The organism is Methanococcoides alaskense, assembly GCF_027594145.1.
GTDB classification, from domain to species: Archaea; Halobacteriota; Methanosarcinia; order Methanosarcinales; family Methanosarcinaceae; genus Methanococcoides; species Methanococcoides alaskense.
The window spans coordinates 346029-403699 of sequence record NZ_JAQFFK010000001.1 but is presented as its reverse complement, the minus strand read 5'-3'; the positions used below and the strand labels follow the sequence as shown (position 1 = coordinate 403699).

The 57671-nt window shown below is 40.4% G+C and carries 52 protein-coding genes and 2 pseudogenes (1 of these 54 only partly in view); 14 read left to right on the top strand and 40 right to left on the bottom strand.

The window, feature by feature from the left end:
- The 3 genes from PBV53_RS01975 to PBV53_RS01965 form a co-directional block, all read right to left on the bottom strand.
- Window positions 1-329 carry the 5' portion of a hypothetical protein gene (locus tag PBV53_RS01975; protein WP_270095503.1) on the bottom strand. Its footprint begins 286 nt before the window's first position, so the window shows 329 of its 615 coding nt (coding positions 1-329); its start codon is at window positions 327-329; its stop codon lies off the left edge, out of view.
- A 339-nt stretch (window positions 330-668) separates the two neighbouring features.
- Window positions 669-959 (bottom strand): hypothetical protein, encoded by a 291-nt coding sequence (locus PBV53_RS01970; RefSeq protein WP_270095502.1) that lies wholly within the window; start codon window positions 957-959, stop codon window positions 669-671.
- 477 nt (window positions 960-1436) lie between these two features.
- Window positions 1437-1838 (bottom strand): DUF3795 domain-containing protein, encoded by a 402-nt coding sequence (locus tag PBV53_RS01965; protein ID WP_270095501.1) that lies wholly within the window; start codon window positions 1836-1838, stop codon window positions 1437-1439.
- 203 nt (window positions 1839-2041) lie between these two features.
- Here PBV53_RS01965 and PBV53_RS01960 point away from each other — a divergent pair, with 203 nt between their 5' ends.
- Complete coding sequence (locus PBV53_RS01960) at window positions 2042-2728, top strand: peroxiredoxin (protein ID WP_270095500.1); 687 nt, start codon at window positions 2042-2044, stop codon at window positions 2726-2728.
- A 345-nt stretch (window positions 2729-3073) separates the two neighbouring features.
- Here the strand turns inward: PBV53_RS01960 and PBV53_RS09690 are convergent, their stop codons facing one another.
- Together PBV53_RS09690 and PBV53_RS09685 are read right to left on the bottom strand one after the other, a co-directional pair.
- Window positions 3074-3844 carry a group II intron maturase-specific domain-containing protein gene (locus PBV53_RS09690; RefSeq protein WP_270095499.1) on the bottom strand — a complete coding sequence of 257 codons (771 nt, stop codon included), beginning with the start codon at window positions 3842-3844 and terminating at the stop codon, window positions 3074-3076.
- Window positions 3822-4796 carry a reverse transcriptase N-terminal domain-containing protein gene (locus PBV53_RS09685; protein ID WP_270095498.1) on the bottom strand — a complete coding sequence of 325 codons (975 nt, stop codon included), beginning with the start codon at window positions 4794-4796 and terminating at the stop codon, window positions 3822-3824. Before PBV53_RS09685 ends, PBV53_RS09690 begins: the two co-directional genes overlap by 23 nt.
- Before the next feature lie 732 nt (window positions 4797-5528).
- On the opposite strand from PBV53_RS09685, the gene PBV53_RS01945 reads away from it, so the two are divergent.
- From PBV53_RS01945 to PBV53_RS01935, 3 genes are all read left to right on the top strand, one after another.
- Window positions 5529-6227: a DUF4386 domain-containing protein gene (locus tag PBV53_RS01945; RefSeq protein WP_270095497.1), complete on the top strand. Its 699-nt coding sequence runs from the start codon at window positions 5529-5531 to the stop codon at window positions 6225-6227.
- Window positions 6228-6306: 79 nt separating this feature from the next.
- Window positions 6307-6969 carry a DUF4386 domain-containing protein gene (locus PBV53_RS01940; RefSeq protein WP_270095496.1) on the top strand — a complete coding sequence of 221 codons (663 nt, stop codon included), beginning with the start codon at window positions 6307-6309 and terminating at the stop codon, window positions 6967-6969.
- Between the two features lie 105 nt (window positions 6970-7074).
- Entirely contained in the window at window positions 7075-7482 is a 408-nt protein-coding gene (locus PBV53_RS01935) for a VOC family protein (RefSeq protein WP_270095495.1), read from the top strand.
- Window positions 7483-7714: 232 nt separating this feature from the next.
- Here the strand turns inward: PBV53_RS01935 and PBV53_RS01930 are convergent, their stop codons facing one another.
- Window positions 7715-7906 (bottom strand): TRAM domain-containing RNA chaperone, encoded by a 192-nt coding sequence (locus PBV53_RS01930; protein ID WP_250868622.1) that lies wholly within the window; start codon window positions 7904-7906, stop codon window positions 7715-7717.
- Between the two features lie 504 nt (window positions 7907-8410).
- Here PBV53_RS01930 and PBV53_RS01925 point away from each other — a divergent pair.
- On the top strand, window positions 8411-8695 hold the full coding sequence (locus PBV53_RS01925; RefSeq protein WP_270095494.1) for an NIPSNAP family protein: 285 nt from the start codon (window positions 8411-8413) through the stop codon (window positions 8693-8695).
- 616 nt (window positions 8696-9311) lie between these two features.
- The gene (locus PBV53_RS01920) at window positions 9312-9599 is read left to right on the top strand and encodes a putative quinol monooxygenase (RefSeq protein WP_270095493.1); all 288 of its coding nucleotides are present in this window, start codon (window positions 9312-9314) and stop codon (window positions 9597-9599) included.
- 180 nt (window positions 9600-9779) lie between these two features.
- Here the strand turns inward: PBV53_RS01920 and PBV53_RS01915 are convergent, their stop codons facing one another.
- The 7 genes from PBV53_RS01915 to PBV53_RS01885 form a co-directional block, all read right to left on the bottom strand.
- Window positions 9780-10397, bottom strand: coding sequence for a DUF8147 domain-containing protein (locus tag PBV53_RS01915; RefSeq protein WP_270095492.1), 618 nt, complete (start codon window positions 10395-10397; stop codon window positions 9780-9782).
- Window positions 10398-10484: 87 nt separating this feature from the next.
- Entirely contained in the window at window positions 10485-11912 is a 1428-nt protein-coding gene (locus PBV53_RS01910; protein WP_270095491.1) for a 2-oxoacid:acceptor oxidoreductase family protein, read from the bottom strand.
- Between the two features lie 2 nt (window positions 11913-11914).
- Window positions 11915-12976 (bottom strand): 3-methyl-2-oxobutanoate dehydrogenase subunit VorB, encoded by a 1062-nt coding sequence (locus PBV53_RS01905; RefSeq protein ID WP_270095490.1) that lies wholly within the window; start codon window positions 12974-12976, stop codon window positions 11915-11917.
- A 22-nt stretch (window positions 12977-12998) separates the two neighbouring features.
- Window positions 12999-13220 carry a 4Fe-4S dicluster domain-containing protein gene (locus PBV53_RS01900; RefSeq protein WP_374708550.1) on the bottom strand — a complete coding sequence of 74 codons (222 nt, stop codon included), beginning with the start codon at window positions 13218-13220 and terminating at the stop codon, window positions 12999-13001.
- A gap of 139 nt (window positions 13221-13359) precedes the next feature.
- On the bottom strand, window positions 13360-15033 hold the full coding sequence (locus PBV53_RS01895; protein WP_270095488.1) for an AMP-binding protein: 1674 nt from the start codon (window positions 15031-15033) through the stop codon (window positions 13360-13362).
- Between the two features lie 52 nt (window positions 15034-15085).
- The gene (locus PBV53_RS01890) at window positions 15086-15640 is read right to left on the bottom strand and encodes a helix-turn-helix domain-containing protein (protein WP_270095487.1); all 555 of its coding nucleotides are present in this window, start codon (window positions 15638-15640) and stop codon (window positions 15086-15088) included.
- Between the two features lie 174 nt (window positions 15641-15814).
- A complete protein-coding gene (locus PBV53_RS01885) occupies window positions 15815-17206 on the bottom strand; it encodes a COG1470 family protein (protein WP_270095486.1) in 1392 nt (463 codons plus the stop codon).
- A 366-nt stretch (window positions 17207-17572) separates the two neighbouring features.
- Here PBV53_RS01885 and PBV53_RS01880 point away from each other — a divergent pair, with 366 nt between their 5' ends.
- Entirely contained in the window at window positions 17573-18055 is a 483-nt protein-coding gene (locus PBV53_RS01880) for an S-layer protein domain-containing protein (RefSeq protein WP_270095485.1), read from the top strand.
- 101 nt (window positions 18056-18156) lie between these two features.
- On the opposite strand, the gene PBV53_RS01875 is transcribed toward PBV53_RS01880, so the two are convergent.
- Both PBV53_RS01875 and PBV53_RS01870 read right to left on the bottom strand, forming a co-directional pair.
- Window positions 18157-20985 (bottom strand): heavy metal translocating P-type ATPase, encoded by a 2829-nt coding sequence (locus PBV53_RS01875; protein WP_270095484.1) that lies wholly within the window; start codon window positions 20983-20985, stop codon window positions 18157-18159.
- Between the two features lie 84 nt (window positions 20986-21069).
- The gene (locus tag PBV53_RS01870) at window positions 21070-21273 is read right to left on the bottom strand and encodes a heavy-metal-associated domain-containing protein (protein WP_270095483.1); all 204 of its coding nucleotides are present in this window, start codon (window positions 21271-21273) and stop codon (window positions 21070-21072) included.
- A 234-nt stretch (window positions 21274-21507) separates the two neighbouring features.
- Here PBV53_RS01870 and nadA point away from each other — a divergent pair, with 234 nt between their 5' ends.
- Window positions 21508-22428, top strand: coding sequence for a quinolinate synthase NadA (nadA, locus tag PBV53_RS01865; protein WP_270095482.1), 921 nt, complete (start codon window positions 21508-21510; stop codon window positions 22426-22428).
- A 37-nt stretch (window positions 22429-22465) separates the two neighbouring features.
- Here the strand turns inward: nadA and PBV53_RS01860 are convergent, their stop codons facing one another.
- The 7 genes from PBV53_RS01860 to PBV53_RS01830 form a co-directional block, all read right to left on the bottom strand.
- Window positions 22466-23338, bottom strand: a complete 873-nt coding sequence (locus PBV53_RS01860) for a 4Fe-4S binding protein (protein ID WP_270095481.1) — start codon at window positions 23336-23338, stop codon at window positions 22466-22468.
- Window positions 23339-23373: 35 nt separating this feature from the next.
- A complete protein-coding gene (locus PBV53_RS01855) occupies window positions 23374-23706 on the bottom strand; it encodes a CGGC domain-containing protein (RefSeq protein WP_270095480.1) in 333 nt (110 codons plus the stop codon).
- A gap of 18 nt (window positions 23707-23724) precedes the next feature.
- Window positions 23725-24579: an ATP-binding protein gene (locus PBV53_RS01850; protein ID WP_270095479.1), complete on the bottom strand. Its 855-nt coding sequence runs from the start codon at window positions 24577-24579 to the stop codon at window positions 23725-23727.
- A 28-nt stretch (window positions 24580-24607) separates the two neighbouring features.
- Complete coding sequence (locus PBV53_RS01845) at window positions 24608-25843, bottom strand: cation diffusion facilitator family transporter (protein WP_270095478.1); 1236 nt, start codon at window positions 25841-25843, stop codon at window positions 24608-24610.
- A gap of 66 nt (window positions 25844-25909) precedes the next feature.
- Complete coding sequence (locus PBV53_RS01840; RefSeq protein ID WP_270095477.1) at window positions 25910-27829, bottom strand: Coenzyme F420 hydrogenase/dehydrogenase, beta subunit C-terminal domain; 1920 nt, start codon at window positions 27827-27829, stop codon at window positions 25910-25912.
- 35 nt (window positions 27830-27864) lie between these two features.
- The gene (locus PBV53_RS01835) at window positions 27865-28236 is read right to left on the bottom strand and encodes a NifB/NifX family molybdenum-iron cluster-binding protein (protein WP_270095476.1); all 372 of its coding nucleotides are present in this window, start codon (window positions 28234-28236) and stop codon (window positions 27865-27867) included.
- 23 nt (window positions 28237-28259) lie between these two features.
- A complete protein-coding gene (locus tag PBV53_RS01830; RefSeq protein WP_270095475.1) occupies window positions 28260-28721 on the bottom strand; it encodes a NifB/NifX family molybdenum-iron cluster-binding protein in 462 nt (153 codons plus the stop codon).
- A 118-nt stretch (window positions 28722-28839) separates the two neighbouring features.
- Here PBV53_RS01830 and PBV53_RS01825 point away from each other — a divergent pair, with 118 nt between their 5' ends.
- A complete protein-coding gene (locus PBV53_RS01825) occupies window positions 28840-29601 on the top strand; it encodes a DUF169 domain-containing protein (protein ID WP_270095474.1) in 762 nt (253 codons plus the stop codon).
- A gap of 152 nt (window positions 29602-29753) precedes the next feature.
- Here the strand turns inward: PBV53_RS01825 and PBV53_RS01820 are convergent, their stop codons facing one another.
- Window positions 29754-30992: a tetratricopeptide repeat protein gene (locus PBV53_RS01820; RefSeq protein WP_270095473.1), complete on the bottom strand. Its 1239-nt coding sequence runs from the start codon at window positions 30990-30992 to the stop codon at window positions 29754-29756.
- A complete protein-coding gene (locus PBV53_RS01815; protein ID WP_270095472.1) occupies window positions 30985-32238 on the bottom strand; it encodes a P-loop NTPase fold protein in 1254 nt (417 codons plus the stop codon). The genes PBV53_RS01820 and PBV53_RS01815 overlap by 8 nt, the downstream gene beginning before the upstream one ends.
- A gap of 563 nt (window positions 32239-32801) precedes the next feature.
- Between PBV53_RS01815 and PBV53_RS01810 the strand changes: the two genes are divergently transcribed.
- Entirely contained in the window at window positions 32802-33482 is a 681-nt protein-coding gene (locus tag PBV53_RS01810; protein ID WP_270095471.1) for a DUF169 domain-containing protein, read from the top strand.
- Window positions 33483-33786: 304 nt separating this feature from the next.
- On the opposite strand, the gene PBV53_RS01805 is transcribed toward PBV53_RS01810, so the two are convergent.
- From PBV53_RS01805 to PBV53_RS01730, 16 genes and pseudogenes are all read right to left on the bottom strand, one after another.
- A complete protein-coding gene (locus tag PBV53_RS01805; RefSeq protein WP_270095470.1) occupies window positions 33787-34437 on the bottom strand; it encodes a hypothetical protein in 651 nt (216 codons plus the stop codon).
- Between the two features lie 690 nt (window positions 34438-35127).
- The gene (locus PBV53_RS01800; RefSeq protein WP_270095469.1) at window positions 35128-37953 is read right to left on the bottom strand and encodes a DEAD/DEAH box helicase; all 2826 of its coding nucleotides are present in this window, start codon (window positions 37951-37953) and stop codon (window positions 35128-35130) included.
- 578 nt (window positions 37954-38531) lie between these two features.
- A pseudogene (gene tnpB / locus PBV53_RS01795) lies at window positions 38532-39642 on the bottom strand (IS200/IS605 family element RNA-guided endonuclease TnpB).
- 209 nt (window positions 39643-39851) lie between these two features.
- Window positions 39852-41333 carry a hypothetical protein gene (locus PBV53_RS01790; protein ID WP_270095468.1) on the bottom strand — a complete coding sequence of 494 codons (1482 nt, stop codon included), beginning with the start codon at window positions 41331-41333 and terminating at the stop codon, window positions 39852-39854.
- Window positions 41334-41615: 282 nt separating this feature from the next.
- Window positions 41616-42227: an ABC transporter permease gene (locus PBV53_RS01785; RefSeq protein ID WP_270095467.1), complete on the bottom strand. Its 612-nt coding sequence runs from the start codon at window positions 42225-42227 to the stop codon at window positions 41616-41618.
- Window positions 42221-42889 carry an ABC transporter permease gene (locus PBV53_RS01780; protein ID WP_270095466.1) on the bottom strand — a complete coding sequence of 223 codons (669 nt, stop codon included), beginning with the start codon at window positions 42887-42889 and terminating at the stop codon, window positions 42221-42223. Before PBV53_RS01780 ends, PBV53_RS01785 begins: the two co-directional genes overlap by 7 nt.
- Window positions 42882-44012 (bottom strand): ABC transporter ATP-binding protein, encoded by a 1131-nt coding sequence (locus PBV53_RS01775; RefSeq protein ID WP_270095465.1) that lies wholly within the window; start codon window positions 44010-44012, stop codon window positions 42882-42884. The genes PBV53_RS01780 and PBV53_RS01775 overlap by 8 nt, the downstream gene beginning before the upstream one ends.
- 77 nt (window positions 44013-44089) lie before the next feature.
- Window positions 44090-45001, bottom strand: a complete 912-nt coding sequence (locus PBV53_RS01770; protein ID WP_270095464.1) for a glycine betaine ABC transporter substrate-binding protein — start codon at window positions 44999-45001, stop codon at window positions 44090-44092.
- A 212-nt stretch (window positions 45002-45213) separates the two neighbouring features.
- Window positions 45214-46437 carry a SufB/SufD family protein gene (locus tag PBV53_RS01765; protein WP_270095463.1) on the bottom strand — a complete coding sequence of 408 codons (1224 nt, stop codon included), beginning with the start codon at window positions 46435-46437 and terminating at the stop codon, window positions 45214-45216.
- Window positions 46416-47165 carry an ABC transporter ATP-binding protein gene (locus tag PBV53_RS01760; RefSeq protein ID WP_270095462.1) on the bottom strand — a complete coding sequence of 250 codons (750 nt, stop codon included), beginning with the start codon at window positions 47163-47165 and terminating at the stop codon, window positions 46416-46418. Before PBV53_RS01760 ends, PBV53_RS01765 begins: the two co-directional genes overlap by 22 nt.
- Window positions 47166-47965: 800 nt before the next feature.
- Window positions 47966-48418, bottom strand: a complete 453-nt coding sequence (locus tag PBV53_RS01755; protein WP_270095461.1) for a hypothetical protein — start codon at window positions 48416-48418, stop codon at window positions 47966-47968.
- 282 nt (window positions 48419-48700) lie between these two features.
- Window positions 48701-49072 carry a class II SORL domain-containing protein gene (locus PBV53_RS01750; RefSeq protein WP_270095460.1) on the bottom strand — a complete coding sequence of 124 codons (372 nt, stop codon included), beginning with the start codon at window positions 49070-49072 and terminating at the stop codon, window positions 48701-48703.
- 132 nt (window positions 49073-49204) lie between these two features.
- Entirely contained in the window at window positions 49205-49540 is a 336-nt protein-coding gene (locus PBV53_RS01745) for a DUF1622 domain-containing protein (protein WP_270095459.1), read from the bottom strand.
- A 96-nt stretch (window positions 49541-49636) separates the two neighbouring features.
- Window positions 49637-49807, bottom strand: a pseudogene (locus PBV53_RS01740) (zinc ribbon domain-containing protein); the annotation flags it as partial.
- Between the two features lie 60 nt (window positions 49808-49867).
- Window positions 49868-50752 (bottom strand): RNA-guided endonuclease InsQ/TnpB family protein, encoded by an 885-nt coding sequence (locus PBV53_RS01735; RefSeq protein ID WP_270095458.1) that lies wholly within the window; start codon window positions 50750-50752, stop codon window positions 49868-49870.
- 303 nt (window positions 50753-51055) lie between these two features.
- Window positions 51056-51439, bottom strand: a complete 384-nt coding sequence (locus tag PBV53_RS01730; protein ID WP_270095457.1) for a DUF5830 family protein — start codon at window positions 51437-51439, stop codon at window positions 51056-51058.
- A gap of 655 nt (window positions 51440-52094) precedes the next feature.
- On the opposite strand from PBV53_RS01730, the gene PBV53_RS01725 reads away from it, so the two are divergent.
- The 4 genes from PBV53_RS01725 (at window position 52095) to PBV53_RS01710 (ending at window position 57558) form a co-directional block, all read left to right on the top strand.
- On the top strand, window positions 52095-53264 hold the full coding sequence (locus PBV53_RS01725) for a quaternary amine ABC transporter ATP-binding protein (RefSeq protein ID WP_270095760.1): 1170 nt from the start codon (window positions 52095-52097) through the stop codon (window positions 53262-53264).
- Between the two features lie 3 nt (window positions 53265-53267).
- Window positions 53268-54098: an ABC transporter permease gene (locus tag PBV53_RS01720; protein WP_270095456.1), complete on the top strand. Its 831-nt coding sequence runs from the start codon at window positions 53268-53270 to the stop codon at window positions 54096-54098.
- A 78-nt stretch (window positions 54099-54176) separates the two neighbouring features.
- A complete protein-coding gene (locus PBV53_RS01715) occupies window positions 54177-55046 on the top strand; it encodes a glycine betaine ABC transporter substrate-binding protein (RefSeq protein ID WP_270095455.1) in 870 nt (289 codons plus the stop codon).
- 367 nt (window positions 55047-55413) lie between these two features.
- Window positions 55414-57558, top strand: coding sequence for a PAS domain S-box protein (locus tag PBV53_RS01710; RefSeq protein ID WP_270095454.1), 2145 nt, complete (start codon window positions 55414-55416; stop codon window positions 57556-57558).
- Window positions 57559-57671: the final 113 nt, after the last annotated feature.

Sequence of the window (57671 nt, the reverse complement as noted above, 5' to 3'; positions counted from 1 at the left end):
ATCTTTAATATCTCGCTTAGCGGTCCCAAATAGTCAACTCCTAGATTCAGCTTCATGTGCATGACGATCGCATAAACTCCAATTATGCCAGAACAGATCATCAAAGGCAGACCAGCAACATTCCTACCCTTAAATACCTTAAGCACGATCACAAACATTGGAAGCAGATAGATAACACCTACGATTAGGTGATAAATATCTAAAATGGAATCAGGCAAGTACATGTTGGCTAAAGTCATCCCTATTATTGAAAATCCTAGCCAAAACCACCCAATGAAGAAAAGAGATACCTCCAAGGGTTCCTCCCAGAATCTGTTTATTATATTCATCCATTCTTTCTCCCAATCTGACCATACATATTGAATATACTAATTATGTGGAGAACAGATATAAAAAATGTAGTGATGTGTGAAATTAAACAAAAGATAATTAGTAAAGTATTAGATATTTGTAGAAAACTTTGCTTTCAACTTTGCTTTTTATAACTCAAAGTGATAGCCTGCTTCATACCACAACTCCATAGTAGGCACTCATCAGATTTCCAAGAATTTCAGGAGGAAACTCAGGATTTTGTTGCATAAAGGGAGTTACGTTGAATTGATCGTACCTGTTTTCCTTTATTATGGAAAATAGGATAAGCTTTTTTAATATATGTTAGGTTTATAACCTCATTTAGATGATTTCAACTCTGGAGATTTTAGAGAAACTCGAAAATCCCAATTTAATTTATTTTTATTTACAGGTGAGAAATCACATCTGACCATCCCTTCTTTAAACTGCTTATTTGTGATGAAGAAACCATCTGGTGTTTGTTCAAAAAGAAGTTTAAGCGCATAACTGGTGTAATTTTTATTTGATATTTTTTGTGGGAGTATATTTAACGTTATCCAATTATCCAAGGCGTTTTTTTGAATATCGGGTAATTCGTATTCACTCGTATCTTTCTTTCTTTTTGTCATATTGATACTGAATGATCTGGAAATATTTAATTCATATCCTCTTTAGCAAAGAACACTTCCTCTATTATGGGACTTTGGAATCTTTGAAGTAATAACCCAAGTTTGACAGTTCTATTTTTTAACCTTTTAGAATTTGACAGTTGTTACTAAATTAAAGATTTATGTTAACTAATGTTATGTAAAAACTATAATTTGTGATATGTTCTTATTTTAGTTGCAGATTGGGCAAATATTGATGGAAAATAAGCAAAAAACCACCAAAATTAGCATTAATTTTTATAAACTGTCAAATTAGGGTAATAAATAATAAATAATCTAAGTGCTTTTTGATAGCGTACACTTTTTATACGTCGTATATATCCCCGCACAATACTTCGGGATATAGTTAAGTCTAAAAAACCGAACTTCTCTGATTAGATTACGAAGTTCTTTAGCTTATAATATATCTGGTATTAAAAAAAGAATTATTCATAGATTTTACTCTTTCTTCTTACCACAACTATGGCAATATCCTTTGTGCACACAAATAGTGCCCCCACATTCAGGACATTTCCATCGTATCTTTTCATTTGCAACAAATTCATTTAAACCAAATTTTTTGATATTTTCGAGATTTTCGATCATACTCATATTGTATTTGGTTTGATACCTTTCATCTAATTTTTTCAATCTGCTGCAGGGAAATGTTTCACACTCAAAACAAAATTGTGCCCTACCATTTTCAAAAGTAGGACAGTGCTTGATCTGTTTACATTTGGAGTGAGTAACATCTAATCCCCTACAACCAGGGCATTTATTTATGTATCTCAGGTAAGCTATACAAATTCCGCAGTTCATCCCACAAGGAGCAATAAGTGAAAGATTATCCAAAGTTTTCATAGCATGAAATTTCATATTTCTTATTATTTAAAACAATTCTTTTTCGTTTATTCATCCCTAAAAGTAATGGGTTGGGAATTTTTTACAGATATTGAATGAAATTAGTGCGAGTGTTAACATTGTTAATTATGTCAGGAAGTTATTTATAGTAATATATGAACTTTTTACATATTCCTTACAGATCTATACTGGAGTAATTAACGATGAGTGAAACTGAAAATACAGAACGAGTTACCATGCCATTAATAGGCGATGTTGCACCGAATTTCAAAGTAGATACCACTATGGGAGAGATTAGTTTTCCAGAAGACTATAAAGGAAAGTGGGTAATATTATTCAGTCATCCTGCAGACTTTACTCCCGTATGCACTACAGAATTCATGACATTTGCAAGTATGCAAGAAGAATTCCGTGAACTTAATACTGAACTGATAGGTTTATCCATTGATAGTAAATATGCACATATTGCATGGCTAAGGACAATAAAAGAGAAGATTGAGTACAAGGGTATGAAGAATGTTGAAGTTTTATTCCCTGTAATTGCAGATATCAAAATGGAAGTTGCTAAAATGTTTGGAATGGTTCAACCAAACGCTTCTGATGATCAGGCAGTAAGAGCTGTATTCATAATGGATCCTGAAGCAAAAGTAAGAGCAATTCTTTATTATCCATTGTCTAACGGAAGGAACATGGATGAAATTAAAAGAATGGTCATTGCAATGCAAAAATCAGATAAAGAAAATATTGCCACTCCTGCAAATTGGAATCCGGGCGATGACGTTATAATCCCACCACCTGGATCATGTGGAGCTGCAAAAGAAAGAGTTGAATCAGAAGAAGAAGGTAAATATTGTCTGGACTGGTTTATGTGTCTCAAAAAAGACTCCTGAATTGAACTAAGTATAGATCCACGTAGCCATTATTTATTGATGGCTTCAATTCTTTTTTCATTTGAAAATAAAATTACACGGATATCTCTAAGAAGAGAGAAATGTTAAAAGATACTATTTTTGACACTCACAAAATAATTTATGCTCATTCTTGTTTCAACTTCTCCAACCTCTCTCTAAAATGAGCATTGAGAGTAAATGGCTCATCAGCTCTAGCGTTCTGCTTCATGTAATGAAGTGTACCCTTAAAGAATCCCATCTGTCGGCTAAGTCAGAAGGATTACTCCCTCTTTCTCGCCTAAGAACTGTACATGAGACTTTCACCTCATACAGCTCAAGCATCTCTTAACCTTTACAGGCAACAGTTATTGTTTTTGGATTAGTAGCATGATGTTGTCTATGACAGTGAACATGCACGTAAGCTAAGTTTGACACAATGTAATCTTTATGATTTCCATTCTTGTGATGTAGAGGTCTTTCTTCTGCATCAGCACTAATGTCAATTGGTAGATTACAAATGTGGCATTTGCCTTTTTGATTAATCCAAACTTTCTTAAACATTCCAGATAATTTACTAGCACCTTGATTGAACTTGCGTTCAACAAAGTATTCTTTGTCAGTATAAGGGTTTTTATCCAGAGATAATTTTGTATGTCTAACTATCCTTTTGTCTGATAATAATTTAAGTTGGTTTCTTGTTGTTGAAAATACCCATTTCCTCGTTCCTTTGGTATGCCAATATTTGTCAACGATCCAAGTTCTTGATTTCATGGGGTGTCTTCTCTTAGCCCATTTCCAAAGTATGTTCCATAATTTGTAATCTATTAAGTGGAATGTTTCTTTGGAAACCACTCCTTGATGGTAATTTGACCATCCAGTAATGATTGGGTTAAGGGTGTCTATTAAAACTTCTTGTGTCCAAGATTTTCCATCTTTGATAGTATTACTGATTTTCTCAGTTACTTTCTGAATGTTTTTCTTAGACGGTTTTATAAGAAGTTTCCCTTTGTATTTTCTAAAATTCCAGCCTAAAAAGTCAAAACCATTATCAATATGAGTAATTAAAGTCTTTTCATCAGACAGTTCCAGACCTTTATTTGTTAGGAAATTTTTCAATCAATCCTTTAACTTCTTCTGCTATTTCCTTTGTATTTGCAGTAACAATGAAATCATCCGCATATCTCACAAAATTTACTTTGTGTTTATTGCTTTGATGTGCTGTCATTCTTCCACTTTTACCTCGATGGTATTTATCAACCAATAAACTTTCAATTCCATCTAAGGTCATGTTAGCCAATATTGGTGATATAATACCTCCTTGTGGTGTTCCTGCTTTTGTTGGAAATAGAGAATTTTTATAAATGAATCCTGCTTTAAGGAATTGTTTAAGAATTGATTTATCCATTAGGATGTTGTCAAGTAACCATTGATGACTAATGTTGTCAAAACAACCTTTAATGTCTCCTTCCAGTATCCATTGAGCAGAATTATTTCGACATGTGCATCCGAAGATTTGTCCACATGCATCATGAGTACTTCTGGATTTTCTAAATCCAAAAGAACGTATGTCTGCTGTTTCTTCTGCAATTGGGTTTAATGCCAAGGCATAAAGTGACTGCATAGCTCTGTCATGCATGGTTGGAATTCCTAAAGGTCGTTTCTTATCTTTCCCATATTTCTCAATAAATACTCTTTTTAATGGTTTTGCCTTGTATTTCTTATCAGTTAATCCAAGTACAGCTTTCATCTTAGAGACAGGTGTATTCCACAATTCTCCATCGATTCCTGCTGTTCTTTTACCCTTATTCTGAATTACCTTTCTGACAGCTAACAGTTTAGCGTAGTGAGAATGGGTTAGCAAATAACTTAGTCTTTTAACTAAATTCCAATTTCCTTTAATAACCGCTTTCGTAATCCTGACTTGTATTCTATTAACATGTGATTCAACAGTATTCCAATCAATGTTGTTCCAGTTGGACATGTCTGTAAGGTTCTCATCATTTAATTCGGCATAACCACTAAGGGCTGCTGCTTCATTATTTGGTGTATTTGAATGACTTACATTCATAGTTATACCTTCATTCTTACGTTTCGATACCATAGAGTAAGTCTGCATCCTTTCGAATCAGGGCAAATTCTGAACCCCTATACATACCATTACAGTCTGTCATTCGCTTTCTACTCCTTTCCTTTACTCTCTATGTCATTGTCCTTCCTTACGGAATTCCTACCCCGAAGGGAACATATAGGGCTTACCAAGTTCTATAACATGAATAATTGTGAATACCTTAGAAGCCATCTATAAACCGAGAACCATTCGTCCATTTCCCATTATGTGGAAAAAGCCATAATGGTCTGATTCTATACCTTTTGGTTCAAGCGTGTCAATCTATTTTTTCGCTTGTTACTGATTACGGTTCTTACAATGGTTCAACTTTCGTTTCTTCATAGTATTCTTATCCTAACAGATTGTTTAAGTTAGATTCCCAAACTTCTCCATATTGTCCTATGAGCTTCACACCCTGACGTTACCATCAACGCATGTCATAGTAGGATTATCCCAAATGGAAGGGACAGCGTTTCCGCAATTCATGGTATAACTTTCTTGTCGCACTCTTCCATTCAGCATAAGACGTGTCAATGATCATCTTTCTCAGAAAATCGGTATCATCTCTTTTTTCTACATAAACAGGCTTACTAAATTCAATCTTTTTTCTCCCTAGATTTCTGCAAAGCTGGACACATCCAAAAATGTTAAATAGTTATATATCCCCATTTTATAATGGGGAGAAGGTATTCGATGGAAGAAAAGGATGAACAAATAAATTCAGATAAATTAACTCCAAGACTTTTAGGTGCAACTTTTTTTATTGTAGCAATTGCAAGCGCACTCAGTGGATTTCTGTTATTATCATTAATTGAACCTGATAATATATCCGCAACCATAATCAACATTTCAGAAGACCCAATTAAGATGCAGATGAGCATCGTAGGTGAGTTCATTACATCCATTGGAATTGTACTCTTAGCGGTATTACTTTATACCACCCTGAAAGGACAAAATCAAATTATTGCTCGTTGGGCATTTGGCTTATGGATAATAGAAGCAGCAACTCTTGCTGTCAGTAGAATAAGTGCTTTTTCTCTCTTAAATTTAAGTCAAGAATTTATAAAAGCTGGGTCACCGGATCCTTCCTATTTCCAAACTCTTGGCAGTTTATTTTACGAATCAGCGCAATTTGGTTATGATTTACATGGACTATTTTGGGCTTTAGGAGGCTTACTATTTTACTACTTATTCCTTAGATCCAGGTATATTCCAATAGCATTCCCCCTTTTTGGAATTATTCTAACCTCTGTGGCATTTATTGGAACCTTGCTTGAGTTCTTTGATTTTGCTGTTCCAATGTATGTATTCCTTCCAAGTTTGCCGTATGAAATGGCTATCGGAATATGGTTGATGTTCAAAGGCATAAGGGATGGTTCAGAAACAAAGTAAATTTGGCATCAGAAAGATCAAAGCGTGAAACGATCATTCAGGCGAACAAAATGAATTCAAACAAAAAAACGCAAGAATTGTGGGAGTATTATTTCTACTTTCGACAGTTGCGGGAGTTCTAAGTGTTGCTTTTTTAGAACCTATGCTAAATGCTCCAGATTATCTTACTAATTTTTCTGCAAATGAAAACCAGGTGATAATAGGGGCGCTCCTTGAGTTGATTTGTGCCGGTGCATTTCTTGGTATTGCAGTTATGATCTTTCCAATCTTGAAAAAACATAATGAACGTATAGCTCTTGGGTATGTTGTAGCCAGGATCTGTGAGGCTGTGCCGTTTGTTGTTGGTGTGATCAGCCTCCTATCCCTATTGACATTAAGTCAGGAATTTGTAAAGGTAGGAGCTCCATATGATCCCTATTTTCTACCTTTAGGAACTTTATTACTAGCAGTACATGATTGGACCAATTTGATTGGATCAATGATTGTTTTTAGCCTGACTGCTTTGATCTTGAATTATTCATTATATCGATCAAAACTCTTTCCACAATCTATATCAGTCTGGGGTCTTATTGGAGTCCCATTGATGTTAGCAGCAGGCGTGTTAGATATGTTCGGCCTTGATCCATTCTCAACGATCGGGATATTTTTAGCTTTTCCATTAGCCTTGAATGAAATGGTTCTAGCGATATGGCTTATTGTTAAAGGCTTCAATTCATCTGCACTAGCCGAAATTATATCCTGAAATTGATTCATTACAGCTCATCGCATGAACATTGAGAGGAAACAGCTTGTCACCTATATATCGGATTTAGAAGAATTTATAATAAGTTAAAGCTATCTTACTATTATGACTACTCAAATGTTTGTGAACTTACCTGTGAAAGACCTGAATCGATCAATTGAATTCTTTACTAAGCTTGATTTCGAATTTGATCCACAGTTATCTGACGAGAAAGGCACCTGTATGATCGTGAACAAAGAGAGTTTTGTAATGTTATTAACTGAAAGTTTTTTCAAAATTTTTACTACAAAACAGATATGTGATGCTAAGAAAAGCACCGAGATGGCGGTATCCCTATCTGCTGAAAGCAGGGAAAGAGTAGATGAACTGGTAAACAAAGCCAAAAAAGCAGGTGGTTTAGAAGAAGGAGAGCCACAGGATTATGGGTGGATGTACGGACGCAGCTTTGAAGATCCTGATGGACATATTTGGGCAATATTTCACATGGATGAAAGCGCTACTAGCAAAGATTGATCGGAACTCAGATCGAGTTCATTTAATTTCTCATCTCTTCACAGAAATTTCATCATTTCAATTATCTAAACTCTCCATCACATAGCATTGAATGTAGATGGATTATAATTCTTGACATTATGGTTCAAGATAAAAAACAATATCTGATATAAAATTATGAAAAAAATAAGAAAATAAGAATGGAAAATCAAAACATTGATCTTCCAATAAAGTGTTTAATTAATTATAATAATTAAACTAATTCGCCAAATGCGAATTTGCTCATGACTTTGGTAACTTTGATTGTTACTTCGTCACCGACTGATGCGTTAGGTACAAAGACTACAAAACCGCTTACTCTTGCGATGCCGTCTCCTTCCCTTGCGATGTCTTCAATTGTTACGTCGTATGTCTCGCCAGCTTCTACTGGTGCAGTTGATTCCATGTTGTTGAACAAATATTTCACTTCCTTTAAAGTGCTTGAAAAGATTATAACCAACTCGTAAACATACGTAAGAATAGTAAATACAGTTAAGGAAATACCATCTAGACCTATAATTTATTAAAGTAGTTTTTGCCTTTAAAAGCAATCTTAATAATGAAGGTATCCTATATAAATCTGTTTGTCCATCAATTCCTATAGTTCATACTAAAACTTAATGATCTCAATATTTTCATGGCAATTAACATTTGAAACGATAATTGGATACGAATAATTTTCCACTTAGTGTTCCATCCACATCTACATTCGAAGCAAATAACTTTCGAATCTAACTTTCTGCTTCATTTAATGCAATGTACCTTTGAAGACTTCTAAAGAGCACTATTTTCTAAAAAAAAGTATTTAAAATTAGTTAGCAATAAAATAAAATATTTTGAACATTATAAATTTGGTCTAATTAAAAAATAATAAATACAGGTAAGCCAGATTGATAAGGGGGTATAATTAATGGCATATTTACTTGTAAAACATACAGTAGAAGATTTTTCTAAATGGAAGGTAGGATTTGACGACCACGAAGCCACACGAAAGGAGCATGGTTCCAAAGGGGGAATGCTTTTCCGCACTTCAGAAAACCCTAATAGCCTCGTGATCCTTCTCGAGTGGGATAATATTGAGAACGCACGCAAGTTCACCGAATCTGATGAACTGAAAAAGAAAATGGAAGAATTAGGTGTTATCACCAAACCGGATATATTCTACTTGGACAAGATCGAAGACGTATCATTCTGACCAGAAATAAATAATATCTGATCGGGATTAACTCTCGTTTTCCTTTTTTGCACTTTTTACAGCTCAAGCATCCATTAACCTTTTCAGATGACAGTTATTATTCTTTTAGATTTAGGATAATTAGCATGATATTGCTTATGACAGTGTACATGCGCATAGACTAAATTTGAGATTTTGTTATCTTTATGATCTCCATTTATGTGATGGAGATGTCTTTCTTCTGCATCAGCACTAATGTCCATCGGTTGATCACAAAACGGACATTTACCTTTTTGGTTCTCCCATATTTTCTTAAACTTTTCTGATGGCATTTTAGCACCTTGATCGAATTTACGTGCAACTGAGTATTTTTTGTTAGTATAAGGGTTTTTTTGTTGCTGAAAATACCTATTTTCTTGTTCCTTTGGTATGCCAGCATTTATTGATAATCCAATGTTTAGATCTGGAAGGTGTTTCTCTTAGCCCATTTCTAAAGTATGCCCCATATTCAGTTATCCAAAATATTAAATATTTCTTTGGATAATTATGCTCAAAATGTTCCACATACTACATCATACAACATTAAATACTTCAAACTGCAATGTTATAATGAACAAATGATCAGGAGGAAGAGACAATGATCACGATAGTAGCGAAAACCAAGGTAAGAGAAAATAAAAAACAAGAATTTTTAAAAATTACCGAAGAACTCATACAGAAAAGCCAAAATGAAGAAGGTTGCATTTCTTATGATCTGTATGAGGATATAGCTGATCCGTACACTCTGACGTTTATTGAATCCTGGGAAGATATGGAGGCGATCGACCTTCATAATAAAGCGGAACACTTTATGAAGATCGTTCCTAAATTAGCAGATCTAACCGAAGGGGAAATAGAAGTGAGATCATATAGACCGGCGAAGTAATTTAATGTATTTAAAAATACTTTCGGCAGGTACACATTTATTTTGTATGAAAATAGAAAGAACCGAACTTCTCGAATAATTTGATTATTTTGCGAGAAAAGGTGAAATAATGGGACTTATCTCAAATCATCAAAACTCATTTTGTATAAGTTAAGGCGTTTTTGGGATAGCCTCGATCAATTAATATGATCTCTTTTTTACATCTAAAACAATTATTTCATAATCATTTGCATTAATTGCATGTTGTCCTTTCAATTCATCTTTAATTTGCATTCGTAAAATTTCAGTATCATTATTTGTTTCATTCACAACCAAACCTATCAACTTATTACAATATGGTGCATAGTTTGAGATCTGATTATATAATTCTTTATTGACCCGATTTCCACCTCGGTGGACTTTCATTTCAATTCCTATATTTCCATTAATTATAAAATCAACCCTATGTTTACCTTTTACAGATTCGTACTTAATGTCATATCCATATCTTTCAGTCAGAACTGATAATTTACCTTCCAGATCTTGTTGATAATCTTTTTCTATCTTGTTTTTACCAAAGCGGAGTGAAACTTCATTTTGAAGAAAATCAACTATGTTATCAAAAGCAGTATCTATTTTTGACACTACAGCCCTGCTCTTCCATTTAAGGTACAAAAAGGTCATAAGTCCTGCAAATATGCCTACCTGGAGACCAACAAAGACTGAGAAGAAAATCCTGTCCTGAAGGATAGCTGTAACAGCGATTCCCACTATTGCAAACACTATAAAAGAAACAAATAGTTTTTTTATTGTTTTCATGAAAATAAAAAATTAGGTAGTATCCGGCAAAATGCGGGACACATGGTTTTTTTCTATATTTAGAACTTATCAGGTTCTATTTTGATATTACTTTATATTCTCTCTTGCCCATTTTGCAGCGGCTTCAAGGATCGTCAGGTTCATCGGGATAAGCTTTGGTTTGCTTGCAAAAGTATCCTCAATAGCTTCCCTGAATACCTTTTCAGGAAGACCCGTATCTCCCAGTTCCATCATCACACCAAGCATAACGGTGTTTGCAGCTTTAACAGAACCTGCATCCTTTGCGATCTGCATGGCAGGAACTGAAATGGACCTTACATTTTCAGGAACTTCGACACCACTGATAGTTGCATCATAGAGAATAACACCGCCCTTTTTCACATCGCCTGCGAACTTCTCAAGTGATGGCTGATTAAGAGCTATGAGCACATCTGATTCATATACAACAGGTGAGCCGATGGATTCTCCTGAAATGACAACGGAACAATTGGAAGTTCCACCACGCTGTTCAGGACCGTATGACGGATACCAGGAAGTATAGCGCTGATCACGGCAACCTGCACGTGCAAGGGTAAGTCCCATGCTCAGAACACCCTGACCACCGAATCCAGCTATCTTAACTAAAGCGATCTTGAAATCCTTGTCCGGTACTGCCTCGGGTGAAGCATTATCCTCAAGGCTATAAAGCTTATCAATGGCAGCCTTGGAGAAATCGCTTTCATCCCTCCACAATGGCTCGACCTCATCGAACCTGTCCCTGAAGTTCTGGAGTGGGAATTCCTTCTCCATCATGTTATTCACGAAATCGGTGCTCTGCTGTGCATTCTGCTTGAGGTTTGTAGGACATGTGGAAAGCACTTCAACAAATGCATATCCTTTTCCGTCCCTCTGCACCTCAAGAGCTCTTCTAATAGCCTTTCTTGCCTTCCTGATATGTGATATATCGGAAATAGATACACGCTCGATGAACACAGGTGCTTTCAGATTCTCAAGGATCTCGCACATGTGAAGCGGATATCCGGCAAACCTTGGGTCCCTTCCATCCGGACACGTGACGGTCTTCTCACCGATAAGTGTGGTTGGCGCCATCTGACCGCCGGTCATTCCGTAAACAGTATTGTTCACGAAGAATACTGCCATCTTCTCACCACGGTTCGCAGCCTGCATAGTCTCATTAAGACCAATTGAAGCAAGATCGCCATCGCCCTGATATGAGATGACCACCGCGTTGTCCTGTGCCCTTGACATACCTGTACCCACAGCAGGTGCACGTCCATGTGCTACCTGAAGGTTTCCGCAATCAAAGTAATAATAAGCAAATACCGCACAACCAACAGGGCTTATCATCACAGACCTATCCTGAATTCCAAGGTCGTCCATAGCCTCACCGATGAGCTTGTGGATGATACCATGCCCACATCCCGGGCAATAGTGGGTTGCAGTTGGCGCAGCTCCTCCCTTTCTTGAGAACTCTTCATAGATCGCTGCCGGTCTTCCAATGATCTTCTCTGCCATTTTTATGCCTCCCTTGAAGCAACTTCTCTGATCTTTTCCATGACCTGATCCAGTGTTATTAAATTTCCACCCAAGCGATTGACCAGTTCAACAGGTCTGCTACACTCGATAGCAAGTTTTACATCTTCCATCATCTGACCGTTGCTCATTTCAACTGCGATAAAAGTACAGTCATACGAATCAGCAATGCCTTTAAGCTCCTTTTCAGGGAATGGGAACAATGTAATAGGACGGAACAATCCTACCTTGAAACCTTCCCGTCTTGCAACCTCTACAGCTGAATGACATATTCTGCTGCTGATACCATACGCAACAAGAACAATAGAAGCATCCTCTGTCATGTATTCTTCATGGACGGTCTCGTTCTCCTTGATCGTCTCATACTTCTCCTGAAGTTGATAGTTGAAATCCTCAAGTTTGTCGAAATCCAGGAATATAGACGTGACAAGGTTCTCCTTTGTCTCCTTCGTACCACATACAGCCCAGGACTCATCTATGACAGGTGTTATAGCCTCGTCAGGGAAATGAAGGGGCTCTATCATCTGTCCGAGCACACCATCAGCAAGAACTACAACAGGGTTGCGATATTTGCTTGCCAGCTCGAAGGCCTTTATTGTATGATCGCACATTTCCTGAACTGAATTAGGTGCAAGTACGATAGTGCGATAGTTTCCATGTCCTCCGCCTTTTACTACCTGAGCATAATCGGCCTGTTCCGGACCGATATTGCCAAGACCCGGACCTGCTCTCATAATGTCAACGATGACACTGGGCAGTTCAGCTCCTGCAAGATATGAGATACCTTCCTGTTTCAAGCTCATACCAGGACCTGATGATGCAGTCATCACCCTATGACCTGCAGATGCCGCTCCATAGACCATATTAATAGCGGCTTCCTCTGATTCCGCCTGTACGAATTTCCTTCCAAGCTTCGGGAATGTCTGGGAAGCTTCATGAAGGATCTCACTTGCCGGAGTTATCGGATAACCGAAATAACAGTCGCATCCGGCATATAAAGCGCCAATAATGACAGCTGAGTTACCTTTGATCAATTGTGTAGCCATAATTTTACCTCACTTTCCGGGCTTATTCTTCCTTAATAGGGATATGCACTTCAATAGCCAGCGTTTCAGGACAGGTGTAGTAGCAATTTCCACATCCTATACAGCCTTCTCCCTTGTATTCAACATAACGATAACCGCGTTCATTGATCTGTTCACTCATGAACAGAACACTTTTTGGACATGCGGGAATGCATCTTTCACAGCCTTTACATTCAAGATTGTTAAGTTGTGGATAAGGTTTCATATTTTCACTATTTTCAGACATGATATCAACCTCTGGGTAAATAGATAAACTGTAAATAAAAGATTTATCCATTGGATCATTCGAGTATTTAAATATGTTTCAGGAACTATTATAGTCCTGAAACGTTCTATGCTCTTAATCAGTTCTTTCCTTCATCATGATCGCGTATCTCAACACGCCTGATCTTGCCGCTGATGGTCTTGGGAAGCTCATCAACGAAGTCCACAGCACGTGGATACTTGTAAGGTGCAGTAGCCTTCTTGACGTGGTCCTGAAGTTCTTTCTTCAATACCTCGCTTGCTTCATAGCCTTTTGTAAGAACTATTGTAGCTTTGACGATCTGCCCTCTTGTGTCATCAGGTACACCTGTTATGGCACATTCAAGTACAGCTGGATGTTCTATCAAAGCGCTCTCGACCTCGAAAGGTCCGATCTTGTAACCGGAGCTCTTTATAATATCATCGGACCTGCCAACGAACCAGAAATAACCATCCTCGTCCTTCCAGGCCATATCTCCGGTATGGTAATAACCATCATGCCAGACCTCGTTAGTCTTCTTTTCATCAGAACGATATCCAGCAAACAAACCTACTGGCTTTCCTTTTGAGGTATTGATAACGATCTCGCCCTCTTCTCCGAAATCACATACCTCACCATCAAAGTTCAAAAGCTCGATATCGTATTCAGGAGAAGGCTTGCCCATTGAACCGGGTTTAGGTTCCATCCACGGATAAGTAGCAATGCTTACAATGCTCTCGGTCTGACCGAAGCCTTCCATAAGCTTAAGTCCGGTGAACTCCAGGAACCTCTCATAAACTTCAGGATTAAGAGGCTCGCCTGCCACAACACAATATTCGAGACTGCTGAAATCATATTGTGAAAGGTCTTCCTTGATCAGGAAACGATAGATCGTCGGAGGTGCACAGAAGGTCGTTACTCCATACTTGCTTGCAAAGTTAAGCATGTTCTTAGCATCAAAGCGCTCATAATCATATACAAAGACCGCAGTTCCGCTTAACCACTGCCCGTAGAGCTTACCCCATACACACTTTGCCCAGCCGGAATCAGCAACGGTAAGGTGCAGACCATCATCTTGGACGTTCTGCCAGTACTTCGCAGTGATGATATGTCCGAGAGGATATGCAAAATCGTGCTGCACCATTTTTGGCAATCCTGTGGTACCTGAGGAGAAATAAAGCAATGCAATATCCTCGTTCTTTGTAGCAGCATCTCCTTCCGGACGTGTAAACTCATCAGAAGCTTCCTCAAGTTCCTTTGTGAAATCCAGCCAGCCTTCACGTCCTCCGCTCAGAGATGCCTTGTGGAGCAGGATGTCCTCATAGCCTTTGTGACCTTCATCGATATATCCCATCAACCCTTCATCATCTGCACTGACTACCATCTTTATATTGGAAATTTCGATACGGTATGTGACATCTTTGGTGGTCAGCATATGCGTTGCAGGAAGGGTGATCGCACCGATCTTATGCAGAGCGAGGATACATATCCAGAACTCATATCGGCCTTTAAGGGTCAGCATAACAACATCACCTTTTTCGATGCCGTATTTTTTGAACAGATTGGCAGCTTTGTCACTATAGTGTTTCAGGTCCTTGAAGGTATAGACCAGTTCATTGCCGTTATCATCACACCAGACAAGTGCTCTTTTATCAGGCTGTTCCATTGCATATCTGTCGACGACATCGTATGCGAAATTGAAATTTTCAGGAATGTTGATCTTGAAATTTTCTTTAAAATCCTCATACGATCCGAAATCTGTACGTGAGACATATTCTTCCAATAAAGATGACATATTTACACCCGTTTTCTATATAAAAATAAATAAGGTTCAGATAGCAAAACTATCAGAGAACCATTGCAAGGAACTTTGCTGGTTCATCTCCAACCGCTTCCATTGCATGAACGAAGCTGGAATCGAAATAAATTGAATCGCCTTCCTCAAGGAGGATCTCATTGTCATGTATCCAGACCTTGAGCTTGCCGCTTATCACATAATCAAATTCCTGTCCAGGATGAGAGTTCATGGAAGGAGTATTAGCATCTGAACGCGGATCTACACTGACAATGAAAGGTTCTGCCTTTTTATGAACAAAGTTCGAGGCAAGGTTCTGGTAATTGTAATCCGCCCTTCTTTCCACTTCAGTACCTTTGCCTTTTCGGTTGACCGCAAAGATATGCATGCGCGGTTCCTCTCCCGTAAGAAGAAGTCCCAGATCCACATTGAGTATCTGTGAAATCTCAAACAGCATGCTTGCAGGAATATCAGATTCCCCGGAATCATAGTGTTTGTAAGTATCCACAGAGATATCGAGCTTCTCAGCCATGGCCTCAAAACCTATGTCGGATAATTCGCGCAATTCGGATAGACGTGATGCGATTTCGATTATTTTTTCCTGCATGTTATCAACTTATTAGAGCCGTTACAAAAAATGCTTGCAAGACGACAATTCTTTTAATATAGGCACTGAACTTTCAGCATTGATATATTATATCATTATCTGCTGTGATGTTAAAAGAAGAAGTAAAAAAAGGTATTGAGTGCCATGTTAGCACATGACACAATGAAAATATATTCAATCAACAGGACCGATGTTGACAGAATATTCAAAATTCTCGGTGTTGTGAGGCATTATCTCAAGTGTCCATTCTCCAACAGCACCATCAGCAAGATAGACTTCTGTATATGTTGTTGATCCCTGCTGATAAACATTGAATTGCTCATCATCCTGATCATCGCTTGAAACAGGCATCTCGCTCATAGCTCTATCCCTTGCCTCATCCATTGCAATTCCATAATAGATAGGAGATTGCTGTGAAAGACTGACAGTGCTACTGTGGCCTGTACTGATAAGGACCGACTTTACCTGACCATCAGCGTTCTTCAACACGACATCGAAAGAAGGTGCTGTAGAAGATGTACTGCTGCCACCATAATTATAATCCCTTGAGATTATCTTGAGGGTCACCGGATCATCTGTCCTTGCAACAAAGCTTGTTGTGAACGGGTCTTCTGGCTGTTGCCAGACATCGAGGTTGATGCTAACCTTCTGGCTCCATTCATTCATTGTCCTGTCATCGATGTTCAGGTTGATCCTGCCATTGAGATTTCCTTCCGCATCAGCTGGAACTCTGACCTTTACTGTCACAGTGGTCTTTTCTCCTGCCTTGATAACAGAGGGTGCTGTGATGGTCACGTCCTTCTCATCAAGAGAGACCTGTGCATTGTATCCATACCAATCATCCTCACTTACCTCGAATTCAGGGTTGATGGAAATTGCCTTTTCAGCAACGTTCTTGAGTTTGATCACATATTCATACTCAGAACCTGCTTCCACACGGTCATTGATGTATGAATTGAATATCTGTACATTTGGTGGCAACCAGACGTTCACTGAAAGCTCAAGTGCACCATTATAACCAGGATACAAAGCTGCAACATCCCCTTCGAGATCGCTGAAGAAAACGTTTGCATCATAATTGTCAAGTGCAGCATCCTCAGGAACTGAGACCTTGATAGTGAACTCCTGCTTTTCCCCGCTCTTCAGTTCAGCCTTTGCAGGTGAGATAGTAACCCAGTCCTCATCAAGCATGTTGTCACTGAATACCTTTGGTGCAATATAAGGCTCAAGTGTTAGTGGCTCTTTACCATGATTGAAAAGCACGACAGTCATTTCATCTGACTCTCCTGGCTTTATTCTAAGATAGGAATATCCAGGGTCAACAAGTAGAGGAACTATCTCTTTTTCAATTTCAGGATATAACATGTCCTGATAATATCCATCTGCAGCGATCTTTTCAGCTATCAGTGTAGGTTCGGATATTAGCACGGGTTCAGCTATTAACATGGGTTCGGCAAACAATTCCGGTTCTGCTGCTGTAGTTTCAGGGGCAGCAATGGCAACTGTTATTGCTGTCAAACTGAGCAACAATAGGCCAATTGACATAAATGCAAAATATTTTTTCATATCGATTCTCCTTTATGATTTGATGATGGTGAGCGTCTTTCGACATGTTCCAATAGGAGCTACACTTATTAAAGAATTGTCTAAACTTCGAATCAATCCGTAGTTATCAGAATATTTGAAGTACCTGATCAAAATTGAAAAAAAAGGGCATTAGCCAGTTTAACTGGTACTTGGAAGTAACTTTTAGACGGTTACCAGACCTTAGTAAAACGACCAGAGGAGTTTTATGATCACTGCTACCGACATTACTCATAATCTAAATTTAGCATCAAAATACACATTTTAATTCCAAAATATTTTTATACTACAGCATATGTTTTTTTAAAGTACCTTATAGGTATATTTTATGGGGGTTCAATTGCAATCATGGACAAAACTTCAAAAAAAATGGGCAATATACTTATTCTAACATCTATTCTCATCGTTATATTCATTTCATCACTGATACTTTCAGCAAACTTTATCCCGTCAAAATATTTGAAGGATTTTTCGGAACAGCATGTGGAAGAGACCTTCCCACATGAGGTATTTGGGGAGCAGACATTCTCCTTCTCCGATAGATACGTTCTAAGTACTGGTGAGACATTCAAACTGCCGGATAATTATAATCTCATTCCAAGGCAGATCGATGTTGAGGGCAAAAAGGTGTGGCTGGAGGTTTCCAGGAACGGTGATTTTGTAGACGATCAGGTCTTGTCTATCTCAGATGACTTGGGATCAGGCTGGGATGTGTATTCAGAAGATGGGAATGAGTTGATGTTAAGGATATATCTATACGATGTATCTCAAAACAAGATCGACAGTGTCTCAACGGAAAGTGTATGCGTGGTATATATAGAAATTATGTGAAACCGATACATCCCGGAAAGACCAAACATTAAATAATGGCATGAAGAGGCATTTCTACAACAACAAAAATATTGCTGCGAATGCCTCTTCTTAAAAGGAAATTATTTTATTCTGCTTCTCTTCATCAGCAGGGAGTTCGTCACAACCGAGACAGAGCTCATAGCCATGAACGCTGCTGCCATTGCCGGAGTGACAAGTACCTGATGGAACACAGGATATAGAATTCCTGCAGCTATTGGAATACCAAGACTATTGTATCCGAAAGCCCAGAACAGGTTCTGCTTGATCTTCCTCATGGTAAGCCGGCTTAACTTCAGTGAGGCCACAACATCAAGGAGATCGTTCCTGATAAGCACTATCTGTGCGGATTCCATGGCCACATCTGTTCCGGCACCCATGGCAATACCAACGTCTGCCTGCGTGAGTGCAGGAGCATCGTTGATGCCGTCACCGACCATTGCAACGATCTTGTTCTCTTTCTGAAGCTTCTTCACCTCAGCCGCTTTGTCTTCAGGCAACACTTCGGAAAGAACACGGTCGATACCAGCTTCCGAAGCTATGGCAGATGCTGTCCTGCTGTTATCACCGGTCATCATCACGACCTCAATTCCCATATCCCTGAGTTTGGAAACAGCTTGAACTGAGTTCTCTTTCAGGGTATCGGCAACTGCAACGATACCAATAGCATCACCATCGGCTGAGACCAGCATGGCGGTCTTGCCCTGATGTTCAAGCTCTTCAAGATCGTCACTCATGCCGGATACATTGACATTGTTATCGGCCATGAGCTTGCGGGTGCCAAGAAGTACTTTCCGTCCATCGATGGTAGCAGTGACTCCGTGACCCGGAATTGAATCGAATTCGGTGGTATCCAGTATATCAACATTCCCATCCACAGCCCCATTTACGATAGCCTCACCAAGTGGATGTTCCGAACCCTTCTCAGCCGTTGCTGCAAGAGAGAGGACATCATCTCTTGAGTGATCACCAAATGTCATCACGTCTGTGAGCACCGGCTTTCCTTCGGTGAGGGTGCCGGTCTTATCGAACACTATGGTGCCTATCTTCCGGGTTACCTCAAGCGCTTCGCCGCCTTTGATGAGAATACCGTTCTCAGCGCCTTTACCGGTACCTACCATGATAGCCACAGGTGTCGCAAGCCCTACAGCACAGGGACAGGATATCACAAGAACTGTTATACCGATAAGAAGTGAGAACAGGAACGGACTGGATATCACTGAATACTGGCCAACATCATATAGACCGTACCCGATAAAGAACCAGAACAGGAATGAGAGGACAGCGATCGTAATTACGGCAACGATGAACCTTCCAGCCACAAAGTCCGCTACTCTCTGAATGGGTGCTTTTGATGTCTGGGCATCTTCCACAAGCTTGATTATCTGTGCAAGTGCTGTATCAGCGCCCACCTTGGTAGCCTTGAACTTAAAGGAACCCGTGGCATTGACCGTTGCACCTATTACAGTATCTCCGGCATTCTTCTCCACAGGGATGCTTTCACCGGTTATCATGGATTCATCTATTGAAGATGTTCCTTCCACAACGACACCATCTACTGGAAGTTTTTCACCAGGCCTGACAACTACGATGTCACCTGCAACAACATCCTCCACAGCCACTTCGATCTCTTCATCGTTCCTTATCACACGTGCAGTCCTTGCCTGCAACCCTATGAGCTTCCTGATAGCTTCGGATGTCCTGCCCCTTGCCTTTGCTTCAAGGTAGCGGCCGAACGTTATGAAAGTGATCAGCATGGCAGCCGTCTCAAAGAAAGTGTGCTGGTATCCTGGTCCAAGATCAATGAAGCTGGTAACCACGCTGATAGTATATGCAGCACCGGTACCGGTGGCTATCAGCAGGTTCATATCAGCAGAACCATGTCTCAGACCCTTATAGGCACCAACGAAGTACTGGCGTCCAGGGAAGGCCATTACGATGGTCGTAAGGATGAAAAGTACCATCCTGTCGGCAAATATGGGTGGGACAAAATAGAGATATTGTGGAAATCCTGCACTCATTCCTCCAAGGGCGATCGGGATGGTAAGCAGAACGGCAATGATCAGATTGCTCCTCTGATGTGTCATCTTCGTGTCCCTTGCAGCTCTTTCGCGATCAAGAGGACTTCCTTCCGTTTTCACAGATGCGGTATAACCTATTTCTTCAATGGCTTTGAGCATATCTGCTGCTGAAACCTTGTCGGGATCATATTTGGCACGTGCAGTGGACATGGGGAAGTTCACACTTGCATCGCTTACGCCATCAAGCTTCTTGAGGGCACGTTCAATATTTGTGGCACAGGCAGCACATGTCATACCCCCAACATCAAAGGCCATCTCATCTTTAAGTATCCCATACCCGGTATCTTCAACTGTTTTTTCCAGCTTGTCCGTTGTGAATAGCTGTGGATCATAAGTGACAGAAGCTTTCTCAAGAGGAAGGTTGACCGTTGCAGATAGCACACCGGGTTGTTTCTTCAGGGCATCTTCTATGCGAATAGCACAGGCAGCACAGGTCATGCCTGTAACTTTCAACGTAGTTTCCACAGGCTTCTTAGCTGCTGCCTCAGTTGCTTTCTCATCATTCTTCTTAAGAAGCTCAACGGGTGCTGAATGTACCGTGCTTTTACCCTCTGCATCGACCGTGTCCCCCATTTCGCTCTTTTCTGTGTCCTCTGCCAGATCATCCGGGATTCCAGAATTATCATTCTTCCCTACCTCATAACCTAAACCGAGAATTGCCTGTTTGATCTCTTCAAGGCTGACCTTTTCAGGATCGAAAATGACGGTCGCATTGTTCTCTTCAAGACTTACATCGACACTTTCCACGCCTTCAAGCGAGGAGATGGCTTTTGTAACCCTCTCATGACAATGCATACATGTCATTCCAAGAACATCTATCTTAGCTTCCATGTTGTTGCACCATTGTTAATAGGATATTTCTGTCTGAAATACTGCTTATCGTGCAGCATAAAAAAATAATAAAAAGATAAGGCCTTAAGCCTTGTATCCGGAATCGTTCACAGCTTTTTTAATAGCATCGATGTCCGTTGCATTTTCATCATAGGAGACTTTAGCTTCACCTTTGTCGAGATCGACATCTACGGATGAAACTCCTGCAACCCCAGATATTGCTTCTGTAACATGCATCTTGCAATGTCCACATGACATGCCTTCAACTTTTATTTTGGTCTCTACCATTTATTTCACTCCCAAAATTAAGAGGGTTTTACAATAATTTATACTTATGCAATATTTTATGCTGCCGTTAATTACTTAAAGTAACAAATATCTACAATCGTCTGTTAACAGTGTTAACATAACGTATTATCGCTTATTTGATCTAAATAGACTACGACGATAAAATTAAATAAATTATATAAAATTTAGGTAAGATTGATATAGCTCAATATGCGATATTTACATGGTGAGAATATGCAGGACATGAAAGAGATCATTGAAAGGATCAATAAATTAAAAACAGAACTTAATGCAGTTATTCTTGCTCATAACTATCAACGTCCCGAAGTGCAGGACATTGCAGATTTTACAGGCGATTCCCTGGGATTGAGCCAGCAGGTGGTCAATTCGGATGCAGATGTGATCGTATTCTGTGGTGTTGATTTCATGGGGGAGAGTGCGGCCATCCTCAGTCCGGAAAAGACAGTGCTCCTTCCTGAAAAGGAAGCAGGGTGCCCCATGGCTGAGATGGTCGATGTCATATCCCTTGATGATGAAAAGAAGAAACACCCTGATGCTGCTGTTGTGTGCTATGTGAACTCATCTGCACTGATAAAAGCACAGAGTGATATTTGCTGCACCTCAGCCAATGCCATCGATGTGGTGAACTCTCTTGAGGAAGATGAGGTGATCTTTGTCCCGGACAAGAACCTCGGAAACTATGTTGCAGGTTTCACGGACAAGAAGATCTACGCATGGGATGGGTTCTGTCCCACACATCACCAGATGCGTGCCCATGACGTAATTAAAGCAAAAGAGGGACATCCTGATGCACTGTTCCTGGCACACCCCGAATGTCGCACAGAAGTTCTGGACCTTGCTGATGAGGTGTTGAGCACAACCGGTATGTTGAACTATGCAAAGAAGTCCGATGCAAAGGAATTCATCATAGGTACGGAGAACGGACTCCTTCACAGGCTGAGTAAAGAGAATCCGGAAAAGAAGTTCTATTATGTCTCCGAGTTCACCATCTGTACGAACATGAAGATAACAACTCTTGAATCCGTCCTCGATGCTCTTGAGAACATGCAGTATGTTATCACTGTACCTGAAGATACAAGGCTTAAAGCAAAGAAAGCGCTTGACAGGATGCTTGCAGTCAAACGCACTATGTGAAATTATATGAAAGCATGGCCTGAAGCATGGAAATGTTTCAGTTCAGGCTTTTCATAACGCTTTCCCAAATATCATTTAGTTTTTCTGAAAACTCGCCTGACAATTCATTACCTGAATATTCCATCACCGTTTTTTCCTGGATCATTGCCTCGGTCGGAATTCGGCTAAAAGGAATTTTTCCTACAACATCGATCCCGTTATCCCTGCAATAATCTTCAATGAAGCGAGTGTTCTCTTCATTTATATCGTACCTGTTTATGCAGACCACAGCCGGAATATTAAAGTGGCCGGCTACGCTCAGAACCCGTTCGAGATCATGAATTCCTGATACGCTGGGTTCGGTTACGACTGCAACCATATCAACACCGGTAATGGAAGCAATAACAGAGCACCCTGTTCCAGGAGGACCATCGATGATTATCAGTTCTTTGTCATATCTATCAGCAAGGTCTCTGGCCTTTTCCCTTACAAACGCTACCAGTTTACCACTTGCTTCCTCTCCTACACTGAGCTTTGCATGTGCCATCGGTCCGAATCTGGTTTCAGAAAGATAGGCTTCTCCTGCTTTTCTTTCGACCAACGTTATAGCTCCTTCAGGACAGATGTGAGCACATACTCCACAGCCCTCACATTCGAAGCTATCGACCTTGATATCATCAGTAATTGCATCGAACCTGCAATTCTCTTTGCACAGTCCACATTGAATGCATAGGGAGCTATCAATATAGGCTTCCTTCAGACCATAGAAGTCTATTGTTTCAATTATCTCCGGATTCAATATCAGGTGCATATCGGCTGCATCCACATCACAATCAGCTATCACAGCATTTTCTGCAAGCGAAGCAAACGCTGCTGCAATAGTAGTCTTTCCTGTGCCACCTTTTCCGCTTATTATAGTAAGCTGTTTCATGTTATTTCTCCAATCTCAAAATATTTCGGGAAACATCAGTGTGTTCCCATGATGACCCTGACATCACACATATCCCTGATCGCTTCTGCAATTTCTTCAGCATAAGGGCACTTAGGCGGGTTAGGGATCGGTTTTATCATACAGGTGCAAAGGAATATCACTTCAGCTCCCCTCCTTATCATTTCCCTGATCTGTCTAATCGAATCTCTTCCCGGACATCCTCCGCATGTGACCATGCCAATGATGTCGATCACCTCATCCTTGAACTCTTCAAGTGTACCTGTCCCATTCTTTATCGCCTTAAAACAGGAAGTACCCGGACAGGACCTGGAGGCCATTTCACATCTTACTAATCCGATCTTTACCATTAATATCAACTCCTTTGATCATTGTTCAGGACGATCCTTCATTTTAGAGAGTAAAGTAACATCCCGGAAAAGCCTGAGAAATTTGTCCTTCCACTCCGGCATCTCATTAACAAAGGGAATGCCCTGCGAATACAACTTTGCTATCTCCCTATCATAAGGGATCTTCATCAAGATCGGGATCCCCTCTTTAATACAGTGATCTTCCACCCTGTTGTCACCGATATCGCATCGATTTATCACCACGCCGAAAGGTATTCCCAGTATCTTCATAACATCAAGAGCAAGCTTCAGGTCATGGAACCCAAAGGGTGTCGATTCGGTCACAAGGATGCAGTAATCGACATTTTTCACTGAAGCAATGACCGGGCAGGCAGTACCTGGAGGTGCATCGATGATGGCAGTCGCATTCTTATCGATATGCTCCTGCAGGGCCTTGATCACAAGTGATGTCATGGGTTCCCCTATATCCAACAGTCCCCTATAGAACACGAGTTCTTCATTTACCGAACCTTCGATGACTCCGACTTTCCTGTCCACCTCGCTGATAGCTTCATTCGGACATACAATAGTGCATCCACCACATCCATGGCAGAGTGTTGGGAAGATCATTACATCTTCAGGCAAAACGGCAAGGGCATTGAACTGGCAAAACTCAGAACATTTGCCGCAAAGGTCACACTTATTCTTATCAACAACAGGTGTCGGAACATTTACATCCTCGACTTTCTCAAGATCATACCCAAGGAACAGATTGCAGTTAGGTTCTTCCACATCACAGTCGAACAGTTGTGCATTCTTTAGGGAAAGTGCAAGATTTACTGCAACTGTTGTCTTGCCTGTTCCACCTTTTCCGCTTGCTATCGCAATTTTCATTTTCATGTTCTCCAATTCTCAAATTATATTACTCTGTAGGAGCGGTGATCACTCTCAGCTCAGGGATCTTCCCAATAAGTGTTTCAACATCCTCCACATCATCCGGCATCTCTAATAGTTTGATAAAGCTGTCATGGAATTTGTGGAATGGACCTTCCCCGATATCTTTTACGATGACAATATTAACACCCTGTTCTTCCAGGTACTCCGCTGTCTTTACACCTCTTTTTCGCTCAAGATCAGCAGCAGGGTTCTCACCAATATCCCAGCTCATTATTTTGTTGTTTTTCAGCTCGATGAAAATATAATAGGGAGCTTTTCCGATATGTCTGGATAGCTTCGACTGCAATCCCTCCGGTATCATTACAGGAATCGCAACTTTGAGCACGGATATTTTTCCGGGTTTTACATCGACTGAAATATGTTCCAGATTTGGGATCTCACTTTTAACCGCTTCTTCTATCTCAACGGAAAGCATTTCCACGATCTTTAGGTCGTATTCTCCTGCACTTTCTACCTGCATCTCCCCAAATACCACAAGGCCTGATCTTCGGAGCCTGATCTCATCTACCTTGTTAACACCGGGAATATGGTTCACTGAACGTCGGATACGTTCGAGAGAATCATTGTCTAGCCATGCATCCATCAGGGTCAGTGCGGATTCCTTTGCTGTTGTGATCCCAAGCTTGAAGATAATCAACGATATAACAAGAACCCCGACACCGTCAAGCCAGTGTATGCCAAACATCGAACCGGTAATAGCAACAACAACGATAATGGAACTAAATACATCTGTATACGAATGAGTAGCATCTGCGATCAATGCCTGTGAACCTATCTGTCTTCCTATTTTGAACTTATACTGTGAAAGGGCATAGATAGTAATTACAGAGAACACCGCCGCTCCAAGCGCCAGTCCCTGATGTTCCAGCTCAATAGGGTCCTTTATACTTTTCAGGGCCCCACGGACAAGTTCAACCCCGGATAATAAAATAAGTACTGAGACAAAAAGAGCCACAAGGTTCTCTGCTTTGTAGTAACCATAATGGAACTGTTCCCCGCTACTTTTCAAGCTTAGCTTTAGCCCTATCCACACTGCAAGAGATGTAAAGATATCCATTGATGTATGGATAGCATCTGCGATCAGAGAAGAGCTTCCTGAATAAAACCCTACCGTACCTTTTATTGCTGCAAGAAAAACCAGTGCAATGGTAGAGTTCTTTGAAGCCTTCACACCCAATCGGAGTTTTTCTTTTACAGCCATATTTGGTTCACCTAATAATAAACAAGCAAGAAAAAAAGATCCCCCATAGGGGGTCTTTCATTCCACTTATTCTTTCAGAACTTCACTGATGAACTGACCTTCCCCTACCAGTGCAATGATGTTACCAAGTCTTTCTTTTCCAGGTTTGGTTCGGTATTTGACAAAGGTCTTACCAACCTTATCTATCAGGGCAGGGATCTCCTCTTTTGTGCAGAATGCCTTCAGAAGAACACCATTTGTTGGTCTTCTTGCATCGTTACCGCCGATCCATAAAGAATAACCTCTCTCGTCTTCAACAGCTGCTTCATGTGGACAACCACGGACACACCATCCACAGTTGATGCAGAGGTCCCTGTCGATGACAGCTTTTCCTGAGATCACAGAGATAGCATTTAGTTTGCACAATTCACTGCATCTTCCGCATCCTGTACATTTCTCCGTATCGATCTTCGGACGGAGCTGACCTACAATACCAATGTCATTGCTCTCTGCTCTTACACAGCTGTTCGGACATCCGGCCACACCGATCTTCATCTTGTGGGGTGTGAGCTTTTGGGCGAACTGCATTGTGAGTTCATTTGCAAGATCCTTAGTAGTAACGAGTCCCTCAGGACAGTAATCCATTCCCGGACAGGCATTAGCATAACCCATTCCAATGGTCTTGAGACCACTGCCATAGACATCGGCCATCAGGCTATCGACATTTTCGCCTTTGATACCCTGTATCTCAACGCTCTTTCTGGAGGTAAGCTCAAGGCTACCGTCACCGTACTTCTCTGCAAGTTCAGCAACCCTGGCAATGTAATCATGCTGTACGATACCGGAGTTCGTTTTTATCTTCACGAAATTCGTACCATTTGCCTCTGGTCTTACACCCGGATAATCGCGTACCCAGTAGAAGTTCACCTTCTTTCCATCATCAAGACGCTTAGCAAGCTCTTTGTTGAACTTTCTCATCTTGATAGCTGCAAAGTCCTCTATCATACTGATATCGACATCATCGACGGTCTCTATGTATCCAGCTTTTTCTGCTGCTTCAAGAAGTTCCAGGCCCTTATCATTGCGGGCTATTAAAGTGGTCCATCCGGTAGATGAGCCAACATGTCCTGCTGATATATCTGCAACTTTGGAAACAGCATCCCTGCAGATACGGCATCCATCCCATACACAATCAGCGATGTCCTTCAGGGAGATCTCAATTTCCCCGTCATCGGTAGTTACGATCATCACATCAAGTCTGATAGCATATTTTTTGATCTTGTCCAGATCGATACCTATACTTTTCATGTGCTCGGATAACTTTTCGTAGTTAAAGTTCTCCATGCAGAACAGACCGATCGTATATGGTATATTTGGAATGTCAGCTTTTTCACCATTCATTCCGACTTCCATCGGGTGGACGTTCAGACCTGTGAAGAACTGTGTCCTTCTGGTTCCGTATGTCTGGCATGGAACACCTACCATTGCAACATTTTTCAGTTCATCTTTGCTCTGGCGTAGTGCAGCCATCACAGGAACTGCTGAATATTTGGCACCTTGGGTGTCCATAAGTTCTTCTTTGCTTGTAATAATGCAGGAATCCGGTTTTGTAAAACCTGCAGTGGTAACAGCACCATCGATGAGACCATTGTCAAAGCAGTATCCCAGAAGCGCGGTCACCGCTCCGCCATCCTGGCCATTTTCAGCTATTGACGGAGCTGTAGCCCTTGCAGAAACTATCTTCTGGTACTGACCGATAGATGTCGGAGGCAATGACTTGAAATTGAACACGTTCATTGAGATACGGGCTGCATCTGTCATAACGCGCTGGCAAACATCCTTACAGGCGCCTTCTCCGTTCCTGTAGCATTCTTCCTTTAATTTTGGTCCGTTCTCATCGAATTCGATTATCTCATAGGGGCAAACCGCAGCGCAGGCACCGCATAAGGTACACATTCCGGTATCGACAACTGCATCTTTTAAGAACCATTTATATTCTTCTGACATTGGTCTCATCTCGTTTTAGTTTTTACGGGTTATTTTCAGTGTTGGTGATGGTGTTCGTGGGTCTGGCAGGCATTTTCACTCGTGGCCTTTGGGAGCTTGCCGGCTTCCCATTCCATTATAGTCTCTTCAACTGTTCCTTTGGCACCAACATATACTTGTATACCAAACTGTTCGAACTGCTGTACAGCCTTGTCCCCAAGTCCCCCACAAAGCATGACATCAATTCCTTCCTGTGACAGGAGTTCTGGAGGAAGGCCCACTCCTCCCATATGTTCACTTTTATTTTCAATCGTTCTAATCTCATTCGTTTCAGTGTCTTTTATGGTGTAGGTCGGGACCCTGCCAAAATGCTGGCCAACGAGATCATCGAGTCCGCCTTTACTACTTGAAGGTACACATATTTTCATCTTATCACCCCATAGTCCTGAATTTAACGATTCATTCCTCCGCCTCTGCCAGCTCCACCGCCGCCTCCCATGCCTCTGCCGGAGCCGCCTGATCTGCGTCCACCCACTCCTCTGCCAGGTGGAGCTATGGATGCATGTGCCTGTGCTGTTGGGCCACCAGTTTCCTGCAATTGACCTTCTTTGTACTGACTGATCGCATCTGTAACTGAACCACTGGCTCCTGTCATTACCCGAATTCCGGCTGCAGAAAGGATCGGGAAGGCGTTAGGACCGATGCTACCGGTAAGGAGGATATCGATCCCTTTGTCAGAAATGTTCTGAGCAGCCTGTATACCTGCTCCGCCTGACGCTGAAGCTGCCGGGTTGTCAACTGCTTTGAATTCCATAGTTTCCGAATCTACGAGGATAAAGTAGGGGCATCTTCCAAAACGTAGATCCACTGCTGCACTAATATTTTTATCTGTGGCTGTTACACATATCTTCATATAATTCCCTCATTCATAGTTATTTGTTATTATATAATACTCACATGAGGGGATGTATATAAAAGTTTCTCACAATGCTTATATATTTACTCCCATATGAGATATTAGGGGATATGCAATGAACAGAGATAAATTAACTTTCATCCCCAATACAGGTACAAATTCCAGAGGTAATAACATGGATTATACAAAAATTAGTGAGAAGCTTATTGAGACACTGGAGCTTAAAGGGAAACCAGTAGCAATATCATTATTAAAAAGGGAAATCGATATTCCGGATGACCTACAAAAGATAGAGATCCCAAGAAGATACTGCCAGATGCTTCAGGATGCCAGGTTCGATGATAAAGTCACTTTTGCTACCATGGATGAGCATGCCTGCAAAGGTGGTGCTGCAGCCATAGGATTACAGGACTACCCTGACAAGATCAAAAGTGGGGAATTGTATTTCGATAAACTTGGAAAGGAAATATCCCTGAGTGTTGCTAAGCGTGTTGTAGACAACATGCCAAGACCTGCCCCCGGATCGACCGTTGCAACGATCGTTGCTCCTCTGGACAATACACCAACAAGACCTGATGTTATTATCGTGATCGGAAACACCCTTGTAGCCAGAAGGATCGCACATTCAGTGATCTATAGACGTGGTGGTCGTATGACTGCAAACTTTGCAGGAATCCAGTCCACATGTGCCGATGCTACCGGTTCACCATACACCACCGGAGAGGTCAACATCTCTATTGGTTGTGATGGCGCTGCCAAGAATGCAGGACTCAAGGACGATGAGATGGTTATCGGTATTCCTGAAGAACAGCTTGAGGACATTACTAATATACTGGAAATGAAGGCAGGAACCTGGAATGACTGGATGAGATCATAATCATCAAGCATGATGATACCCTGTAGAATATGTATTTTCTCTACAGGGATATCAAATGCTTTAATATTTCCTTTATTTTCTTTTGCTCAAAAATAGAAGTGTTTGATGCTACTTGATTTAACAAGTTTAATCTGGCCATTCCATATAATTCTTTATGACTTTCTTTCAATCGAGTTTAAATCATCTAAAATTTTCAGCGAATTTAGTAGTTGTTCACAAAAATTAGTTATTCGTGGTTCTTTTATTTCTGTGCCTATCTCAAGTGCTTTTTCAAGATACTCAATGGCTTTCTCAACCTTACCAAGATTACTGTAAGCGAGCCCGAGATTTCCGAGATTATTACCTTCACCGCTCCGGTTTCCGGTCTCACGTGAAATCACAAGTGCCTGCTCATAGTACTCAATCGCTTTCTCAACCTGCCCAAGATCACTGTAAGCGATACCGAGGTTTCCAATCCAAATGCCTTCCTCGCGCCGGTCTCCGATCTCACGTGAAATCACAAGTGCCTGCTCATGGTACTCAATCGCTTTCTCAACCTGACCAAGAGCATGGTAAGCGATACCGAGGTTTCCGAGATCAGCACCTTCCCCGGATCTGTCCCCGATCTCACGTGAAATCACAAGTGCCTGCTCATGGTACTCAATCGCTTTCTCAACCTGCCCAAGATCACTGTAAGCGATACCGAGGTTTCCGAGATTAGCAGCCTCCCCATGTTTGTTTTCCATTTCTTTAGATATCTTCAATGCCTTTTCACTGCAATCAATGGATTTCTTATAATCTCCAATCTGATTGTACAAGGTTCCAAGTGAAGCGAATAAATACCCGCTTATTTCTGTATCTGTGGAGAGATCAGACAGAAGTGATTCTTTTAGCTGGATGTTGTGTTTAATCTCATCCAAGGACCGATACTCGGTTTCCAATGCAAATTCAACGAGACCAGGTCTGAACTTTCTTTCTTCAGGCACTTCCATGAACTCCACCACGCGATTTCTGAATGCGAAGAAGTCTGGTGCTTCAACACTGATGCGTGAGAGCTCTTCTTCGGTTGTCCAGAACACAACTTTGACATGGTGCTCGACAAGTTCTTCCCGTTTAAAGTTCAGGTACTGGATGGTTTCAGGAAATCCCTTTTCGAGGTTGTGTACGAAAAAAATAATGTTTTTGGAGTCAGTTAATGAAAAATATAAAGGTAGGTCCTTATTTTCTCCCGCATCAACGATGACAACATTAAGGCCCTGTTCTTTCAGTATTCTTTTAATAGATTCCTCTACATCATCACGCAAAAATTCACTCAGATACAGTGCAAAAAGAATCGAAGCTTTGTTATACTTATGTGAACGACCAAGATAATTGCAGAGCCGTAAGATCCGGGTGTCTTCTGATTCAGTCATGCAATAGAATCTCTTCGAGTGTGGGGTGTACATCACACCAGTTTTCACCATTCACATATTCAAGGACGCTAAGATTATGCAATAGGTGAGCTATTTTTTCTATTCCTTGAAGATCGTTATTCTTGTATATTTCTTTGAGTGTGTAGTAGTCTTTTGATTCAAGAATACGTTTAAAATCACTTCTTATTTCACTGGCAGCCCTTTCCACATCTTCTGTTTTTATAATGGTTCTGCCATTTTCTATTGCACTATCAATTGCAATCTGCATTACACGTGCAGTTTCTCTAAACACACCTGCACCTGTTTTAATGGCAAGTTCCAGTGCATCGAGTTCGATTAGATCTTCGTTCATTCTTTTATGAACAAACTTTTTCATCAGTTCATAACCAGAATCATACAGTTCATCTCTCTTATTTTTATAATGTAACTTGATATTAGGGAGGCAGAAATTGGTATCCCTTACCGCTACAGACTTCTGGGAGAAGAATATGGCAATAGGTACCGTATAGACGATATAGCATAACGGCTGGGTTATTGCCGTCTGGTTATCGTAAAAAATTGTTTCTGCTTCTTCCAAACGAGGTTTATCCAAATCATCGATTAGGACAAGGACTTTCTTATTTTCCTGACCTTCGATATTTGCAATGATCATATTTATCTTAGCGATAAGATCAGAAAGTCTGGGTTCTATTGTTTGGCGGATAATCTTCCTCGTAGATTGCTCAGATTTGATTTTCCCCATAATGGAAACGAAGAATGTTTTGATACCTCCTTCAAGTGAGGTTTCATTGACTTTTCCTTCTTCATTTATTTGCTCAATTACACTGCTTTGCCAAGCCTCAAGTTCTTTTATAAGCTCAGGCTTCAACTCATTTCCCGCATCTGTATACTGAATAAACAGTTGTGCACCGATAGAAAAAAGCACATCAATATAGTTAAGATTTTGTACATCGCAGACCTCTTTCATCGAGTACTTCACAACAAAGAATTTTTCTTTTATGTCCTCATTCTCAGCAAGTATATTTAGTTCCGTTGACTTGCCGCATCCTCTATGACCGCTATAAAAGTATTTTGGAGATTGTTTATGCTGACGCAAAAGAGCCCTGATCAATCGGTACAAAGGTTTGCCTTCACGTTCTACATGGAAAGGGGACTTTGCCGGTAAAGTATAGAACGGATCGAAATTGCTCCATGCAAAATCCAGATTATCAGCAACAATGAATTCTTCAGCTATTTCTTCTGGCATATTGTATCTCCTGCAACCAATTTATACATTCAAAATTAATATATGTGCTCCTAGTTTTGTTTAAATCAATCAAAATACAAACTAAACTAAGGACATATGACATAATCCAAACAACAATATATCCTTTCCGATTGGGAACGATTCTGACCGTTAAAAACTCTATAATACCCTTTATTTTCTTACTGTCTTTAGCAAACATAAAAAACATTGTATTAATATCAACAAGCTTTTAACTTTTATCTCATTTGCTTCCTGAATCTTTCTCAAGACTTTTCTTGTATTTGATTCAAGTTGTTCCTCTTGTAGTTTTTCTGAGAAGTAAGTATTTTATCAGGATAGGAGTTTTCTAATCCCATCTGATTTATGCTCATTTCAATCTCATTTTCATTCTTTTTTTAACCACAATAAGCACAACTGTTAGCAGTGAACAGTGCTAACCATTTATAGATATGCTTAAATATAAGCAGTTGTGTACATTTAGACCATAACCGTGAAAAACCTACTGAACCGTTAAACAGATACAGTTCAGATCATAAATATATGAAAATATGGAGTGAATCAATATGGATCTCAAAGAGCTAAATGAATTCGGTAAGATACTCACAGAAAAACTCAACCTTAAGACAAAGCCTGTTGCAGTTTCACTTATTCAGAAAGGACGTGATATTCCTGAAGGTATTGAGAAGCTTGATGAGACTACAAGACACTGTCAGATGGTAGACATGGTCAGAAAGACCGGCAGGGAGTTCTATGCAACCGCAGATGAGCAGGCATGTAAAGGCGGTTCCGCAATGATGGGACTTAATGAAATGCCAACCAAGTTAGCTACCGGTCAAACCTATTTAAATCTTAACCGTTTCGACACTATCAATGCAGCAAGACGCACAATGGAAAGTGTTACTAGATTAGAGCCTAATTCCATAAAGGCTGCTGTTTATGGCCCTCTCGAGAGTGCAACATTTGCTCCTGATGTAATTGTAATAATCACTACACCAAAGCAGGTAATGCAGCTTTCACAGGCACTTATTTACAAGCACGGTGGCAGAGTAGAAACAAGCTTTGCAGGAATCCAGAGTATTTGTGCTGATGGTGTTGTAAGACCATACAAGGAAGGAAAGATCAGCGTAACCCTTGGATGCGGTGGCAGCAGAAAGTTCGCAAACGTCGCAGAAGACGAGATGATAATAGGAATCCCTGTGGAGAGAGCCCACGACCTTCTGGAAGCAGTTAATGAGATGCTCTGATACGAGTATCTTTGAATTTCTTTTTATTGCATCATTCAGATGAGATATAATTTATCAGATGAGTGGAGTTTGAACATTGCTATCCGTCCACTCACTCGCTGCCAGGAGCTTAACGTCCTTGATTAGCAGACCACCAGCAGTGTGGACAAATTTTGGAATTAGTATCTTTTGTGATAGTAATCTATTTTCCAATTTTAACACCGTTAACAGTTGGTATAGAGTTTGAAGTACTTAAAACCTAAAAACAAAATAGTAAAATAATAAAAACGTCATTGCAGATTTATGTCAATGTCAACAGATGAGGTTATAATTTTCTAAAGTATTCGGGAATATCTTTTAAGTGAGCTTTCAGCCAGCCAGTGTTACTGATTAATAGTGTGAATAAACTACCAACTGCCAGTGTGACCAATACATTTTCTTTTAAAAATGCATTAATTACAATATAATATGCATTTGCGCTCGATGACAACGAATTTATTGAAGAGTAATCACCACCCGCTATCATTTTGCTTAGCGGTATAGCAGTTAACGTTAACAGTAACCAAACCATCAGAAGACCTTTCGATTGTGAAAATTTAGGGTAATCATATTCAGATTGGAACATTTTGTTATCAATTTTCCCGTTACCTTTGAATTTAAATCCAAATGATTCAAAGACATTTTTCACATTTTCAACCTCATCACTAACAACAAAAGCAAACCCTCTTTTCTTAGAAACCTTTAATTCAACGGTACTTTTCTCTGGATCATAACGTAAAAAGTAGGTTGGTATGCCGGTAGTATTCTCATAAATTATATCGGACCCATCGTGTGTAACATATCGTTTTCTTGATAAAAAATGCAACAAAGACTTATACTCACCTTCGTTTCCAATCTCCTTTTCAAAAATAAAGGCATCCCCAGCTAACGATCGAAAAAGCCCATATGAAAACATAAATGGGGGGAATGTTGTCAACTCATACTCTAAATATAAAAACGTACAACTTATGATGAAAGTTATTATTGTCAGATTGACAAATGATGGATCGTTCACAAAGGCAATTCCAAAAATGGAATTTATGAATCCAAAAAGAAAGAAAAAGGCCATATGTTGCAAAACTAGATAAAAAAACAGAATTCTACCACTAGTCCTCGTTTTCCAATCTTCTTTAAAAAAATAATGATAAGAAATCGATACCGATATAAGGCACACTATATATGGAACGAATATGTAAAATGCTTCAAATATCAGAGATTGGCTAATATAAAACAACGGGAAACTTATAAACAAGGATAACAAAAGAAAAACTATAGTCGGTTGGACATATTCTTTTATAGTTTTGAAATCTTCGATAACATTGTCAAACATTAACAAATTTGAAAGCAGACAACATATAAAAACGTAACTAACATAATATTTACCAATAATTGTTTACAAAATGAACTGTCAAAGTACCTTCATCCATCCCCATTTTTCCGGATATCAATTTGATATTCCACATTGCATGCGAGGGATGAGGACTCTGTCAATACGATCTTCAACTTATGGAACAAATAATGAAATATTAAAACTAAACTTTCATCGATTACTTGTTGAAAATAATAATAATTATCACTATTGATTTTGATTTAAAATCGAAAAAATAGATGATGTGAGATAGAGGTCTCACAGATCATCAGGATACAAAGCCCTATCCATTGCCCTCAAACTATCCCGTGCCTGCTTGATCTTAACATCATCGGGCTTCAATCTCAATGCCTCATTATAACATTCAATAGCACCTGCACGGTTATCGAGCATGCGTAAGCAATCCCCTTTACACTTCCATACCTTGACATTGTCCCTGTAACCGATGTTCAGCAATCGGTTAAAGCACTCCAAAGCCAGAGGATACATCTTCATCTGAATATATGTGATGCCTTTATTGAACAGAGCAGTGACATTGTCCGGTTCCAGCTGTAAAGCCTTATCAAAGCAATAACAGGCCTTCTTATGGTCCTTTTCATCCCTGCCGGCAGCAATTCCCAGTTTTACCCACTCGCCAGCGCTGCCTGAACCCTGCTTCTTAAGCTTCCTCTTTGCCCTGTTCAAGGCCTCGGCAGGACTATCACCGGCCTTGGCAGGTCTGGAAATTCCACTACCTGAGACAGCACTGCTCCTCTGTTTTGCAACCTCGGACAGATGGACCCTCTGAGGGATATACGCAGGCTTGCCAAGCATCTTCCTGAGGATCATGATCGCAGCATCCTTGTCCAGAGGCTCATTATTATTGCCGCATTTAGGGGACTGGATACACGAAGGACAGCCACCCTTGCACGGACAGCCCTCTATGGCCTTCAACGTTACCTCAAGCATCTCATCTATCTTTGCATAACCGGCTTCAGCATAACCCACGCCACCGGCATGACCATCATAGATGAAAATACCGCTCCTATTGCCTATATCTCCATGCTCCGGAGTTGAAACACCGCCCACATCATTACGGTCAGCCAGCAGATGCAATGGATACATAGCGATCAGAGCATGCTCGATGGCATGGATCCCGCCATTGAAATCCCTGTCGTGCTCTTCCACAAGCCCCACAAGCCCATCAGGCAGCTCAAGCCAGAGAGCTTCGGTCTCAAGGCTGAACTCCGGCATATCAAGCTCGAACCTTCCAAGCTCATTTTCTGAACGAAGCTGGAGCTTCCTGTATCCTGTCACCTGCTGAATGACCTCCACATAGCCGAAACCAACACTGACCCCATCAAAGGTAGAAAGAGGTTTGCTATCGATGACGTCACGGACAGCAATATCAGAAGTTACCTGGGCCCTGGTATAATACGCATCCCTCGCCTTCTCGACTTGAATTATGCGTTTCTCATGGTCCAGTTTCGTCACACAATATGGAGTACCCTTGTTGATGTAGATCGCACCTTTAAAGCCCTCACGATAAGCACGCAACCTGTCGATATCCTTCTCAAGGGGCTTGCGGGAACCTTTCTCAAAGATAGTATAACCATTGCTCTCAGTGCCTCTGATATGGACACGCATATGCGTCCCGCCATCCAGGGAACGCTTCTCAAAACCGCCTTCAAGTAAACCTTCTTCCTCAAGAGCAGCGACTATTCGTTTGAACTCCTTACCGAAATACCGCTCATCCTCATCCCTTAAAGGCAGCTCCTTTGCTGCACAGAGCAAATGGTCGGCCTGAATGTTCCTATTCGAGACATTGATAACAGCACGCTCGCACTCCTTAACAAAGAACTCTCCCGGATTTCTCATATAATACTGATCAAGAGCATTAGAATCTGCAACCAGAACAACAATGCTCTCACTGCTGCCCCTACCCGCACGGCCTGCCTGCTGTCTCGCACTCATCAGAGTGCCCGGAAATCCATCGATAACACAGGCATCCAAACCCCCGATATCAATACCAAGTTCAAGGGCCGTGGTCGAGATCACACCTGCTATCTCGCCTCTTGACAAGCCCTTCTCGATGGCCTCACGCTCATCGCCATAATAACCGCCTCTGTAAGAGCTTATGGTCTTTTGGACACCCCTGCTTTCAAGCTGGTTCCTGGCCTCCACGAACATCTTTTCGACCTTCTGCCTTGCCCTGGTAAAGACAATGGTCTGAAGATCGTTCTGGACAAAGGTCGTGAAGATATTGACAGTATCACCAAAGCTTGCCTTTCTAACAGTGAAGTTCTTTGAGCGGGAATAAAGAGGCGGGTTCCAGAACATGAACTTTTGAGCACCTCTGCCGGAACCGTCATTATCTATCAAAGTAACATCCCTGCCTATCAAGGCCGAAGTATGTTCCATTGGGTTTCCAATTGTCGCAGTACAGCAAATATACTGCGGACTTGAACCATAATGGTCACAAATGCGGTTAAGCCTCCTCAAAAGGTTGGCCATATTGATACCTGTAACACCGCTATACGTATGGCTCTCATCAAGAACTATATATTTAAGGTTCGACAGGAACTTCTTCCACTGCTGCTTCCACTGCAAAAAGCTCAGATGCACCATTTCAGGATTTGTAAAAAGGATACGCGGATTCCCATACTTCACTGCGGATTTCTCCTCAGGGGGCATTGTTCCGATGAACTTGTTAATATTGAGGTCAAGTCCCATGGAATCCCTGAACTTCTCAAAGCTCTCAAGCTGGTCGTTCACAAGAGCGTTCAAAGGAGAAATATAAAGGGCAGTGGCATTAGGATCCTCCATCAATGTCTCAAAGATAGGAAGCATATAGCACAACGATTTCCCGCTGGCAGTACTGGTGGAAAGCACGACATCCTTACCGTCCAGCACCTCCTTTATAGCATCAGCCTGATGAGTATAAAGTTCTTTGATCCCCTTCTCAGCAAGAGCATATTGTATCAAAGGTTTAAGTTCGACCGAACCAAATTCCGCATCCCGTGGCAAAATATTCTCTACGTGAACGATCTGACCTTCATAGCCACGTGAAGAACTGATAATCTTGATAATTCCTGACATATCCATTAATGAAAACCATCCGTAACAACACTTGATGGTACTTAAAATCTCAGGACAGGGATTCTGTAGAGATCTTCGATATTCGGACAATAATTCAATTTTAAAATATTATGGGATGTGTTATATTATGTTGGAATATAATTCCAATTCCAGCTTATAGATGTTGATTTTGGCAGGTTTCTACAGAGCCAATTTTAGACACATTTGTGAAATAATCTTAATAGTATTTGCCCTTTCGTAACAATTCATGATAGATCAATCAGGCAATCTTAACAAGTGGTGGCAGTTCTGGAAGTCAGACAAACGTACACTAAAATGTCAGGTATAAACAGTTACACTCCACAAGTGTACATAATTTGACATTCTTGACAGGTATGTCAAGATTGTGTGTTTGGTTTATTAGAGGATTTCTACAGAAGCCATATGACCGCCATAATATCCTGTAATTCCATCCATAATATTTGCCTCCTTGATATATGCTATTTAACGTGAACTACTCCACGCTTACGCATGGAACTTCCTGTTTCATAGCTCGTTCCATCGAACGCAACTTCACAGGCTCTTCCCCTCGTTCCGAAGGTGCTTCAAATTCTAATTAAGTTCTGTTTATTAAGTGCAAATTTCTTAATGTTGATAGCGGCGTTAATATCTCTATCATGAATCGAATTGCATTCGGGACATTCCCATTCTCTAACCGCAAGTGTCATGTCATTTTTGTAGTGACCGCACACGTTACAGATTTTAGTTGATGGTTCGAATTGTCCGATGCGGAGAACGGTCTTTCCACACCATTCTGCCTTATATTCGAGCATGGATACAAAGGAACTCCACGAAGCATCTGCAATATGTTGAGCAAGGTTGTGATTTTTCATCATCCCTTCAACATTCAATGTTTCCAACGCTATAGCTTGGTTCTCGCTTAATAGTTTAGAAGAGAGTTTGTGTTGGAAATCATTTCTCTGGTTGCTGACTTTCTCATGGAGTTTTGATAATGCAAGTTTAGCTTTTGTCCTATTCTTTGAACCTTTTTGTTTCTTGCTCATCCTTCGATGTAGCACATTCAGGCGTTGCATAGAGTTTTTAAGATACTTAGGATTCTCGACTTTTTCACCATTGGAGATAACAGCGAAATCCTTAATCCCCACATCAACGCCAACTGTTGTACTTTCATCGAAAGAGGATTTAACAGGCACTTCTTTACCATCATCAACAAGAATGCTGATAGTATTTTCCAGTAGATGTTCTGGAAACCGTAGCAGTCTTTCCGATACCTGTAAATTTACGATGTAAAATAGTCTTGACAAACCCTATCTTTGGAAGATATACTTTATTATCATCAAAGTCCACCTTATAGAATTGTGGTACAGAAAACGATTGTACAGGGTTCTTCTTCGATTTAAATTTAGGAAATCCAGTCTTTTCCCTGAAAAACTTTGTATAAGCATTTTCAAGATTAAGGGTAGCACCTTGTAGCGATTGAGAATTTACATCCTTCAACCATTCATGTTCTACCTTTAACTCGGTCAACATTTTGTTCAACGTGAACCTTGATGTTGACTTGCCCTCCGTTTGATAAGATTTAATCTTGTTATCCAAAGCCCAATTATAGATGAACCTGCATGAACCGAAATGTTGAAAAAACATCTCTTCCTGTTCTTTTGTAGGATATATTCTATACTTGAAAGCCTTTAACATACTTGTCCCCATACAACTTAACACTGCTCATGATGTGTGTTAAACAACGGTTATCATCATGTCAGTACGCATTCATCCCCTAGCTTACGCGGGGTGTTCTGCTTATTATGATAAACAATTAAGGAAAGAGCAGAAGAGGATGTGTAAATGAATGAGGATCGAAATTCAACCTGGAATTCCAGGATCCTCATATGTTCGGCACATTAACATTATAATCTACGCTTCAGGCTGTATGCAGCTCCTAAAGCAGTTACTGCAAATAATACCTCAAATGCTGGTATGGGTTCAGCATCCTCAGTTTCATCAGCAATTTCAGTTTCATTTTCAGCAGATTCTGATTCAGGTTCCAGTTCAATTATGATCTCATGTTCTGAAAACTCTGGCATGTGCACGAGCATGGAGGCTGTATCATTTTCCTGCAAGTAGTAGCAAAGCGGCTGATCTCCACCTTCGAAAAGCTCATCAATGTTATTTGTGCAGCTTAGTGGAACTCCATCATACCGTAATCTGAGACGGTCTGATTCGGTGAAGTCCATGGTTCTTTCATCCATGTGTATGGCAATTACCTGTCCCTCTTTAAGCTCTGATGATACTCCCAATACCAGGCGGTTTTGTCTGGCCTCTCTTACCTGGACATTAACTGGTGTGTAGTTCAGGAAGGACATCGAGGTTCCGCCATCATGCATAGTTATCTCTGCACCTACCCGTCCCATAGCGATCCCATTATTGATCATTTGATGCATTCCCAATGATTGACTTGAATATTGGAACATGGTCTGATGAAACTGAGGGGACATTGTTGTAGCTCTGAACATTACGAGGCTGTTCTCAACAAGATCCACATTTATGGCCTCATCTGTGAGACTAATATCAATATCGGATATTTGTTGATCACTGTTCATGAAATCAGGACTTGCTATCAGGAATCCTTGAAAGTTGTTCTTGGTGATCTTTATGATAGTTGCTCCATTTAATTCCTCGTTGTCTATGCTTGCTTCAACACCATCTGCCAGATCGAAAACGACCGTTTTATCATCCATTGCTCTGACCTGCATGGTTGCCATTGGGTTGTCATGAATATTGATCAGACTTGAACTTCCAATGTATGCAGCGTTCGAACCCCGAATATTCTGGGATATATAATCAAAATCAGAGACTTTGATAGAATCAAAAATAACATCACCAGATAAGGCGAAATTGAATATCTCCCCGGACTCGTCAAAAGTGAATGTTGTATAATTTCCAAATGCTGAGTGACCCTGCATCATGAAATTAAGCCCTTGTGTCATTCCCTGATGCCTTATTCCCTGCATGGCCTGCTGCCTCATCTCGACAAATCCTCTTGAATTTACAGATGTAGGCATGTTGCCCATATGCAATACCATATAATTGGCAACCAGATCACCTGACACTCCATATTCAGCTTCAATTTCACCAATTGTCAGACTTGGGTCAGTGTTTTCTGGAAGTCCCATATCAAAAATGATATTCTCCACTGGAACACCGAACATGTTGGATATCTGCAAGAGGGTATTCTCTTCGAATCCCGTAAATCTATTATCCATATGTCCAAATTGTTCACCACGCATTTCCCCCATCATATTGCTCTGTCCCATCTGTGCAAGGGCAGGAGATACAATTACTATTGATAATAACATAATACTAACTAAAAGTACGCCTAAGGCTTTCATAATCCAATTACCCCCAAATTATTTTCAATATGATTGGTCTATCTTTATCTAAAATAAACTTTCTGGTGTAACTAATTTTATATTAAAAAATGATTATATTCTTTTCATTTAAGAGTTGTCAGAATTGAGGCTCTGTAGAAATCCTCGATATTCGGACACTAATTAAATTTGAAAAAAATATGGAATGTGTTATATGATGTTGGAATATAATTCCAATTCCAGCTTATATATGTTGATTTTGGTAGGTTTTCTACAGAGCCAGTAAAGGATTATCTTAAAAGCTCATTTTCTGTAATGCGGTGTGAGCTTTCTTTCTATTCTGGTAAATATAATATCAAATGCTATCGCTATCAGAATAGCCGGAATAGCACCTGCGAGGATCTTCTCATTATTGAATGCAACAAGTCCCTGGAATATTAGCTCTCCAAGGCCACCACTTCCAATATACGCCGTTAGAATAGCAATGCTGTTGATGAGGATGAAAGCGAACTTAATACCTGCAAAGATAGCGGGATAAGCATTTGGCAGGCGAACATAGCGAAGTATCTGCCACTCGTTCAGCCCGATACCGTCCGCATAATCAAGCATTGACGGATCGACCGTTGAAAGCCCGATATAAGTGTTCTTAATTATAGGAAGCAAAGCACGCAGCAATATCGCCACCACGGCAGGATAGAAGCCAATTCCCATAAGAGGGACAACGAGAGCAACAACTGCAAAACTTGGGACCGCCTGTGCAAGATTTGCAAACTTGGTCACCACATAACCAAAGCGCTTGTTGTAAAGTGAACCAAATGCAAGAGGCATGGATATGCAAATGCTTATGATCAGTGTCATAACCACCAATACCAGGTGGTCAGCAGTATGGCTGAGTATCGACTCAAGAGTTACCATATACCATACCTCCTCTGAAGGCGTTTCTCAATCATTCCGGCAAGCCCGTCAAAGATGACAGCGAGCAAACCTGTCCAGAAACCGACTACCAGGATCGTGTTTATCTTATAGAGCTGGATCCCGGCAATGAGAGCTGCACCCAGTCCACCTGCAGCAATCAGGCCACCAAGTGTTACAACACCCATGGTAAAAACAAGAGCTATACGCAAACCTCCGACGATCATAGGTAAAGAAAGAGGTATCCTGACCTTGAACAAAATATCCTTTTCGGATAGTCCCATTGCACGTGCGATATCAACATATTTGAGATCCACTTCTTTAAGACCGGTATAGGTATTTCGTGTAATGGGTAAAAGGGAATAGAGTACTGATGCCACAATGGTAGGTTCTTTTCCAAGACCAAATATAGGCAATAGCAGAACCAATAATGGAATATCGGGTATGGTCTCTACAAGATTTAAAAGATTGAGCATGGGATGTGCTATCTTTGGTCTGGAGTAAAGGAACAAGCCAAGAAAGACACCTATGATGGAAGCCAGAACTATGGCAATGCCGAACATCGTCAGATGCTCGATCGTACGTAATGTCAATGAGTTCGTTTCCCAGACTTCAATAAGATCAGACAATAACAGAGAATCAACCCCTTTATGCTCCTTATCCAATTACCTGACTGAAAGCATCATTTGGAAACAGGAATCCGCTTAGTTTTTCATCGGTCATGACAAAGGCCATCGAATGACCATTCTTCTGCATTATTTTCAGTGAGGATGAAAGCAGTTCATTTCTGGAAAATGAAGGGATCTCAACAACATGATCTGCTATCTTGCTGTCCTTATCCTCCATACGCAATAGATCAATAAGCTTTACAATACCCAGCGGACCCGAACCATTAGAAACCACAGCGATCTCTATGTTCTTCTCTATCATGGAACTGATAGCACTCTCAATATCAAGGGATCCATCGTGGACATACATGCACTCAAGAGGGGATATAAGGTCCTTTATTTTCAATGTATCAAGGTGCTTGAACTTCTTACCGGAATCCACAATGCTTGCCACCATCTCGTTTACAGGATGGAATATCAATTCTTCAGCAGTGCCTATCTGAACAAGTTTCGCATCGTCCATTATCGCGATCCTGTCACCGAGCTTGAAAGCTTCTTCGATATCATGTGTCACGAATATTATGGTCTTCCCCAGTTTTTCCCTTATCTGGTAGAACTCTTCCTGAAGTTGTTTCCTTAAGATCGGGTCAAGTGCACCGAAGGGTTCGTCCATGAGCAAAAGAGGAGGGTCCATCAAAAGTGCCCTTGCGAGTCCAACTCTTTGCTGTTGTCCACCGCTTAGCTGATGAGGATACCTATCCATGAACATCTCAGACGGAAGGGAAACAAAATCAAGGAGGTATTTTACCCTGTCTTTGATCTTTTTCTCATTCCAGCCTTCCAGCTTAGCTACGAGACCAATATTCTCGGCAATGGTCATGTGAGGGAAAAGACCGATGCTCTGTATGACATAACCTATGTTCCTGCGAAGGGCAACCGGCTCAAGTTCCATGACATTCTGGTCATTGATGAGAATAGTCCCTGAATCGGGTTCTATCAAACGATTGATCATACGGAGTGTTGTGGTCTTCCCGGACCCACTGGGGCCTATGAAAATGACCAGCTCCCCACCTTCAATATCAATAGAAACATCATTGATAGCAAACCTGTCATCATATTTCTTCGTCACACCGCGAAGCTGTATCGAATCGATCCTGTCGAATAACCTTTTGGATGGCATAATAGATCTCACTTTAAGAGCTGTTTTTCAGCTATAAAAAAATAAAGATGAACGTGAACTAAATGAATCGATGGGGATTACCCCTCGATCAATCCAGTCTCTATTAAAAAGTCCCTTGCAATGTCCTCAGCTTCACGCTTATCGACATCGAACTGGTAGTTAAGACCTCTCATGGTCTCTGTGTCTATCTGACCATCCAGCTTCTCAAGAGCCGTAACAGCATCCGGATTTACTTCTGCAAATTCAGCAGACATTACAACGATCGCATCGTATGGTGGTAATGCGTTCATGTCGTCTTCCAGGATCGTAAGATCGAATAACTCGTTCCTTGTATCTGTAGTATAAGCTGAGATGACATCTACCTCATCGAGTTTGATCGCCTCATACATGAGTGTAGCAACTGTTGGCTTTACCTCTTTGAACTCAAATCCATAGAGAGTGCTTATGCGTGGAAGACCATCTTCACGAAGTGCAAACTCAGGATCAGTACCGATTATCAGACCAGGTGCATAGGTTTCAAGATCACTGATAACAACAACATTGTTCTCTTCTGCCCACTGTTTTTTTACTGCAAGTGCATAGGCATCTTCAAAACCAAGATCGCTTATGACCAGTACTCCATCTTCCTTCAGACCTTCTTCGGCTTTCTGGTAAACGACTTCAGGGTCCCACACTTCAAGAGCAGGCTCTTCAAGTATCTGGCTGTATACAGTACCAGTATATTCAACATATACATCCACACTGCCCTGTTTCAGACCCTCATAGTTTACGAAAGTGCCTCCAAGGCCTTCCTTCACATCAACCTCATATCCTGCTTCTTCAAGCATTATACCGACCATGTGAGCCAGAATGTATGACTCCTGGAACAACTTTGAACCTATGACCACAGTTCCCTTCTCTACTTCTGTATCATCAGAAGCAGGTTCTGTACATCCACTAAGGATAACAGCTAAAGCAACAAATGTTGCAAGTAGAATTTTCCAATTCATATTATACCCCTTTACAAAGTGAACTTTAGAATATTTATACATTTGGTTGTTAGTAATTCATTTTCACTATGCATCAACCAAAAATTCATCAATTGCTTAAAAATAATAAAAAGAGTTCAATTCATTTCAGCGATAATTTCAAAGGATCAGAAAAAAAAGAATGAAAGACTCTTGAAGAGCCAACATATAAATAAAAAGAAACTGGCTGCTTATTAAACAGCCTCCTTCCCGATCTGTGCAATAGTGTCATCGATATCCTTTGCCAGCTCTTCAGGAAGACCTGTAATACCAACGTCGAGGAAACCACGGACGATCATTCCCACTGCATCTTCTTCTGAAAGACCGCGTGCCATCAGGTATTCGACCTGTTCTCTGGCGATCCTTCCAACAGCGGCTTCGTGAGTAAGTTCCACATCTGCTACGTTTGCTTCAAGGACCGGAATGGCAAGCTGTGTACCTCCATCCTTAAGGACAAGACCATGACATTCGAGATGACCTTTACAATGCGGTTTATTTGCCACCATTTCACCTCTTGCGATGACCTTACCACCTGTTGTGATGGTCCTTGAGATCAGCTCAGCCTTTGTGTTTGGTGCATTGAACAGAACCCTGCTGCCAAGGTCAAGCTCTGAGCCAGGATGAGCAACGGCTATGGTATGGAACCTTGCAAATGCTCCTTCACCATCAAGTATTGCAGTCGGATAGGACTGAATGGACCTTACGGGCTTTAAAAGGATGTAATTATTAACGAACGATGCCCCTTCTTCCAGATGGATAACTGTCCTTGGTCTGACACTGACATCATCCGCCCAGTTGTGTATCATGGTAAAGTTCAGAACACCACCCTTCTTGACATATATTTCAGAGATACCAAGATGCATTGCTCTTTCAACACCTTTTTTGGTGGTACATCCAGTAATAACATCAAGCTTTGCATCCTCTTCCACGATAAGGATGTTATGAACGGTCTGTGCAATGTCCTTATGACCCATCACAAGACAGGTCTGTACAGGCATGGAGCTTTTTTGTCCGGCAGGTGCACGGATAAAATATCCGTTAGCATTTTCAAGATAGCTCTTTGCGGTGTACTTGTCAGCATCCACCGCAACAAGCTTCCAGGAATAATCCTTGAGCCAATCATGCTTTTCCATGGCTTCATGAAGTGACATCAACTCAATGTTGGGATCCTTAAGTGAAGAGTGGGAAACTGCGTTATCAACCATCAGGAAACTGCCTGAGCGTTCCTTATCATCAGTCAACACACCAACGTTCAGAAGTGTTTGCTTGAACTCATCATCAAGGTCCTCAAGATCCTCTGTTTGTGGCACTTCCTTTGCAGCAACCTCGAATTCGTTAAGGTCGTAATCCTCTCCGTACATTGCAGATTTTTCAATGGCCTTCTCAGCCCTTTCCTTTAGAGATGTCCCACTTTGCATTCTATACACTCCTGATATCCCTGTGCTTTTATTTCCTTGAGCATTTCACGTGGATTGCCTCTGCACATGACAGTACCATTGCAGAGTATGTATCCCACATCCGGTTCAACGTAATCGAGAACCTGACCTGTATGTGTTATAATAAGTGCGGAATTTCCTCTCTTGCGATGGTCGACGGAACATTTCGATCTGCTTGAGAGCATCTCATCGATGGTCGTTCCGATCTTTTCAATACTCACAAGATCCACACCGGATTCCGGTTCATCGAGCAGGTAAAGGCATGGGTTCTGTGCGGAAAGCTGCAACAGTTCAGACCTTTTGATCTCACCACCGGAAAAACCGACATTAACATCCCTGTCCATGAAGCGTTCCATATCCAGCTTCTTAGAAGCAGCTTCTGTGTCAAGGCTGTGATCATTGTTTATGACCTGAACCAGATCCTTAAGTTTTACACCGGTAAGGTTGGGTGGTCTCTGCGTCATGATCCCAAGACCACGCTCAGCCCTTTCATTTACTGAAAGATGGGTGATATCTTCTCCCTTGAACAGTATCTGCCCACCTACAATATCATAACCGCTAAATCCCATAAGCGTCATGAGAAGGGCAGATTTGCCGGCACCATTTGGGCCAAAAAGGACAGTCGTGCTGCCCTGTTCCACTTTGAGATTGACCTTGTTAAGGATTATCCTTCCGCCAATCTCTACTGTAAGATCTTTTATCTCGAGCATATTTCCTCCGATCGTTTTGAAGAGATCTCTTTTTCATATTGAAGTATAAGAATTTCCAGACTTCGTAGATTGTTAACAGATAATAAATATAGACCGCTTTGCAAATCAGAATACATGTCTAATACTTACGTCTATCGATATTAATTACGGTATAGACTTAAAACATATTCAACATAAAGGTTTTGAATAGTTGTTAACGGTGTGAAATTGCGCTCGATAAGATATATAATTTATCTTTCAAGATCAAAGACTATTAATTTTTAACTGGTCAGAATTTCAGGAAAATATCGAACAATATAAAATCGAAATGTTTATAATGCATTAGACAAATTTTAGGGACTGTTGTGTGGCATGTTGAAGTTATCAATTGGATAATAATATACATGAAGTTATTGATGGGGGTACCGTACATGAAAATTGAATATTCTATATTTGGGACTATAATATTATCTTACTTTGCTTTGGGTACATTTGTAAAAATTCACAACACTTTGGTAACCGGTACGCTCTTGACGAACTTTACACCATTTTCAATTTCAGAAAGAGTTCTTTTTCTCATTGTAACCAGTCTATTTGGAGTGATGGTCTTCAAATTCGTTGGAATGAACAGATTCACTGATCAAAAATAAGATCCGAATTTTTGTGGGTAAGATGCTAATTAAATTAAAGAGATGTCACAGAGAACATCTGGGTAAGTGAAATTGGTAGGGATGATTATCATTGATGCAGTATAAAATAAGATATTAAATTGACCCTATTTTTATGATCAATTTAAAATGTCAGAAAGACAACTTCATATCTTATGTTCCAGTTGAAAGATCAGAGTGCCACCACACATATTCGAAACTTGCATTCTTAAGCTCCTTTTCTCCCCCATGACCGTTGAACTCCTCCCAATCAACATAAAGAGCATCATCAAATGCTATTTCGGTCTGGAATATCTTCACCATATTCTGATCCCCCATTCCATTCCGCTTTATTGCACTTCCAGTGAAAACGATCTTTTTACCGGCTAAATCTTCCGAATGTGTGATTATTGCTGAAGTGGCTGTGAGAACAGAATCAACCATACATTCTTTTAGATCAGGATTAGTATAAAACCACTTTTTTTCAAATCCGATAACAATAGAATTGATATTTTCATAATAGTTCACTCCGGTTATACGGACCTCAGAACCATCAAGTGCCAGGGATATTTCATCGAACAGGATATCCTCGATCGTTTGGTTTTCCTGTTGTACGGAGATGTTCATTGGGTCACTATCAAGAGGAAGATTGCTGTATATAAGGGCAGTTAAACAAAGAATGATGAAAATTAGTAGAAAATGTCTGCGTAGTTCGAAGTGTAGCATTCTTTTTTAATCCCCAGTGATATTATTGTGGAAGTTATAAATCAAATTACTTATAGAAAAGGTTTTCGACTTCATCTAAAAAAAGTATTAAAATGAAGAATAATAAATGTAAATTATCTTACATTTATCAAGGGTCATCCTGAAAAATCAACAAAATAACTTTTGCTATGAAACTGGACTTGATCAGATATCAGCTATGTCCAGACTTCCTTCCCATACACCATGAATGTTACAGTATTCAAGTGCACAGAATGACTTAAATTCCTCGATATGTTCGATCTTGAAGCTAACGTCTGGTCTAGTGTTACCTGGACTCAGGACCATCCTGCCAAGATCTACTGACTCTCCTGTCTGTTTCACACCATAGAGTTCTATCCATGCGATATGGTGTTCAATTGTGTTTGGATGCGCAACCTCTTTGCCCACGATAACCCGAACGAAGTCATTTCCATCTCCACCATGACCACTTAGGATAACGATAGTTGGAACATGCTTTTCAAGCATCACATTCTCAGCTTCCGTGTATTCCCCTTTTAAAATATTTTTAAAACTCATGTTATCACCTTTTAACTATAATACCCATTTTTCATTAACAACTTAGGTATATGCTATTGTTGGTAGGATCATCAGATCAAAGAAGATTCAGAATCTCATTTCATTTCATTGTTTTGAAAACATTCTATTGATTTAATCCAAAGGGTACTCTTTTGCTTCTTTGCCCAAAAAATATCCCAAAACAGTCCTGATACCTACGACTGCACCCAAAAGTAGAAGTTCTTCAGTTGTGGGAGCTAACACCGTCTCAAGAATGTCAGCTGCTATGTAAAACTCGAGTCCGAATATTATTCTATTAGTTAGATCTCTTCGGATCTCATTATATTCATATGGTTTCTTAAATATCTCAAGCATGATCAGCTTATAAGTTGATCTAAAGCCACCATATGTTATTAAGATCGTTCCCACTATCGTGAATAAGCTGGCAATTGATCTTAAGATGATCTCTACGATCGTATATGTATCCACTTAATTCCCCACTTACTAATAATTAAGAATATTTTGCTATTTCTACTTAAAGTTTAGTCAATTACCACCCATTGAAATGGGTGGCTTGTAAGTAAATCACTGCGCTGTACCCTGTACAGCACTCATCCCTACATTCGGCTGATTGACAGACAGCCTACTCAGGCAGGATATACCCGCCTGAGCTATGTTTCGAGCAGCATTGAGGTCAGCATGTATCTGGAATCCACAACTACGACAACGGTAAGAACTACCATCCCGATTCCCTTTGTAAGTGTGTCCACATTTGGAACACTTCTGACTAGAGAATCTGGGATCAACCGAGACAACCTACTTGCCCAGAGCTTCCGCTTTATAGCGGATAAACTGTTCAAGTTGGTAGAAACTCCAATTGTTGAGTTTCCTGTTAAAGTTCTTTCCTCTGCGTTTCTGGACTCTGATACTTGTAAGATCTTCAAGAGCAAACACATCAAAGGGCATATTGACAATTTCTTTGGCAATATGATGGTTAACATCAGTCACAAACCGTCTTTCCCTTCCGCTGATCTTCTTAAGAAGACGTTTAGCAGATTTGGTGCCTTTGGACTGAATTTCCTTCCTCAGATATGCATATTTAGCTCTTGTATTCTTGACCCCGCTGTCATTGAAAAAGACATTATTGGAACAAACTGCGACATTAACAATTCCTCGATCAATACCAAGAACAGTATTACCAGATGGTTTAGGAGATTCTGCTCGAAGTGTTACATGCAGATAGAACAAATCGTTTCTGCTATCATAATTCAGAGCAGAACTTCGAATTTCCCATCCGAGATACTGTTCATAGTATTTGGGGATTGTAAAACAAACCTTAACTCTGCCATTGACCGATGCAACTGTAGCATACCCATGTTCGAAAACAATACGGATAACTCTCTTGTTGTATCTGATTGCAGAAAAAAGATGACTTTGTGGAAGCCTCTTAAGCTTAACACCTTTGAGAGCTTCACACGCAACATCACGAGCACCTTGTACCAGCGAAGACGGGAGTTCAGGGTGCAGTTCTCTAATGTCTTTGTAAGTAGCGTGATGGATAGATACCTTGCTATGTGTATGATTATTAAAACCATACGACGCAACCTCGTTGAAAACGTGGTTGAAAAGTACAACTGTCTGCTTGAGATTTTCTTTGCCTTCATTCGGCATCTCCAGCTTGAGTTTGATGGTTCTATCCATATTCATATATTACATTCGAAACTTTAAAAAAATAACGACACAAGGAGGGACGGTGCAATTCATCCACCTGTTTCATTTTGCAGTTACACTGCAAGACATCCAGATTGATCTGGATGTTTTCCATGAAATTAAACTCCCATTAAATCTTCGATTTGATGCGAGATTGAAATGGGTGGTCTCCTTGCACCAACGATTATGAACTTCGAATCTGACCCATTAATGACCATCCATTGTGTATAGCAAAGCCTTCACAAAAAAAGGTGACATGGAATCAATTTAGACCCACTTAAAAATAATTGAAGATCATTCATCTTCAAATAAATGTTCGAGGTACAGCTTTCTGACACATTTAGAACCGTATGGACCAATTATTCCAGACTTTAGTTCGATATACCAGCATTCATTCATGGACCTGCCACAACATCGACATTTACTGCTTTCTTTTTTGAAAACTATTTTAGGTTTGTAGAATTCCAGGGCATGTGATTCATGACAGAAATGGTAAGTGCCATCCCTCTTCTCAACAAGTCCTTCCGTTCTGGCGGCTTCCATTACATCGTGCACTACATCATAGTTCTTTGTCACTGTTTTGGACAACAATGTTCTGATCTCAAGTGGAGATAATTCAGTTGCACATATTGTTGCAATATAGTCCAGCCCTTTCTGGACGGTCTTTGAATATTTCATTTCATCCCTTTATCCATTTAACATATAGAACGGAGTGGATCTCGCTTTACATCATCAATTACAGATAATGAACACGTGTCTTCGTCCATTAAGTTGTGTATCTGGTACAAACATATACAAGGGACTTTTTGTTATTAAATATTTATATAATTATTGAATTCTTACGGCAGCAGACATTCACGATATCAAGAAGAAAGAGACATACGGTGCACCGGTCATAGAAGGTGATACTATCGACATCCCTGTAGTTGGTTCAATTGCTCACAAATTGATGCCTTGAATAGTTGAAAGATATATTCTTGCACTTGACAACAACGACTTGCAAGTGTCATCTACTACAACAGCTATCCATGAAATTAAACTCAAATGATCAGTAATACAACCATTGTCTACAGTAGGAAAACAACTCTTACTGCATGACAATGGAATCTCAGATGAAATGATCAGACCTCTATTTATCACGGATTATAAATGTATTTGTTCACTATCTATCAGATTCTATTAAAAATATCCAACCAAATTTAAGCCACAAATACTATAACACATGGTTTCACTGATTAGAGCTACTCTAATTTAAACCTAAAATCTGTTTTACCCAGCGTTGGGCTAGTATCCAATGTTAACTGGAGATTTTAATATTAAGTAGGAAAAAAAAATTGAAGTACGAAACCTAACTAAAATATTTGGGAAAAAACCCAAGAAAGCACTTTCTCTTATCGAAACCGGATTATCAAAAAGTGAAATTTTTGAAAGGACCGGACAGAACGTTGGACTTTATAACGTCAATTTTGATATATATGAAGGTGAGATTTTTGTAATAATGGGCCTTTCCGGCTCAGGAAAATCCACTCTTTTGCGATGTATAAACCGCCTTATAGAACCAACTGCCGGAAACATAATTCTCGATGGTGAGGATGTGGCCACAGCAGATTCTGAAAAACTGCGAGAGATACGCAGGAAAAAAATGGGCATGGTCTTTCAGAATTTTGCACTCATTCCTCACAGAACTGTCCTTGATAACGTTGCATACGGTCTTGAGATACAGGGCATATCAAAAGAAGAAAGAGATGTTAAAGGAAAGGAAGCTATCGAGACAGTTGGCCTTAAGGGCTATGAAGATAGCAAAACATCCCAGCTCAGTGGAGGGATGCAGCAGAGGGTCGGACTTGCGAGGGCCCTTGCAACTGATCCTGACATCCTGCTGATGGATGAAGCCTTCAGTGCTCTTGATCCCCTTATACGAAGCGAGATGCAGGACGAATTGCTCGCACTGGAAGAGAAGATGCAGAAAACGATCGTTTTCGTATCCCATGATCTCGATGAGGCCCTAAAACTGGGCGATAGGATCATGATCATGCATGATGGCCAGATAGCCCAGATCGGCACTGCAGAAAATATCCTTACAGAACCTGCAGATGATTATGTATCGAAGTTCGTGGCAGGCGTGGACAGGACAAAAATACTCACTGCAGAAACGGTCATGAAACGTGCCGATCCCGTGATATCAATTAACTCCAGTCCAAAGGTAGCCCTGCAGTTGATGAGAGAACATGGCATATCATCCATATTTGTCGTGAACAGAGAGAAGCATCTGAAAGGCATAGTTTCAGTTGATGATGCAGTGAGTGGTTCAAAGGCTGGGAAGACCATAAAGGACGTCATGACAAGCGATGTCACAGCTACTAACCCAGATACACCTTTGAACGAACTTATACCGATAATAGAAAACAGTTCACCTATTGCAGTTACAAAGGATGATGGAAAACTCCTTGGAGTAATTGTAAGGGGAAGTGTACTTGGTGCACTTACGATCGAGGAGGTGTGATCAATGGCTATACCAAAAATACCGATAGGCGAGGGTATGGAAAAAGTGGTCAATTGGATCGAAGATGATTTTGGAATATTGCTGGATATATTTAGCGATGTAACGGATTACATAATATCCGGCCTTAATGATACCCTGCTCTTATTTCCTCCCATTGTATTTGCATTGATAATTGGTATCGCTGCATATTTCATCGGCAAGAAGGATCTAAAACTTGCGATAGGAAGTACATTTGGCTTGCTCCTGATAGAGAACATGGGACTATGGGTACTATCCATGGAGACTATATCCCTTGTACTCACATCGGCATCCCTTGCATTGCTTATCGCAATACCATTGGGAATCGTTTCAGCAAAGAATGAATTTGCATACCACGTGATCAAACCGCTGCTTGACCTGATGCAGACGATGCCATCGTTTGTCTACCTTATACCTGCAGTCATATTCTTTGGGCTTGGAAATGTTCCGGGACTTGTTGCAACGATTGTTTTTGCAATGCCTCCTGCGATCAGACTTACCACCCTGGGAATTCAGCAGGTGCCTAAGGAACTTACTGAGGTCGCAGACGCATTTGGATCAACACCCTGGCAGAAACTGACCAAGGTGGAACTTCCAACTGCTCTGCCAAGCATAATGGCCGGTGTAAATCAGTGCATAATGCTTTCCCTTTCAATGGTTGTAATAGCTGCCATGATCGGTGCAAGAGGTCTGGGATATCAGGTACTCATCGGAATTCAGAGAGTAGATATAGGCCAGGGATTTGAAGCAGGACTTGGAATTGTGATCATTGCGATCATACTTGACAGGTTCACGCAGCATCTCACACCAAAATGAGATGCACACTTCTTTACTTTTTATTGCGGAAATACCGCATATTACCCATAAATAAAAAAAATTAGTGTTTGTGATATAATGAATGGAAAAATAAAATCGTTATTGCTGGTATTGCTAATTGCAATAAGCCTTGTTGGTGCAGGATGTGTCCAGCAGGAAGATGGAACTGAATCAAAGGAAGTAACTGTAGGATATGTTCTATGGGACGGCGAAATAGCAAGCACGAATGTGATCGAGCAGGTTCTTGAGAAAAAGGGCTATGATGTTGAGATCATTGCAGTGGATGCAGGCGCCCTTTATCTGGGAGTCGCACAGGGAGATTTCGATTTCACAACATCCGCATGGTTACCCGTGACACAGGAAAACTACTGGAATCAGTATGGAGACCAGTTAGTCAGTGTCAGAAAAAACCTTGAGAACACACCTCTGGGACTTGTTGTACCAGCATATGTAGAGATAGACTCTATAGCAGAACTCAACGACAACAAGGAAATGTTTGACGGAGAGATCATCGGTATCGACCCTGGGGCAGGTATCATGCAGAACACCGAAAATGCTATCGAAGCCTATGGTCTGGATTACAAACTGGTCTCAAGCAGTACCGCAGGCATGAACGCACAGCTTCGAAAAGCTATTGATGATGAAGAACCCATCGTTGTTACACTCTGGTCACCACATTGGTCATTTGATCGCTGGGACTTGAAGTACCTTGATGATCCAGAAGGAGCCTTTGGTCAAGCAGATAATGTAGAGACCCTTGCCCGTATAGGCCTTGAAGAAGATATGCCAGAGGTCTATGATGTACTCACAAGATTCCACTGGACCCATGAAGATATACAGTCAGTGATGAGTGATATGGAGAATGGAATGGCTCCTGAGGATGCAGCAGCAAAATGGATAGAGAATAATCCTGAAAAGGTAAACGAATGGCTGGGAGAAGAGTTATAACTTCTCTCTCATTTCTTTTTTATTGTAGAGGACCTCTACAGAACTATTAATTCATGTATTTGCTTTTAAGCTAGTGCACTATTATTAAATGCTCTATTTTTTACTTGGATAAAATTACCATTAAACCCCAAACAATTCACTGATAATGGAAATCCTACTTTTGATTTGTTTTTAATTTATTCTCACTAGCTTCCTGTTTATAAGCTTCAAGCGAAAAAAACCAGACATTAAGCTTTAAAAAACACAAAAGCCGTCTACATTCTTTGTATTGCACAGAACAGAAGGCTAATTTTCGCATACATATGATTTATATAATATATTATACAACTTATATTAATTAGCTTTCAAATTATGTATATGGGAAAATATGGTCTTAAGTGATAGAAATGAAGTCGAGGAAAGTGACAAAAAAAGATCACCATTAGACAAAGTCCCATCTTCGAGTCCAATTATATGGAAATTATTAATCCCATTACTTCTTACAGCATTGATATTGATCGCTTCCTTTTCAGTTTTACTATGGTGGCAGCAGGATCAGCAAATAGAAGAGGGGATCCAAAAAACAATCGATCTCGTTCAGAATGATTATGAGACAACATTGGAGAAACAATCTTCAAAAATGGTTACTGAATTGAATTGGATCGCTGTAAATGAACCTTTGATCGATGCTCTGGAAAAGCAAGATCCTGATACGCTTTTATTAAATTCCCAGAATTTGTACGATAGACTATCCCAGGTCCATAATATATCCCATTTTTATTATCAGGGTCCTGATAGGGTGAATGTGCTGAGGGTCCATATGCCTGATAAGAGAGGAGGTTCCATTGAACGTTTTACTCTACTTGAAGCTGAAAGAACAGGGAATGTTGTTACTGGACTGGAACTTGGTTCACTGGGATTTTTCACCCTATGGGCTATAAAACCTGTGTATTCTAATGGAACATTGATCGGCTACATTGAGCTTGGAAAAGAAATTGAGGACATTCTCAACTCTATCTCAGAAAATACGGGTGCTGAGTTGACCGTTTTTATCTACAAGGATTCTCTTGATAGAAATAACTGGGAAAATGGGATGCTAAAACTAGACCGTGAAGCAGATTGGGACCGATATTCTTCAAAAGTTATTATTTATGGCACAGTTCCTTTATCGACTGCTTTTGAACAGCCCATCGAATTAGAGGAAGCTATAACGAAAGGTAATTCTCTTGAAATAGTAGATAATGAAACTATATGGCATACATCATCAATGACCTTAAATGATGCTTCAGGCGATGAAGTAGGTTTCATGCTGATCAGACAGGATATCACAGCAGAAAGAAACCTGTTCGCTGAAAATTTGAAACGGTTAATAATAAGGTCAATTTTACTCTTCGTATTATTGTGTTCCTTTTACTTTTTTATGTTGAAGAGAACTGCTCAAAGCATATTTGAAAACGAGTTCATAGTAAAGGAAAGTAGTGATCGCTTCAGATCCGTTATCGAATCTGCACATGATGCAGTTATGATCGTAAATTCCAAAGGAAAGATCGTTTACTGGAATAAAAGGGCTGAATCAATATTCGGTTATGATAGGGATGAAACAATAGGTGCTCATCTTTTGACATTTATCCCGGAAAGATATAGGGAAGCTCACAAAAATAAATTCAATGGGTCAGATATAACTGGCCTAACTGTTCAGATAGAGGGATTGAAAAAAGATGGTTCTGAGATACCAATTGAACTTTCACTATCAAGCTGGAATTCAAAACATGGTCGTTATTATGGTGGAGTGATCCGTGATATCACTAAGAGAAAAGAAGATGAGGATATGCTGAAAAAATATGCAGCAGAGCTTGAGCGTTCGAATGAACTTAAGACCATTTTTGCTGATATTATGCGTCATGATCTGATGAATCCTATAAGCTTTATAAATGGATATGTTGGTGTGTTACTGGAAACGGAAAAAGATCCTGATAAAGTCACTAAAATAAAATGCTTGAAAAAGGTCACCTCAAAATTGATAATAATGATAGAGGAAGCATCGAAGTTCTCAATGCTGGAAGAATCAGATGAAATAACTTTAAAGGTTTTTGATCTGGAATTTATGTTAAGATCATCTGCCATGTATATTCAAAAACAGGCAGATGAAAAAGAAATGTCAATTGAACTCGATCTTCACGGGCCTTATTTTGTGAAAGCTGACCCCATGGTAGAAGATGTGTTTGCAAATATTCTATCAAATGCTATAAAATATAGCCCGAAAAGAACAAAAGTAATAGTTGATGTTGCTAATCAAGGAGAATTCTGGAAAATAAGCATAACCGACTCAGGCGAAGGAATTGCAGATGAAGATAAGCCCTTGGTATTTGACAGGTTCAAGCGTGTTAACAAAGGCAACATTAAGGGCACAGGTCTTGGCCTTGCAATCGTGAAAAGGATCATGGAACTACATGAGGGTGATGTGGGAGTAAGCAACAATCCAGAAGGTCAGGGCAGTGTTTTCTGGGTAACTCTGAAAAAGGCTGATCTCTAAGCTGAACAACGAATGTCACGAACAAATTAACATATCTAAAAATGTACACATCAGATAAATAGCTATATAAATTTAGATATAAACTATGAAAAAAATGATATAAATTCCACTGT

Excerpts from the sequence above, each read along its gene's own strand:
- PBV53_RS01970 (WP_270095502.1), bottom strand. The coding sequence starts at position 959 with ATGACAAAAAGAAAGAAAGATACGAGTGAATACGAATTACCCGATATT.
- PBV53_RS01965 (WP_270095501.1), bottom strand. The coding sequence starts at position 1,838 with ATGAAAACTTTGGATAATCTTTCACTTATTGCTCCTTGTGGGATGAAC.
- PBV53_RS01960 (WP_270095500.1), top strand. The coding sequence starts at position 2,042 with ATGAGTGAAACTGAAAATACAGAACGAGTTACCATGCCATTAATAGGC.
- PBV53_RS09685 (WP_270095498.1), bottom strand. The coding sequence starts at position 4,796 with ATGAATGTAAGTCATTCAAATACACCAAATAATGAAGCAGCAGCCCTT.
- PBV53_RS01945 (WP_270095497.1), top strand. The coding sequence starts at position 5,529 with ATGGAAGAAAAGGATGAACAAATAAATTCAGATAAATTAACTCCAAGA.
- PBV53_RS01935 (WP_270095495.1), top strand. The coding sequence starts at position 7,075 with ATGACTACTCAAATGTTTGTGAACTTACCTGTGAAAGACCTGAATCGA.
- PBV53_RS01930 (WP_250868622.1), bottom strand. The coding sequence starts at position 7,906 with ATGGAATCAACTGCACCAGTAGAAGCTGGCGAGACATACGACGTAACA.
- PBV53_RS01925 (WP_270095494.1), top strand. The coding sequence starts at position 8,411 with ATGGCATATTTACTTGTAAAACATACAGTAGAAGATTTTTCTAAATGG.
- PBV53_RS01920 (WP_270095493.1), top strand. The coding sequence starts at position 9,312 with ATGATCACGATAGTAGCGAAAACCAAGGTAAGAGAAAATAAAAAACAA.
- PBV53_RS01915 (WP_270095492.1), bottom strand. The coding sequence starts at position 10,397 with ATGAAAACAATAAAAAAACTATTTGTTTCTTTTATAGTGTTTGCAATA.
- PBV53_RS01910 (WP_270095491.1), bottom strand. The coding sequence starts at position 11,912 with ATGGCAGAGAAGATCATTGGAAGACCGGCAGCGATCTATGAAGAGTTC.
- PBV53_RS01905 (WP_270095490.1), bottom strand. The coding sequence starts at position 12,976 with ATGGCTACACAATTGATCAAAGGTAACTCAGCTGTCATTATTGGCGCT.
- PBV53_RS01900 (WP_374708550.1), bottom strand. The coding sequence starts at position 13,220 with ATGAAACCTTATCCACAACTTAACAATCTTGAATGTAAAGGCTGTGAA.
- PBV53_RS01895 (WP_270095488.1), bottom strand. The coding sequence starts at position 15,033 with ATGTCATCTTTATTGGAAGAATATGTCTCACGTACAGATTTCGGATCG.
- PBV53_RS01890 (WP_270095487.1), bottom strand. The coding sequence starts at position 15,640 with ATGCAGGAAAAAATAATCGAAATCGCATCACGTCTATCCGAATTGCGC.
- PBV53_RS01885 (WP_270095486.1), bottom strand. The coding sequence starts at position 17,206 with ATGAAAAAATATTTTGCATTTATGTCAATTGGCCTATTGTTGCTCAGT.
- PBV53_RS01880 (WP_270095485.1), top strand. The coding sequence starts at position 17,573 with ATGGACAAAACTTCAAAAAAAATGGGCAATATACTTATTCTAACATCT.
- PBV53_RS01875 (WP_270095484.1), bottom strand. The coding sequence starts at position 20,985 with ATGGAAGCTAAGATAGATGTTCTTGGAATGACATGTATGCATTGTCAT.
- PBV53_RS01870 (WP_270095483.1), bottom strand. The coding sequence starts at position 21,273 with ATGGTAGAGACCAAAATAAAAGTTGAAGGCATGTCATGTGGACATTGC.
- nadA (WP_270095482.1), top strand. The coding sequence starts at position 21,508 with ATGCAGGACATGAAAGAGATCATTGAAAGGATCAATAAATTAAAAACA.
- PBV53_RS01860 (WP_270095481.1), bottom strand. The coding sequence starts at position 23,338 with ATGAAACAGCTTACTATAATAAGCGGAAAAGGTGGCACAGGAAAGACT.
- PBV53_RS01855 (WP_270095480.1), bottom strand. The coding sequence starts at position 23,706 with ATGGTAAAGATCGGATTAGTAAGATGTGAAATGGCCTCCAGGTCCTGT.
- PBV53_RS01850 (WP_270095479.1), bottom strand. The coding sequence starts at position 24,579 with ATGAAAATTGCGATAGCAAGCGGAAAAGGTGGAACAGGCAAGACAACA.
- PBV53_RS01845 (WP_270095478.1), bottom strand. The coding sequence starts at position 25,843 with ATGGCTGTAAAAGAAAAACTCCGATTGGGTGTGAAGGCTTCAAAGAAC.
- PBV53_RS01840 (WP_270095477.1), bottom strand. The coding sequence starts at position 27,829 with ATGTCAGAAGAATATAAATGGTTCTTAAAAGATGCAGTTGTCGATACC.
- PBV53_RS01835 (WP_270095476.1), bottom strand. The coding sequence starts at position 28,236 with ATGAAAATATGTGTACCTTCAAGTAGTAAAGGCGGACTCGATGATCTC.
- PBV53_RS01830 (WP_270095475.1), bottom strand. The coding sequence starts at position 28,721 with ATGAAGATATGTGTAACAGCCACAGATAAAAATATTAGTGCAGCAGTG.
- PBV53_RS01825 (WP_270095474.1), top strand. The coding sequence starts at position 28,840 with ATGAACAGAGATAAATTAACTTTCATCCCCAATACAGGTACAAATTCC.
- PBV53_RS01820 (WP_270095473.1), bottom strand. The coding sequence starts at position 30,992 with ATGACTGAATCAGAAGACACCCGGATCTTACGGCTCTGCAATTATCTT.
- PBV53_RS01815 (WP_270095472.1), bottom strand. The coding sequence starts at position 32,238 with ATGCCAGAAGAAATAGCTGAAGAATTCATTGTTGCTGATAATCTGGAT.
- PBV53_RS01810 (WP_270095471.1), top strand. The coding sequence starts at position 32,802 with ATGGATCTCAAAGAGCTAAATGAATTCGGTAAGATACTCACAGAAAAA.
- PBV53_RS01800 (WP_270095469.1), bottom strand. The coding sequence starts at position 37,953 with ATGGATATGTCAGGAATTATCAAGATTATCAGTTCTTCACGTGGCTAT.
- PBV53_RS01790 (WP_270095468.1), bottom strand. The coding sequence starts at position 41,333 with ATGAAAGCCTTAGGCGTACTTTTAGTTAGTATTATGTTATTATCAATA.
- PBV53_RS01785 (WP_270095467.1), bottom strand. The coding sequence starts at position 42,227 with ATGGTAACTCTTGAGTCGATACTCAGCCATACTGCTGACCACCTGGTA.
- PBV53_RS01775 (WP_270095465.1), bottom strand. The coding sequence starts at position 44,012 with ATGCCATCCAAAAGGTTATTCGACAGGATCGATTCGATACAGCTTCGC.
- PBV53_RS01770 (WP_270095464.1), bottom strand. The coding sequence starts at position 45,001 with ATGAATTGGAAAATTCTACTTGCAACATTTGTTGCTTTAGCTGTTATC.
- PBV53_RS01765 (WP_270095463.1), bottom strand. The coding sequence starts at position 46,437 with ATGCAAAGTGGGACATCTCTAAAGGAAAGGGCTGAGAAGGCCATTGAA.
- PBV53_RS01760 (WP_270095462.1), bottom strand. The coding sequence starts at position 47,165 with ATGCTCGAGATAAAAGATCTTACAGTAGAGATTGGCGGAAGGATAATC.
- PBV53_RS01755 (WP_270095461.1), bottom strand. The coding sequence starts at position 48,418 with ATGAACATCTCCGTACAACAGGAAAACCAAACGATCGAGGATATCCTG.
- PBV53_RS01750 (WP_270095460.1), bottom strand. The coding sequence starts at position 49,072 with ATGAGTTTTAAAAATATTTTAAAAGGGGAATACACGGAAGCTGAGAAT.
- PBV53_RS01735 (WP_270095458.1), bottom strand. The coding sequence starts at position 50,752 with ATGGATAGAACCATCAAACTCAAGCTGGAGATGCCGAATGAAGGCAAA.
- PBV53_RS01730 (WP_270095457.1), bottom strand. The coding sequence starts at position 51,439 with ATGAAATATTCAAAGACCGTCCAGAAAGGGCTGGACTATATTGCAACA.
- PBV53_RS01720 (WP_270095456.1), top strand. The coding sequence starts at position 53,268 with ATGGCTATACCAAAAATACCGATAGGCGAGGGTATGGAAAAAGTGGTC.
- PBV53_RS01715 (WP_270095455.1), top strand. The coding sequence starts at position 54,177 with ATGAATGGAAAAATAAAATCGTTATTGCTGGTATTGCTAATTGCAATA.
- PBV53_RS01710 (WP_270095454.1), top strand. The coding sequence starts at position 55,414 with ATGGTCTTAAGTGATAGAAATGAAGTCGAGGAAAGTGACAAAAAAAGA.